This is a genomic window from Lysinibacillus sp. NPDC056959, assembly GCF_042674095.1.
Lineage (GTDB): Bacteria > Bacillota > Bacilli > Bacillales_A > Planococcaceae > Lysinibacillus > Lysinibacillus zambalensis.
In genome coordinates this window covers 37,964-95,634 of record NZ_JBHURE010000011.1, presented here as the reverse complement: position 1 = coordinate 95,634, position 57,671 = coordinate 37,964, and the positions used below count along the sequence as shown (strand labels likewise).

The 57,671-nt window shown below is 38.6% G+C and carries 55 protein-coding genes and 1 pseudogene (1 of these 56 cut by a window edge); 10 read left to right on the top strand and 46 right to left on the bottom strand.

Annotated elements, in window-relative coordinates:
- From ACFTQ7_RS14300 to csaB, 5 genes and pseudogenes are all read left to right on the top strand, one after another.
- Positions 1-815: the end of an S-layer homology domain-containing protein gene (locus ACFTQ7_RS14300; RefSeq protein WP_386829529.1), read on the top strand. The gene continues 1,057 nt to the left of window position 1, outside the view; 815 of the gene's 1,872 nt are visible here — the last part of the coding sequence; the start codon falls outside the window, past its left edge; it ends in the stop codon at positions 813-815.
- Between the two features lie 801 nt (positions 816-1,616).
- A complete protein-coding gene (locus ACFTQ7_RS14295; protein ID WP_386829527.1) occupies positions 1,617-2,357 on the top strand; it encodes a WecB/TagA/CpsF family glycosyltransferase in 741 nt (246 codons plus the stop codon).
- Positions 2,354-3,901 (top strand): annotated as a pseudogene (locus tag ACFTQ7_RS14290) (putative polysaccharide biosynthesis protein); the annotation flags it as partial. The gene ACFTQ7_RS14295 and the pseudogene ACFTQ7_RS14290, both read left to right, overlap by 4 nt.
- Before the next feature lie 30 nt (positions 3,902-3,931).
- Positions 3,932-5,845: a DUF5693 family protein gene (locus ACFTQ7_RS14285; protein WP_386829560.1), complete on the top strand. Its 1,914-nt coding sequence runs from the start codon at positions 3,932-3,934 to the stop codon at positions 5,843-5,845.
- Entirely contained in the window at positions 5,845-6,924 is a 1,080-nt protein-coding gene (csaB, locus tag ACFTQ7_RS14280) for a polysaccharide pyruvyl transferase CsaB (protein WP_386829526.1), read from the top strand. Before ACFTQ7_RS14285 ends, csaB begins: the two co-directional genes overlap by 1 nt.
- A 43-nt stretch (positions 6,925-6,967) precedes the next feature.
- On the opposite strand, the gene ACFTQ7_RS14275 is transcribed toward csaB, so the two are convergent.
- Positions 6,968-7,801 carry a flagellin N-terminal helical domain-containing protein gene (locus tag ACFTQ7_RS14275; RefSeq protein WP_386829558.1) on the bottom strand — a complete coding sequence of 278 codons (834 nt, stop codon included), beginning with the start codon at positions 7,799-7,801 and terminating at the stop codon, positions 6,968-6,970.
- A 446-nt stretch (positions 7,802-8,247) separates the two neighbouring features.
- On the bottom strand, positions 8,248-8,721 hold the full coding sequence (locus ACFTQ7_RS14270) for a transcriptional regulator (RefSeq protein WP_197139708.1): 474 nt from the start codon (positions 8,719-8,721) through the stop codon (positions 8,248-8,250).
- 198 nt (positions 8,722-8,919) lie between these two features.
- On the opposite strand from ACFTQ7_RS14270, the gene ACFTQ7_RS14265 reads away from it, so the two are divergent.
- Both ACFTQ7_RS14265 and ACFTQ7_RS14260 read left to right on the top strand, forming a co-directional pair.
- Positions 8,920-10,494, top strand: a complete 1,575-nt coding sequence (locus tag ACFTQ7_RS14265) for a hypothetical protein (RefSeq protein WP_386829523.1) — start codon at positions 8,920-8,922, stop codon at positions 10,492-10,494.
- Positions 10,491-13,253, top strand: a complete 2,763-nt coding sequence (locus tag ACFTQ7_RS14260) for a DEAD/DEAH box helicase (RefSeq protein ID WP_386829521.1) — start codon at positions 10,491-10,493, stop codon at positions 13,251-13,253. The genes ACFTQ7_RS14265 and ACFTQ7_RS14260 overlap by 4 nt, the downstream gene beginning before the upstream one ends.
- Before the next feature lie 249 nt (positions 13,254-13,502).
- Here ACFTQ7_RS14260 and ACFTQ7_RS14255 read toward each other — a convergent pair whose 3' ends face one another.
- Positions 13,503-13,934 (bottom strand): single-stranded DNA-binding protein, encoded by a 432-nt coding sequence (locus tag ACFTQ7_RS14255; protein WP_386829520.1) that lies wholly within the window; start codon positions 13,932-13,934, stop codon positions 13,503-13,505.
- Positions 13,935-14,242: 308 nt separating this feature from the next.
- On the opposite strand from ACFTQ7_RS14255, the gene ACFTQ7_RS14250 reads away from it, so the two are divergent.
- The 3 genes from ACFTQ7_RS14250 (at position 14,243) to ACFTQ7_RS14240 (ending at position 16,554) form a co-directional block, all read left to right on the top strand.
- Positions 14,243-14,668 (top strand): YwpF family protein, encoded by a 426-nt coding sequence (locus tag ACFTQ7_RS14250; protein ID WP_386829519.1) that lies wholly within the window; start codon positions 14,243-14,245, stop codon positions 14,666-14,668.
- Between the two features lie 103 nt (positions 14,669-14,771).
- A complete protein-coding gene (locus ACFTQ7_RS14245) occupies positions 14,772-15,752 on the top strand; it encodes a nuclease-related domain-containing protein (RefSeq protein WP_386829517.1) in 981 nt (326 codons plus the stop codon).
- 10 nt (positions 15,753-15,762) lie between these two features.
- Complete coding sequence (locus tag ACFTQ7_RS14240; protein ID WP_386829516.1) at positions 15,763-16,554, top strand: hypothetical protein; 792 nt, start codon at positions 15,763-15,765, stop codon at positions 16,552-16,554.
- Between the two features lie 292 nt (positions 16,555-16,846).
- Here the strand turns inward: ACFTQ7_RS14240 and ACFTQ7_RS14235 are convergent, their stop codons facing one another.
- The 43 genes from ACFTQ7_RS14235 to ACFTQ7_RS14025 form a co-directional block, all read right to left on the bottom strand.
- Complete coding sequence (locus ACFTQ7_RS14235; protein ID WP_349660619.1) at positions 16,847-17,230, bottom strand: hypothetical protein; 384 nt, start codon at positions 17,228-17,230, stop codon at positions 16,847-16,849.
- Positions 17,231-17,419: 189 nt separating this feature from the next.
- The gene (gene fabZ / locus ACFTQ7_RS14230; protein WP_079559425.1) at positions 17,420-17,863 is read right to left on the bottom strand and encodes a 3-hydroxyacyl-ACP dehydratase FabZ; all 444 of its coding nucleotides are present in this window, start codon (positions 17,861-17,863) and stop codon (positions 17,420-17,422) included.
- A 285-nt stretch (positions 17,864-18,148) separates the two neighbouring features.
- Positions 18,149-18,433, bottom strand: a complete 285-nt coding sequence (locus ACFTQ7_RS14225) for a DNA-directed RNA polymerase subunit beta (RefSeq protein WP_197139693.1) — start codon at positions 18,431-18,433, stop codon at positions 18,149-18,151.
- Positions 18,434-18,480: 47 nt separating this feature from the next.
- Complete coding sequence (locus ACFTQ7_RS14220) at positions 18,481-19,320, bottom strand: flagellar hook-basal body protein (RefSeq protein ID WP_349660620.1); 840 nt, start codon at positions 19,318-19,320, stop codon at positions 18,481-18,483.
- Positions 19,321-19,344: 24 nt separating this feature from the next.
- Positions 19,345-20,178, bottom strand: a complete 834-nt coding sequence (locus ACFTQ7_RS14215; RefSeq protein ID WP_349660621.1) for a flagellar hook-basal body protein — start codon at positions 20,176-20,178, stop codon at positions 19,345-19,347.
- A 21-nt stretch (positions 20,179-20,199) separates the two neighbouring features.
- A complete protein-coding gene (gene mreB / locus ACFTQ7_RS14210) occupies positions 20,200-21,195 on the bottom strand; it encodes a rod shape-determining protein (protein WP_079559421.1) in 996 nt (331 codons plus the stop codon).
- A gap of 498 nt (positions 21,196-21,693) precedes the next feature.
- Positions 21,694-21,954, bottom strand: a complete 261-nt coding sequence (locus tag ACFTQ7_RS14205) for a sporulation transcriptional regulator SpoIIID (RefSeq protein ID WP_079559420.1) — start codon at positions 21,952-21,954, stop codon at positions 21,694-21,696.
- 290 nt (positions 21,955-22,244) lie between these two features.
- Positions 22,245-22,910 (bottom strand): peptidoglycan DD-metalloendopeptidase family protein, encoded by a 666-nt coding sequence (locus ACFTQ7_RS14200; protein ID WP_386829513.1) that lies wholly within the window; start codon positions 22,908-22,910, stop codon positions 22,245-22,247.
- A gap of 37 nt (positions 22,911-22,947) precedes the next feature.
- Positions 22,948-23,829: a stage II sporulation protein D gene (gene spoIID / locus ACFTQ7_RS14195; protein WP_386829511.1), complete on the bottom strand. Its 882-nt coding sequence runs from the start codon at positions 23,827-23,829 to the stop codon at positions 22,948-22,950.
- Positions 23,830-24,303: 474 nt separating this feature from the next.
- Positions 24,304-25,617, bottom strand: coding sequence for a UDP-N-acetylglucosamine 1-carboxyvinyltransferase (gene murA, locus ACFTQ7_RS14190; protein ID WP_386829510.1), 1,314 nt, complete (start codon positions 25,615-25,617; stop codon positions 24,304-24,306).
- 378 nt (positions 25,618-25,995) lie between these two features.
- Positions 25,996-26,235 carry a DUF1146 family protein gene (locus ACFTQ7_RS14185; protein ID WP_349660625.1) on the bottom strand — a complete coding sequence of 80 codons (240 nt, stop codon included), beginning with the start codon at positions 26,233-26,235 and terminating at the stop codon, positions 25,996-25,998.
- A gap of 86 nt (positions 26,236-26,321) precedes the next feature.
- The gene (locus ACFTQ7_RS14180) at positions 26,322-26,729 is read right to left on the bottom strand and encodes a F0F1 ATP synthase subunit epsilon (RefSeq protein WP_079559415.1); all 408 of its coding nucleotides are present in this window, start codon (positions 26,727-26,729) and stop codon (positions 26,322-26,324) included.
- Between the two features lie 24 nt (positions 26,730-26,753).
- Positions 26,754-28,169, bottom strand: coding sequence for a F0F1 ATP synthase subunit beta (gene atpD / locus ACFTQ7_RS14175; RefSeq protein WP_323654278.1), 1,416 nt, complete (start codon positions 28,167-28,169; stop codon positions 26,754-26,756).
- A 49-nt stretch (positions 28,170-28,218) separates the two neighbouring features.
- On the bottom strand, positions 28,219-29,076 hold the full coding sequence (atpG, locus tag ACFTQ7_RS14170; protein WP_323654277.1) for an ATP synthase F1 subunit gamma: 858 nt from the start codon (positions 29,074-29,076) through the stop codon (positions 28,219-28,221).
- A 46-nt stretch (positions 29,077-29,122) separates the two neighbouring features.
- Positions 29,123-30,631: a F0F1 ATP synthase subunit alpha gene (gene atpA, locus ACFTQ7_RS14165; protein ID WP_323654276.1), complete on the bottom strand. Its 1,509-nt coding sequence runs from the start codon at positions 30,629-30,631 to the stop codon at positions 29,123-29,125.
- 28 nt (positions 30,632-30,659) lie between these two features.
- Positions 30,660-31,196: a F0F1 ATP synthase subunit delta gene (locus ACFTQ7_RS14160; protein WP_386829508.1), complete on the bottom strand. Its 537-nt coding sequence runs from the start codon at positions 31,194-31,196 to the stop codon at positions 30,660-30,662.
- Positions 31,193-31,729, bottom strand: coding sequence for a F0F1 ATP synthase subunit B (atpF, locus tag ACFTQ7_RS14155; RefSeq protein WP_386829507.1), 537 nt, complete (start codon positions 31,727-31,729; stop codon positions 31,193-31,195). The genes ACFTQ7_RS14160 and atpF overlap by 4 nt, the downstream gene beginning before the upstream one ends.
- 177 nt (positions 31,730-31,906) lie before the next feature.
- Positions 31,907-32,119, bottom strand: coding sequence for a F0F1 ATP synthase subunit C (gene atpE / locus ACFTQ7_RS14150; RefSeq protein ID WP_049668022.1), 213 nt, complete (start codon positions 32,117-32,119; stop codon positions 31,907-31,909).
- 63 nt (positions 32,120-32,182) lie between these two features.
- On the bottom strand, positions 32,183-32,905 hold the full coding sequence (gene atpB, locus ACFTQ7_RS14145) for a F0F1 ATP synthase subunit A (RefSeq protein WP_386829505.1): 723 nt from the start codon (positions 32,903-32,905) through the stop codon (positions 32,183-32,185).
- 37 nt (positions 32,906-32,942) lie between these two features.
- Entirely contained in the window at positions 32,943-33,314 is a 372-nt protein-coding gene (locus ACFTQ7_RS14140) for an ATP synthase subunit I (protein WP_386829503.1), read from the bottom strand.
- 516 nt (positions 33,315-33,830) lie between these two features.
- Complete coding sequence (gene wecB, locus ACFTQ7_RS14135) at positions 33,831-34,952, bottom strand: non-hydrolyzing UDP-N-acetylglucosamine 2-epimerase (protein ID WP_386829501.1); 1,122 nt, start codon at positions 34,950-34,952, stop codon at positions 33,831-33,833.
- A gap of 206 nt (positions 34,953-35,158) precedes the next feature.
- Entirely contained in the window at positions 35,159-35,788 is a 630-nt protein-coding gene (gene upp / locus ACFTQ7_RS14130) for a uracil phosphoribosyltransferase (protein ID WP_386829499.1), read from the bottom strand.
- 125 nt (positions 35,789-35,913) lie between these two features.
- Complete coding sequence (locus tag ACFTQ7_RS14125) at positions 35,914-38,064, bottom strand: EAL domain-containing protein (protein WP_386829497.1); 2,151 nt, start codon at positions 38,062-38,064, stop codon at positions 35,914-35,916.
- Between the two features lie 310 nt (positions 38,065-38,374).
- Positions 38,375-39,616, bottom strand: coding sequence for a serine hydroxymethyltransferase (glyA, locus tag ACFTQ7_RS14120; protein ID WP_386829495.1), 1,242 nt, complete (start codon positions 39,614-39,616; stop codon positions 38,375-38,377).
- Between the two features lie 60 nt (positions 39,617-39,676).
- On the bottom strand, positions 39,677-40,219 hold the full coding sequence (locus ACFTQ7_RS14115; RefSeq protein WP_386829494.1) for a TIGR01440 family protein: 543 nt from the start codon (positions 40,217-40,219) through the stop codon (positions 39,677-39,679).
- A gap of 102 nt (positions 40,220-40,321) precedes the next feature.
- Positions 40,322-40,759, bottom strand: a complete 438-nt coding sequence (gene rpiB, locus ACFTQ7_RS14110) for a ribose 5-phosphate isomerase B (protein ID WP_079559803.1) — start codon at positions 40,757-40,759, stop codon at positions 40,322-40,324.
- A 979-nt stretch (positions 40,760-41,738) separates the two neighbouring features.
- Positions 41,739-43,022 (bottom strand): methyl-accepting chemotaxis protein, encoded by a 1,284-nt coding sequence (locus tag ACFTQ7_RS14105; protein WP_386829493.1) that lies wholly within the window; start codon positions 43,020-43,022, stop codon positions 41,739-41,741.
- Positions 43,023-43,030: 8 nt separating this feature from the next.
- Positions 43,031-43,471: a low molecular weight protein arginine phosphatase gene (locus ACFTQ7_RS14100; protein ID WP_386829492.1), complete on the bottom strand. Its 441-nt coding sequence runs from the start codon at positions 43,469-43,471 to the stop codon at positions 43,031-43,033.
- A 22-nt stretch (positions 43,472-43,493) separates the two neighbouring features.
- The gene (locus tag ACFTQ7_RS14095; protein WP_349660638.1) at positions 43,494-43,991 is read right to left on the bottom strand and encodes a manganese efflux pump MntP; all 498 of its coding nucleotides are present in this window, start codon (positions 43,989-43,991) and stop codon (positions 43,494-43,496) included.
- Positions 43,992-44,249: 258 nt separating this feature from the next.
- Positions 44,250-45,284: an L-threonylcarbamoyladenylate synthase gene (locus ACFTQ7_RS14090; protein WP_386829491.1), complete on the bottom strand. Its 1,035-nt coding sequence runs from the start codon at positions 45,282-45,284 to the stop codon at positions 44,250-44,252.
- Between the two features lie 101 nt (positions 45,285-45,385).
- Positions 45,386-45,985, bottom strand: coding sequence for a stage II sporulation protein R (locus ACFTQ7_RS14085; RefSeq protein WP_386829489.1), 600 nt, complete (start codon positions 45,983-45,985; stop codon positions 45,386-45,388).
- Positions 45,986-46,029: 44 nt separating this feature from the next.
- Positions 46,030-46,890: a peptide chain release factor N(5)-glutamine methyltransferase gene (prmC, locus tag ACFTQ7_RS14080; RefSeq protein WP_386829487.1), complete on the bottom strand. Its 861-nt coding sequence runs from the start codon at positions 46,888-46,890 to the stop codon at positions 46,030-46,032.
- Positions 46,877-47,953 carry a peptide chain release factor 1 gene (gene prfA / locus ACFTQ7_RS14075; RefSeq protein ID WP_349660642.1) on the bottom strand — a complete coding sequence of 359 codons (1,077 nt, stop codon included), beginning with the start codon at positions 47,951-47,953 and terminating at the stop codon, positions 46,877-46,879. Before prfA ends, prmC begins: the two co-directional genes overlap by 14 nt.
- A gap of 192 nt (positions 47,954-48,145) precedes the next feature.
- A complete protein-coding gene (locus ACFTQ7_RS14070) occupies positions 48,146-48,718 on the bottom strand; it encodes a thymidine kinase (protein ID WP_349660643.1) in 573 nt (190 codons plus the stop codon).
- Between the two features lie 236 nt (positions 48,719-48,954).
- Positions 48,955-49,158, bottom strand: coding sequence for a 50S ribosomal protein L31 (gene rpmE, locus ACFTQ7_RS14065; RefSeq protein ID WP_010857976.1), 204 nt, complete (start codon positions 49,156-49,158; stop codon positions 48,955-48,957).
- A gap of 163 nt (positions 49,159-49,321) precedes the next feature.
- Entirely contained in the window at positions 49,322-50,128 is an 807-nt protein-coding gene (locus ACFTQ7_RS14060) for a hypothetical protein (protein WP_386829484.1), read from the bottom strand.
- Positions 50,129-50,216: 88 nt separating this feature from the next.
- The gene (locus ACFTQ7_RS14055) at positions 50,217-50,303 is read right to left on the bottom strand and encodes a zinc-ribbon domain-containing protein (RefSeq protein ID WP_386829556.1); all 87 of its coding nucleotides are present in this window, start codon (positions 50,301-50,303) and stop codon (positions 50,217-50,219) included.
- Between the two features lie 213 nt (positions 50,304-50,516).
- Entirely contained in the window at positions 50,517-51,566 is a 1,050-nt protein-coding gene (locus tag ACFTQ7_RS14050; protein WP_349660645.1) for an NAD(P)/FAD-dependent oxidoreductase, read from the bottom strand.
- Positions 51,567-51,590: 24 nt separating this feature from the next.
- Positions 51,591-52,535, bottom strand: a complete 945-nt coding sequence (locus tag ACFTQ7_RS14045) for an ABC transporter substrate-binding protein (protein WP_386829482.1) — start codon at positions 52,533-52,535, stop codon at positions 51,591-51,593.
- 30 nt (positions 52,536-52,565) lie between these two features.
- A complete protein-coding gene (locus ACFTQ7_RS14040; RefSeq protein WP_386829480.1) occupies positions 52,566-53,600 on the bottom strand; it encodes a FecCD family ABC transporter permease in 1,035 nt (344 codons plus the stop codon).
- Positions 53,597-54,649 carry a FecCD family ABC transporter permease gene (locus ACFTQ7_RS14035; RefSeq protein ID WP_386829478.1) on the bottom strand — a complete coding sequence of 351 codons (1,053 nt, stop codon included), beginning with the start codon at positions 54,647-54,649 and terminating at the stop codon, positions 53,597-53,599. Before ACFTQ7_RS14035 ends, ACFTQ7_RS14040 begins: the two co-directional genes overlap by 4 nt.
- A 43-nt stretch (positions 54,650-54,692) precedes the next feature.
- The gene (locus ACFTQ7_RS14030; RefSeq protein WP_386829476.1) at positions 54,693-55,487 is read right to left on the bottom strand and encodes an ABC transporter ATP-binding protein; all 795 of its coding nucleotides are present in this window, start codon (positions 55,485-55,487) and stop codon (positions 54,693-54,695) included.
- Positions 55,488-55,562: 75 nt separating this feature from the next.
- On the bottom strand, positions 55,563-57,287 hold the full coding sequence (locus ACFTQ7_RS14025) for an ABC transporter ATP-binding protein (RefSeq protein WP_349660650.1): 1,725 nt from the start codon (positions 57,285-57,287) through the stop codon (positions 55,563-55,565).
- Positions 57,288-57,671: the final 384 nt, after the last annotated feature.

Sequence of the window (57,671 nt, the reverse complement as noted above, 5' to 3'; positions counted from 1 at the left end):
CTATTAAGACAACGTACAATGTATATGGCATTGGCGCTATTGATGCAAACGCCAATAAATTTGGGGCTGAACGAGCTTATACAGATGGATGGTTCACGATCAAGGATGCGATTATTGGCGGGGCACAATTTGTGAAAGATCAATATATTAGTAAAGGGCAGGACACATTGTATAAAATGCGCTGGAATCCTGAAAGCCCAACGGTCCATCAGTATGCAACACATGTTATGTGGGCCGTGCTCCAAGCGCAAAAGATTTATGACATGTATGAATTAACGGGTGCCAATACTACAACTAACTTAGTATTTGACGTTCCTGTTTATCAAAACCAGTCTTCCCCTACTTCGTTACCTACTCCTGCCAAGCAATATGCGGTAGATACAGCTTTAGCTGAGGCTACTGGACAGGCTACGGTTGACGACTTAAATATGAGAACTTATCCGAATACAACGGATGCTTCTTCGATCATCACGAAATTACCAAAGGATACATCGTTCACTGTGCTCGGTGAAAATGGCGGTTGGTACAAAGTTAAAGTGAATGGACAAGAAGGTTGGCTATTTAAAGATTATGTAAGTCTGAAAAATGGATTGCAGATTGTCGATATGAACATCACGCTAAATGTAAGAAGCGAACCATCTACTACGTCTACCATTTTAGGTACTATAAAACCAAAGAGCTTTATCATCGGTGTTGTAGATGCTAATGGCGATTTTGTAAAAAACGGTAACTGGTATAAGGTGATTTATAATGGTAAAACAGGATGGGTTTTTGGTGATTATATTGTGAATAATAAGTCACTTGATTCAAAATAAGTTTATAAAACAGGAGAGTGCGAATCAAAATGATTCGCACTCTTTCTTTATGTACTTTTAATTATTAAAACCTTTAAAATTTTTTGAATTCCCCCATGATGATACGCTTATTACTTTATAATATTTATATGCTATATATAATAGAAGAAACTCATATTTTAAGGATTATATTACCATATCATCTTATTACTTTCACCGTCTTTTGAAAGGTATTTTAATAGATACATCACTGTAAAATTGAACATACAATTGGAAATATACGCGCTGTGCAAAAAGTTGATTGGAGTGGAGACTGGTCGACTCCTTGGGGATCAGCTTTAGAGGAACGAAGGCTAAAACCATCACATCCTGTGATAACGCCTTCGTGACCAACATCGGTGCTGTTGCTATCGCTGCGCTTTCGCACAAACAAAACCAAAACCCTCTGCTGCCGCTTCGCTTTCGCGCAAAAAACATCTGTTGGCCCGAGACTCTGGACTGAACGGAGTGAAGGAAGCGGCTCATCGGACGTGCCCAGGAAGCTCTGCTCTGCGCGAAAGCGAAGCGGCAGCGGCAAATGTTTTAACTGTGCGAAAGCGAAGCGGCAGCAACAAAGCGATCAGTCGGAACGGAAATCAACCCTCATTTTTAGTGATAAGCCTAATATGCCATAGCAACTTTCCCTTCCCTTTCTCTTCACAACTCCCTCAATATTATTCTCCTGACGCAATGCCCATCAATCACCGAAAATTTCCTGTCAATATTGCTTTTGTGGTATGATAGATTGCAGTAAAAAAGGTAAAAGAAAGGTTTGAACACTATATGAAGCATGTAACGATTATGGGCGTACCCTTTTTACATAGTAAACAACAAGAGTTTGTTGATTTACTCGTTAATCGTATTGAACATGAAGAAAAGACATTCGTTATTACAGCAAATCCCGAAGTCGTGATGCAGGCAAATGAAAATCCTACTGTCATGAATTATCTGAAGCAAGCTACTTACATTTGTGCAGATGGTATTGGCGTTGTGAAAGCTGCACAAATACTTGGTGATCCGCTTCCTGAGCGTGTTACGGGTTACGACACGATGGTACGACTTTTAGAAGTCGGCAATACAAAGCGCTTTAAGATTTATCTGTTAGGCGCGCAAAATGAAACGCTCGAAAAGACTGTAAAAAATATTAATCAAACGTATCCAAATGTTGACGTAGTAGGCTATCATGATGGATTTTTTGATTGGAACAAAAATGATATTGCAAATGAAATTGCTGCGTTACAGCCTGACCTTGTATTTGTTGCATTAGGTGTGCCAAGACAAGAAAAATGGATCACTGAAAATTCAGGTCAATTTAGCAAAGGTGTATTTATGGGTGTTGGTGGTTCCTTTGATGTCATTGCAGGAACAGTCAAACGTGCTCCTATGATTTGGCAAAAATTAAATCTCGAATGGCTCTACCGACTGCTTCGTCAGCCAAGTCGTTTTGGAAGAATGCTTGTCCTTCCTCGATTTGCTTTAAAAGTTTTCGCATTGAAATTTAAAGGTCAGGGAGCACCAAAATGAGTCAGTCCACATTTGTCAAAAGTACTCTTGTCCTAACAGTTGCTATGCTACTTTCTAAAGTCATCGGTAGTATTTTCAGAATTCCGCTACAAAATATAGCGGGCGATGAGGTTCTTGGTATATTCAGTTTAGTGTATCCCGTTTATATGGTGGCACTCTATTTATCGGTTGCTGGAATCCCTATTGCCATTTCGAAGCTTATTGCGGAGGCCAATGCAAAAAAAGAAACAGATCAAGTGAAGAAAATTTATGTTACAGCAAGCATCCTAGCACTATGCTTTGGCGTCTTAAGTTTTGCTATCATTTATGGCTTTTCAACTGAAATCGCAAATGCTTTAGGGGGCCCGTCAACGAAAATTGCGTTAATTGTTGTTGCTCTTACATTGCTCGTTGCTCCTTATATGGCCGTCTATCGAGGATTTTTCCAAGGTTATGGGGATATGCGTCCGACTGCGATTTCTCAGGTAATTGAACAGTTAGTGCGTGTTGCTCTAATTTTAATTGTTGCCTATTTCCTAGTTGCAATGGATTATTCCAACGACATTGTCGCCGGGGGTATTATGGCAGGCTCTGTCATTGGGGCTGCTGCATCACTCTTCTATTTACGCTTTAAATATTTCCGTTCATCTGTAAAAGTAACGAGCAAGGAGAAATATAAATTTAACGATTTCTCACTCTGGGGTAAGACAATTTTAAAAATATCGATTCCGATTGCCATCGGTTCTGTCACAATGGCACTCTTTAACTTTGTTGACTCCTTTACAGTAACGTACGGCTTAAGAAGTGCTGGTGCTGACTCAAGTGAAATTAGTTTCCTTTACGGGATTTATGGTCGAGGCTTAACGCTTGTTCAAATTACAACTGTTTTTGCTTCCTCTATCATATTACCGCTTGTTCCACTAATTACGACAAAGCTAGCCGAACGTAAATTAGATGAAACACGAGGGATCATTGAGCGAACACACCGTATTACACATCTTATTTCCTGGCCAGCTGCTTTAGGGTTGTTAGCATTAACCTTACCTTTAAACCTCGCTCTTTTCACAGACTTAGAGGGAAGCTTAATGTTAGCGATTATTAACCTTAGCTCTGTATTTACATCTCTGACACTACTTGGTACAGGTATTTTACAAGGGATGAATGCTGCCAAAACAGGAGCCATCATCATTATTAGTGGCGTTGTACTAAAGGTATTTTCAAACATCTTCTTTATCCAAGCGTTCGGATTAGATGGGGCTGCCTATGCAACACTATTTGTTTACTTTGTTTTATTTATTGTAAATTCTATTTTTATTTATCGTGCAATTCGCTTCACTGTATTGGGGAAAGATACGATCAAAATCATCCTATCTTCTATCCTAATGGGAGCTGCAGTCGGTTTACCTACACTTTGGTTGGATATTGAAAACTGGTCAAGACTGTGGGCAATGGGTTATCTAGCTGTTGCAATTGCAATTGGATGTGTTATTTATTTCCTATTATTATGGCTAATGAATGCCATTCATGAAGAAGATTTAAAGAAAATTCCGATTATCGGGAAAAAGGTTGTCATAAATAAGAGAGGTAGAAAATCTATGTCGAAACAGAAATGGCTTTGGGGAATTGTCATCCTATTGCTCGTCGTGTCTTCACCTGGAATCATGAAGAGGTGGAATGCTGAGCAAGCAAATGATGCCTATGAAATAGTGATTCCTTATGATGAAATTCAAGTAGTAAACAAGGAAAGCGATTTAACAATGGATAAAATCCTTTCCTCTTTAAAAAATGCAGGGCTTACAACAGTTAGCCTTGAGCCTTTAACATTAAAAGAAATGGAACATCAAAGCCTGATTTCCATTTACGATGAAAATGATCTAGCGGCACAACTACGTTTCACACCATATAAAGATGCTATAGATGTCAATAAGAGCGGATACTATATTAGCGTTCCTGAAAACGCAAGCTATCAACAGCTTATTAAAGACAGCATCAAGCCAGAAGAAGTACAAATTGGAGATGAGTCTTTCTATTATCTTCCGAGCTCAAACCATCGTTATGGTTTAAAAACACCAATCGGTTACGATAAGCTTGCAGTTGAGATGATCAACAAGCATGATCTGTCACTCATCTTTAAAGTAGAAAATGCAGACAATAAAGCAGCCAACGATAAGACCGTTAAGCAATTGCTTGAATTAAAAGATGCATCAGCAGGCCGTTTACTTGGTTCAGGGGATGAGGCAATCGGATTTGGTCAAAAATCAGGTGATGCATACATTGAACAGCTAAGTAATGCAGGCTATTATTTCTACACAATTGAAAGCAATCCCCTTAAGGGTGAAGACAAAATTGCCAAAATGACTGATTATAATATGATCCGCTTGCACAGCATCAATGTAAACAGAGAAACAAAGTTAAAGCTTAATGCAAGCATTGATCGTACAACACGCGCTGTGAAAGAGCGAAATATTCGATCTATCTTCTATCATATTAAAACAAAAGGTAATGCTGAGAAAAATTTAGATGAAACAATTAAATATTTAACAGGCGTTCAAGAACAAATGCCAAATCATTTCAAGTCTGGCACGCCAAAACTATTTGATGTTGTTACAGTCCCAACATGGGTAACAGCACTTGTCTTATTAGCAGGTATCGTATTTACTTTCCTTATCTCAGAACTAGTGAAATGGATGCCACTTCGTATAGCAGCAGTTTTATTTATGAGTGCTTTAGCCATCGCGTACTTCCTTCTGAAAAGTACACTTTTCTTACAAGCATTCGCATTAATTATTGCAGTTATGGCCCCAACGTATGCAGTCATTAAAGCAGCTAAGGGCTCTAAAAATATTGCTTCGATCTTACTACAATATTTAAAAGCAGTAGCTATTAGCATCATCGGTATCGTTATTGTCATTGGATTATTAAATGGCAATGCATTTATGACAGGCTTTGAAGCATTTAAAGGTGTTAAGCTTGTTTATGTTGTTCCAATCGCAGGTGTATTAGTATTTGTGCTACTAGAACTTAACCGTCTAGTTGATCAAGATCTAAAGAAAACACTTTCGAATACCGTTACTTTATTAAATAAAGATTTAAAATATTGGCATGTTTTACTGGTAATGGTCGTTGCAGCTATAGGTTTATTCTATATTAGTCGAACTGGTAACTCTGGTTCCGTTAGTAATGCAGAATTGGCATTTAGACAATGGCTTGAGAACATCTTATATGTTCGACCAAGAACGAAGGAATTTTTAATTGGTTTCCCATTCTTTGTTTTATCGCTATATGTGATGGGCATTAATCGAAAATGGGGCAGCATCCTTCTAGTACCAGGCGTTATTGGATTCTTGTCTATCGTTAATACTTTTACACATTTACACATCCCTGTTGAAGTGTCGGCATTACGTACACTTTATAGCGTTATACTTGGTTTTGTCGTAGGATTAGTATTTATCTTTATCTTCAAGATCGGTTACCGTTTTATTTCTAAAGCAGTCGCGAGGTGGTCATAATGCATGTTGTATTATCTGGCTACTACGGATTCGATAATGTCGGCGATGATGCGATCCTACTTTCCATTATCCAAGCTCTAAGAAAATGTCAACCTGATATAGACATTACGGTATTATCGAATAATCCAGCGGCCACTGAAAAAACATATGGTGTGAAGGCCGTGAATCGTTGGAAAATGAACGAAATCAAACAAGTGCTAAAAACAGCAGATGGGCTCATCAGTGGTGGCGGTAGCCTCATGCAAGATCAAACAGGAATGAAGACGATTCCTTACTATGCGGGCGTTATTCAAATAGCAAAATGGTTAAAAAAACCTGTATTTGTTTACGCTCAAGGTATGGGTCCAATCAATCATCCTGTAAGTAAATTTATTGTCCGCAAAGCCTTTAATAAGGTAAAAATAACAGTACGAGATAAAGCCTCACAATCTCTTTTAACAGAGATTGGTGTCAAAAACGAGTCTTTAATAGTGCCGGATCCAGTTATCGGCCTTAACGGTAGCACCTTCCATACTGATTGGTTAGCAGATGCGTCCTTATCAGCGAACACTTATATTGCTATAAGTGTTCGTGACTGGCCATCAACAGTAGATTACAAACAAAAGATAGCGAACAGCCTCGATCAATTAGTACGTCATGGTGAACAAATTGTCTTCTTGCCAATGCACGGTGAGCACGATGCAAAGTCTTCACAAGAAGTAGCAGCACTTATGCAAGAAAAGAGCATCATTGCCCCTGCTGATTTATCGATCGAAGAAAAAATTGCAGTAATTGGTCAATCTAAATTGTTAATTGGGATGAGATTGCATTCACTAATTTTCTCATCCATCTACGCTACCCCATTTATTGCGATTTCTTACGATCCGAAAATCGATGCATTTGCTGAAATCATGGATCAACCCATTGTTGGACATGTTGAAGTAGATAACTGGGACGGGACGTTATTGTTCGAACAAACTGTAAAAGTAATTGAACAATTACCGACCATCCAAGAAAACATGCGTCAAAAAGTCCAAGCGTTCCAAGCTGCCGCAGAGACAACAGCAAAACTAGCATTAGAGGCTTTCACAAAAGCATAGAAGTTAAATAAAAATGATGAATTTCAATAAAAATTGAAATTCATCATTTTTTTTGGAATTCTAACAATTTTAAAATGGATTGAGCCTGCTGCATATGCATCGCTAGTACGTATTGACTTGCCTGCATTAGAATTTGTGCCTTCACCATATTCATCATTTCTTTAGCGATATCTGCATCACGAATGCGAGACTCCGCATCTTGTAAGTTTTCTGCCGTGTTTACATTCGCATTATAAGCATGCTCTAGACGATTTTGATAGGCACCTAGTCTTGAGCGCTCGCTTGATACACGCTTTAAAGCCTCGTCCATTGAGGAAATAGCTTTATCGGCATCCTCACGAGTTGCAATAGATGACTTATCGTCCAAGCCCAATGCTCCAGCACCCATATCGTTAATAAACAGCTCGATACTTTGACCTGAGTTAGCACCTGCCTGAATTTTAATACCATTTGTAGCATAATCCCCATTTAGCAATGTCTTCGTATTAAACTCCGTATCCTTCGAGATGCGCTGAATTTCTTTTTTTAACTCCTGATATTCTAAATCAAGATTCTTCCGATCACTATCCGTTAATGTGTCGTTGGCCGCCTCGACTGCCAGCTCACGCATACGCTGAACCATATCATGTACTTCATTTAGTGCTCCCTCAGCTGTTTGAACAAGTGAAATACCGTCCTGAATATTCTTCGCAGACATGTTCAAACCACGAATTTGCGCTCGCATTTTTTCAGAAATCGCAAGTCCCGCTGGATCATCAGCAGCACTATTAATACGATACCCAGAAGAAATTCGAAGCATTGCCTTACTCATTGCCCCGTAATGTCTATTCATATTATTTAAAATGGACATCCCCGTTGCTGACCACTTCCCAATCATCATTTCACCACCCCCTATTGATAAGTATATCGGTCTTTGTGACATTCTCTTTAACTCATTTTGGTAATCGTTTCTAATTTAGTAAGCCCTATATAGTAATAGCTTCTCATCCGCTTTTATGATTTCGACTTTAGACCCATATCGATTTTACCTTGGCGTAATTGTGCCCGGCTTTAGGGCAACAGTGGTTTTTGTGCGAAAGCGTAGCGCTAACGTAGCGACAGCAACAGTGGTTTTTGTGCGAAATCTTACTATCAGCAACTAGATAGCTTTTGGCGAAAGCGTAGCGACAGCATGTGTTGGTTTCTAAGGTGTTTTGAAGTTCCTAGCCCGTGTTTCCCTATTTCAGCAGGAACCTCATCACCTTCAGAGGTGGAAGTCTTTCTGAAGATAAAAGCACCCACTTCTCTTAAATAGAAAGGGTGCTTACATAAAATACCGTGTATTCAATTTTCGAAACCTCCGAGTTGATGGTTCTTTTGTTGTAGTAGTTCAAAAAAGAGATCTTTATTATGATCTAGTAATGCCTGGTCGATTAAATAATCAATGTTTTTCTGCTCCAATTCTGTAATGAGCTGATCTACTTCGCCAACAGTCACTGAAGATACAAGTGGTAACTGAGGCTTCGGCGTAGCGCTTTCAAGAATCGGTGCTAGATGATCATGAACATTTGTAATTAATAATAATTGATATAATGGCAATCGGATAAAACGATTCCCTTTCTGGAAAACAAACACCTCAGATATATTTTCAATTTGCTGTGTATTCAAGTTGATAATCATCTCTTTACCTTCAATGGGAATGAAATGGAAAATCTCATTCTCTTTTAATATAGAGAAATATTGATAAGCAAATACTAGACGCAGTTTATCTCCAGTGATCTTCGTGTAAAATGGCTTCATATATTGAACTTGCATCATCCTTCATCCCTCCTTATTTATCTGATTATTCAGATTTTAACACAAATAAATTATCTTGTTAACTATCTTCTCCTTGATTTTTGTCTTTCAAATCATTCGGCTTATCATGGACGCATTTTAATCGTATAATGGAAGGACAGTCTTTTTTTCTTTATACTTACATGCCCACTAGCTATACATTTTGAAAGGAGTGAGGTTATGGCATTGTCTATTGCCCAATTAGCTAAGGAACACCAAGAATTTATCCTTGCCAAATTACAGGAAGCTGAACAGGCGTTACATCCTTCCTCTACTGAAGACGAAGAGCTAGTGCGTCGTGCTGTTTTTTCAGTGCGGAACAAATCAGTTGTCTTTGAACGTTTTAATGGAGCGAGTTCTATATTATATGCAAGCGTACAGGATGTCAGACCTGCTTCTGTAGAAATTGATTTTGCCAAAGAGGAGTTGAGCTGTAACTGTCCTCAGCTAAAATGGTGCAGACATCAAGTTGGTGCATTGCTTGCCCTCTATCAGTATTTCGATTCTGTGCAAAATTGGTCAAGCGCTTGGCGTGCGCAAAAATCAGTGCAATTAAAATCATTAGCAGAAGAACGAAGTCCAGAAAGTTGGAAATTGATGGTTGATGAAGTCATGAAACGTTCATTACCACCTGGGCGTATTTTAGAAGGGTATGGTCTTTCTGCTATACGGACGGATGCAATGGAGCGACTTCAACGGCATATGCCGTTTGAGCGTGAGTGGCAGCCACTTTATAAGCTTTTTATGGAGCTATCGATCTTTAATACAATATGGCGTCATTTAAATGAGACAAAAGGACATTCGTTGGATTCTCCTTATATGAAATATTTTATTGATCAAAGTGTCCAATCATTCGAAAGTATTTTGACCGAGCTAACCGGCCGATCACGACTTTTTGCCACTGACCCATTCTATGATGCAATTCAGGAATTAGTTAGGAAGTTTTTATTGGAACGACAAGGATTGTTTGCGGAGCGACTACAAATTTATATGCTGCTTTGGGCAGTGCTTTTTTATGAAAAGCCACGACGCGAACAGGAATTAGCACTTATCAATAACCTTGAAAATCCTTCATCTGAGATTTCTTTGCAGTCCTTACAACTGCTATTTTATGTACTGCTACAAAAAGAAAGTTTAATACAAGAAAGAATTGCTCATATTGATGTACAACAAATGCAAGACCTTTTTGAACTAGCTACCTTTGCAAAACGTGCTGGTGAATCACTTGCACAAACCATTATTTTACGTGCGATGCTACCATTTACCGAAGTCTTTTTACAGCAAACTGTGCCAGTTGTAAAGCGAGCTCAATACGTACGTCAATTCCAGCTTTTATACGAAGACATACAGCTTACAGAAGAAGAGGAAGCTATATTATATAGTGCATTTGGTGTTTACGGGCTTCAGCCGTTTTCGTTCTTCCTTATTAAAAAAGGACGTTATCGTGATTGGGCAGCCCTTCATCAGCTAAACCTCTCCTCCCTTTCCTATTTAGAAATGTGTGGATTAAAGGATGTGCTTCAAGTTGCTCCTGCAACAGTATTGCCCTTATATCATCTATATGCCATGGCTGAAATTACACAAAAATCTCGTCTGAACTATAAGCAGGCTGTACGAATTTGGAAAAGTATGCGCAGTGCAGCAAAGCGTGCTGGTAAAACTGCTTATTTCGAAACATATATGCAAACCATTCGTGCAGAGTATAAACGACTCCGTGCATTACAAGAAGAAATTGAGAAAGGAAACTTAGTATGATGACTATAAATGCTCCTTCCCCGTTTTCAAAAAAATTACAGCTTCGTATTCATGCTGCACAGGAAGGATATTTTACGTTACAGGGATTTACTGCTGATGGTGCAGCAATGGACGCAGACTCACTCATTTCTTCATTATTTTTTAACTATGAAGCGAATGTCTATGGGATATTAACCAATCGTTCAGAGCTTACTATTGAGGTTTCAACTTCTGAGCTCCTTGATATTTTTTCACAGCGTTATCTACACCCTTTTATTGAATGGCAAGGTGTAAACACAGAAAGTCAGTTGTTGCTAGAAAAAGCATCTTCTTTACAAACGTATTGGCAGGAGCCATCGCTCTGGTCACATGCAGTTATTGCAGATGATTTTTCTTCGCTAACATTCCCTCTGGACGGTGTTGAAACAGCTTTATTAGAAACAGCCGTGCAGCAAAAACTGGCTCAAGCAGGTCTTATACTGTCTGATTTACCAAAGCTAGTACCATTTTTCTTGCGTGGTGGCTGGCCATTAGACCAGGAACGACAAGCAGGTACAGTTAAAGTCTCCCTACGCTTAAGTGAGCCTGAGGAAGATTCAGATGTGTGGCTTTTAGAAACAGTACTGAGCACGGCTACAGCTAAGAACTACTGGACGCCTGCTATGCGTAAGCAATCACTACCAATCGCTGATGCTCTACCAGCAAAATGGGAAATGTATGCTGAAGCTATTGAACAACAACAAGGTCAAATTGTAGATCTTCTTTCTATTGAAGATGTAAGTAACGATATTTTCATCCGTATTATGCTTGAAGATTTACAAGTTCGAACATTTTTACGTGAAGATTTAGCAAGATTACAGGCACTCGGCTTTGACGTTGTATTACCGGCTTGGCTTAAAGATTTAAAACAGTCAAAAATGCGTGTTCGTGTAAGTACTGGCAATGTATCGACAAAGAAGGTTGCTGGACTAGATGATATCTTAACATTCAAATGGCAGTTTTCTATGAACGGACAGTCCATTTCACCTGAGCAATTTAAAAAGCTTGTGGAAGAGAAACGCGAATTCATTCGTATAGGTACTGAATGGTTTAGAGTCGATGCAAACTGGATGCAAGAGATGCGTACATTGATGCAGCAAGCAGAAGATGAAAGCTGGACTGTTCGCGAATTACTATTTCGTGAGCTACCAGAGGATTTATCCTTACCTCTTGAAGAAGAGGATGCCGATGATGAAATGCGGGATGACCCGATTTTTGCATTTGAATTGCAACAATCGCTTAAATCCTATATGGAACAGCTTCAAGAGAAAAAAGGACTTCCTACAGTACCCGTTCCTACACCTTTACAGGCTGAATTACGACCTTATCAGCATGAAGGCTTCGAATGGCTTGTCTTCATGCGCGAACAAGGCTTTGGTGCGTGTCTAGCGGATGATATGGGTCTTGGTAAAACGGTTCAGCTTATTTCATATTTGCTTTATCTTTATGAATCAACTGAGGATACAAAGCCAGCCATCATTATTTGTCCTACTTCAGTGTTAGGCAACTGGCAAAAAGAACTTGCCCGTTTTGCTCCTTCCTTGACTGTGCATACGCATTATCAGGCGAATCGAGCAAAGGAGGATGCTTTTAAACAGCTAGTAGAAAGAGAAAAACCACATGTGATTTTATCTACTTACGGCACTGTATCTCAGGATGCTGAGTTTTTACAGGAAGTAAACTGGGCAACGGTTGTACTGGATGAAGCTCAAAATATTAAGAATATGCAAACGCTCCAATCAAGAGCTATTCGTAAATTAAATGGTAAGCATCATATTGCTTTAACAGGTACACCGGTGGAAAACCGATTATCTGAGCTATGGGCAATTTTTGACTTTATCCATAAAGGCTATTTAGGTAGCTTCGGTCGCTTTAACGAAGAGTTTATTTTACCGGTAGAACGAGATGAGTCTGAGTCACATAAACAGAAGTTACGTACAAAAATTCAACCGTTTTTACTTCGTCGTACAAAACGTGATCCACACTTACAGCTTAACTTACCAGATAAACAAGAGTCTCATGATTATTGCCCATTAACAACTGAGCAAGCCTCTCTATATGAAGGATATATACTAGAGACGCTCGATCAGCTCGAGCAATTAACAGGCTTTCAAAAAAAGGGACGCGTCTTAAAGATGCTCAGTAAGCTAAAGCAATTATGTAATCATCCTGCCTTGTATTTAAAAGAACCTTTCGAGGATGCAGAATCAATGCTGACTCGTTCTACGAAATTAGAACGTATCGTGCAAATGGCTACAGAAATTGTGGACAATGGCGAGCAATGCCTCATTTTCACTCAATATATTGGAATGGGACAATTACTACAGCATTGTTTTAGTGAACTATATAATATTGATGCACCGTTCTTAACAGGTGCCATGCCTAAGCAGCAGCGTGACCGCTTAGTTGAGGCTTTTCAGGCAGGAGATTTCCCAATATTTATCCTTTCCTTAAAAGCAGGTGGAACAGGGCTAAATTTAACAGCTGCAAATCATGTATTACATGCAGATCGCTGGTGGAATCCAGCTGTTGAAAATCAAGCGACAGACCGTGCATATCGAATTGGTCAAACACAATTTGTGCAAGTGCATAAGTTTGTGACTATTGGTACGATCGAAGAAAAAATCGATAAAATGCTAGCTCAGAAATCTGCATTATCAGAAGAACTAATTCAATCAAGCAAATGGTTAACTGAATTAGAAGATGATGAACTTCGTGATTTAATGACGCTCGATTTCTAAAGATTTATATATGTGCGCCAAGAGCAAAACGTTCTTGGCGCTCTTTTTTTCAGCGGACATTGCTGTTACTTCTTCCCTACTTACTTCATATTAATATTTAGTTGTATTTAAGGCTCATTGCTGAGCGGTCTTCAGCAATGAACTACGTTATTTGAAAGGTATACATCATTCCTCTCTAAATTGATTACGGTGCAAGTATAGAAGGAAAATGGCGGATCAGACAGCTTGCACTTGCCCCGTATGTACCATTTAGGACTGCGATACTACTGGTAATTGTACTTCTACATCAGGTAGTACAAAATCGGTTAAGCCGTCCTGCTCATCAGTTGGCTTTGGCAATACAATAGCCCCATCACGATCCCTTGGCTTAAGCTGATAAAATCGGACATCTTCTACGACTACTTCTGTTATAAAAACCTTTGTGCTATTTTCATTTAAAAATGATCTTGATTGAATACGACCATTCGCCCCAATTAATGAGCCTTTTCCGCAATATTTGACGATATGCTCTGCCAGCCTTCCCCAAACTGAACAAAGAATAAAGTCAGCATCCACTTCCCCACGACTGTTTTTGTAATTGCGATTAATGGCTAGTGAAAAATGTGTTTGCACTCGATTTTCAGATAGGTGTCGTAACTCTGGATCCTTTGTTAACCTTCCGACCAGTCCGACTTGGTTCATTGATTCACCTCCTTTGCTGTTGATTGCTCTCATCATACAAAAATTAATTCAGCATTGGCAAAAGTCGATTTTTATCATTTCCTTCAGTTTTTAATCATAAATTGGGTAAATTGAGGCTTTTACTTTTCAAGTATTGAATGATTTTTTGAGCTGAATGCTTTTCCCTGTAGTTGCAAATGCTAATTGATGAAATATGCAATTTCGCAGTTTTTATTGAATGCGCAAAAAACTGCATGGACCCTTCCATAACAGGGCTAATTGAATATGTTATACTAAAAAGGATGACCGACTTAGGAGGATATTACATAATGAAAACATTTAAGATGCTTTCCTTTGACCTTGTCACAAAAGAAGGCAAGCAACCTTTCCCTTTAGTCGATGGTATTATTATTAACCAGGAAAATAGCCATCAATCTTGGATTCTTGAGCTGTTTATTGACCGACAATATCGTTCAACTTTTGATGAACTTTTAGCGAATGCTACTGTCTTTAATGTACGTGCAGTTATTTCATTTCCAGATAATGAGCCTGCTCCTTTCCAGGTTGCCGTACATACAGTTCAAGAAATTGGTGAGCACATCTCTGTCCTGCTAAAAGGGAAGCTCAAGATAAAACGCTCGAAATATGCCGAACAATTGCTTGCCGAATTGCTAGCTGAGGGTGTCACTTTAGATAAGTTATTGGACCGCTTCTCAAACGATATGAAAGAACGGCCAAAACTAAAAAATGATTGAACTTCATTTAACGATGCAGATGTGTTTGCATCGTTATTTTTTATTGGACAGGTATAAATTTTAAGGTACAATACGATGTAAAAATTAGAGGAGGTAACTATACTTGACTATTGCTATTAGAAAAAAGCCCGTAAAATTACTGTGGCTTGAAGCTTTAAAACGGCGGTTGTTCGATGAGGACCCTGATTTTGATTATTATAATGAGCAATTTCGACGATTCGATGCCGGCTTTGCTGGTGAAAGGAGAGTTGACCGTGAATGGCTTGAATTAATATGTCCCTATACTTTTTTAGTATTACATAATTTAATTCTGAAGAATTCGGCACAACATTCGCATCAACTCGATACACTCTTCATTTGCCGGAATTTCATGCTAGTAGTTGAAATTAAAAATATTAACGGACGCCTTGATTTTGACGAAACTACTCATCAGTGTATCCGAACAAAGCCAGATGGTACTGTTGAAGGATTTCCAAATGCACTTACTCAGACCCAACGACATATGCATTTTCTTAAAGTTATTTGCCAAAACTATTCTCTCCCCATCGAGGGCGCAGTTGTTATTTCCAACCCCTCCGCTATCATAGCAAGTCATCCAAACACAATCCCTATTTTCCATGTTTCAGGACTTCAAAAACATCTTCAATCCCTGTTTAAAAAATATACACAAACTATTTTAAGCGAAGAACAGCTAACACAAATTGCTCAACAACTTCTCAGTCGACATCAGCCATCAAAAATTCCGGCTTCTCTTGATTCTTCACGATTCCGACAAGGCGTGCTTTGTCCAAAATGCCAATACAAAACCCAAATGCATTTTGCTCGTGGGATTTGGAAATGTTCATACTGCCACTATGCAAGCGTAGAAATTTTCGCTGAAGCCTTACAAGATTATCGATACTTAGTTGGACCGACCATTACCAACAAACAGTTACGAGAATTTTTCAATATTCATTCCAGTGATGCTGCCAATCGTTTACTTAGAAAATTTCAATTTCCCTATACAGGTTCTTATAAAAATCGCGTTTACCAATTACCTGAGAATTTGGTGGACTATATGAAGCCGTTTTTCAGCTCTTCTTGAGGAGGTGCGTGTGGGAGAGTGGTTTTGCTTCCGATTTGTAGGGATTTTCTTATCTTTCGCGGGGGGTTGTTTCTCTTCCGCGGGTATTCGCTCCGATTCCGCGGGTATTTGCTTCCCTTCCGCGGGTATTCACGTCTTTTCCGCGGGGATTTGCTTCTCTTCCGCGGGTATTTACGTCCCTTCCGCGGGATTTACTCCTTCCGCGGGTATTCGCTTCCCTTCCGCGGGTATTCACGTCCCTCCCGCGGGTATTCGCTTCCCTTCCGCGGGTATTCGCTCCGATTCCGCGGGTATTTGCTTTCCTTCCGCGGGTATTCACTCCTTCCGCGGGTATTTACTTCTCTTCCGCGGGTATTCGCTTCCCTTCCGCGGGTATTCACGTCCCTTCCACGGGTATTCGCTTCTCTTCCGCGGGTATTCGCTCCGCTTCCGCGAGTATTTGCTTTCCTTCCGCGGGTATTCACTCCTTCCGCGGGTATTTACTTCTCTTCCGCGGGTATTCAAATTAAGTCCATATAATTGTGTAAAAAGAAAAAGATCACTCACTCACCCTTCATCAAAGCGATTTGAAATAAAAAAAGAGTGTTCCATTGGTTGGAAACACTCCTTTTCAAATTATCGCGTAACTTTCTCTTCAACGATCTTTTCTTTAACTTCACCAGTAGTATGTGTTCCTGGTGTCGTTGTTGTACCTGGTGTTGTAGTACCTGGTGTTGTAGTACCTGGTGTTGTCGTTGTACCTGGTGTTGTAGATTCTGGAAGAATATTGTTACGGTTAGCATCATTAACGTCACGATCGTAATCGCCGTTTCGTGATGGATCTAATGCGTCTTCTACTCTGTCAGCTCCTCGGCGAACGTCGTTCTTAACGTCATTGTTAACGTTGTTATCCGCTGGTCTATCTTCTACAGCTCTATTTCCCCAGTTACAACCTCCAAGGAATAATGCAGCAAGAATAATTGCCAAAAATGACATTCTCCACATATGAAAAAACCTCCTTCCTCCGGTGCTATGTCATCAAATACAAATGTATGTATTTGTGATCCTACATAGATTGCCCGGGAAAGGAGGGAACTATCCGATTTTTTTACAAACTATTTTTGTTTTTCTTTTAACAATTGTTCAATGTATGCTGCTTCTGCTTTACAGTTGTAGCTATAACTTGTACCTAGCTCTTTTTGCAAGGCCTCAATTGTTTCAATTTGTTTAGCTGTTGGTTCTTCATTTAAAATTTTTGCAATTACTTCGTCGATTTTCTGCGCCATCTCTTCATGGAATTCAGTATTCATCAAAACATCTGCTGGGATTTTTTCGATCCATGCGGCATTTTCTTGAAAATAAGTTTGCCAGCTAGCAATGAAGTCTTCCATAGAAAAACGCTCCTCTTTCCAATCAATACTTGCTAAGTATGATTCAAAAGATGTTGAAATCGAACGCGTAATGCTAATTTTAACTCCTGAAGACAATTCCTTATACATCTATATAATCCTCCTACGTTTCAAAAACAAAACTACATGTATTATTCACAATCACATATAGCGCCATTGCATTTTTATAAAATACCGTAATATCTTTAACTGCACTCCCTCTAATAAACTATTAGAAGATTAACAGTTAAGACAATTTTCGATATAATTATTTTAAATCTTTTAGCCTATAATTGCAAATTACACCTGTTTTGGTTGTGCAGGTCCAATAGCGAATAAAATATCCGCTTCACATACTAGTTCCCCATCAACTGTCGCCACACCGTGACCTTTGCCCATAACTCCACGTAGTTTCACGAACTCTACTTCTAATCGAAGTTGATCTCCCGGTACTACTTGTCGCTTGAAACGACAGTTATCAATACCCGTCAAGAAAGCTAGACGACCTTTGAATTCCTCTGCGTTTAATAATGCTACGCCACCAACTTGTGCTAGTGCCTCTACAATTAAAACCCCAGGCATTACTGGATAGCCAGGGAAATGCCCATTAAAAAAGTCCTCGTTCATAGAGACATTTTTTAAACCGACTGCACGCTTACCTTCTTCTAATTCAACGATACGATCAACGAATAAAAAAGGATAACGATGTGGTAAAATTGCTTGAATTTGTTCTGCTGTTAACATTTCTTTTCCCCCTTGAATGCTTAATATCAATTTCGCCTTGGCGTAATTGCCGCTGTCGCTTTGCTTTCGCGCAGAAAACATTTGCCGCTGTCGCTTTGCTTTCGCGCAGAAAACATTTGTAGCTGTCGCTTTGCTTTCGCTACAGATAAACAAAGTGTCCGGATTTTGAATGGTGCCTACAAAAAAAATATGTAACATCCGCCGGAGACTATAATCTTCATTCAGTAAATGTTATAAACCATTACATAAATAATTATGTAAAACAAAGTATGGTAAAGAATATTATTATTCTTTACCATTCATAATATCAAATATATGCTGCCATGTTTCTGGTTTGAAAACGTCCATGGCTTTACCTTGTCCAATTACACTATAGCCAATTATTGTACCTAAAATTGCGGCAACAACAACTAAGATGATAATAAGTACAACGCGTAGCCAAATCGGAATCAGCCGTATTTGCACCCATCGAACCTCTCGTTGCTCTCCATTTGAGCCGTGTTCCTTCTCTTCTGGTGGCGTATCGGTTTCTTTTGTTTGCATAGAACCTCGACTTGAATCGTTTGTCATAAATTGTACTCCTCTTCATTCCTTACTAAACAGTAATTATGGATTTACTATCGAATACCATTAATGAGCCCAAGCATTTGATCTGCTAAAGTGACAGTTCTTGCATTGAATTGATAAGAACGCTGTGTTTGAATTAAATCCGTCATTTCCTTTGAAAGATTTACATTCGACATTTCTAGCACACCGTTCTGCATACCAATTTGCTGACGATTTGCACCTTGTAAATTAGTGACAACTTCAGCTTGCGTATATCCTAACTGAGCTAGGTTATTCGGCAATCCAACATAGGATCCAGAAATGTCCTCCATAAGCTGTGGCTTTTGGAACTCTGTCACCCCTACATTAGTACGAATAAAATCTCCATTTGGATATGATGCCTCTAATACGCCCCCATCACGAATCGCGAAACTTTTTACATTATCCGGTAATGTAATAGCTTGCCCGTTTTCGTTTGCCAATGGATATCCATCTGCAGTTACAACCATTACTGTTCCATTATTTAATGGTGATAAATAAAAGTCACCTTGACGAGTATACACTGTTTTTGTGCCATTTTCACCATCTGGCATTAAAATATTGAAATATTGTTTTGCTTTTGTAAAAGCTAAATCAAGATCTCGACTTGTTGTTTGTAGAGAACCTTGTTTTTGATTAGATTGGATTTGTCCAAGCATTGCACCTGAACCGTAACGGATACCAACAGGTGATTGTCGATCAGCACGATCTTGCTTGTCATTGTTAAATTGCTGATAAAGCAATTCATTAAATGTAGCTTCTTTTGATTTATAGCCCTGTGTATTACTATTGGCAATGTTATTACTAATTGTATCTAGTCTATTTTGTAATTGCCCCATTGTGTTTGTTGCAGTCATCATTGTACGTAGCATGATCAAACGCCTCCTGTTCGCCTATTAAACTTTCCCAATTTCATTAGCAGCTTTTTCCATACTGCGATCATAAGCTTGTAGTACTTTTTGGTTAGCCTCGAAAGCGCGATATGCTGTCATTAAATCGGTCATTGTGCGACTTGAATCAACGTTTGAGCCCTCTAGATAATTTTGACGCAGTGTAAAGGATACGCCATTGGCACCGTAAGCTGTCGGTAAGTTCTCACCGTTTTCTGTTCGAATTAAACCATTATCCTGTTTACGTAGCATGTTCGGATTCGTTGCATATGATACGCCAACACGAGCTACTTGCTGATCATTAACATAAATTGCTCCGTTCTCATCTAAGCGGAAATCATCATTCGGTAGCTGAATGCGTTGGCCTCTGTCTGATAACACATACAATCCTTGTGGATTTACTAAATAGCCTTGACCATCTAATGTAAAATTCCCGTTTCGTGTATATGCTTCTCCGCCTTCTGGATGTGCTAAACGGAAGAAAATAGATCCGGTAGTACCATCTGCATTTTGCGGTAAGTTTCCATCGATCAAAGCCATGTCTGTCGTGAAATCAGTGCTATAGATTTGGCCTTGTATGTAATTTGGCAATGTTTCTTGCATATAAATCCCTGTATTTAATGCGCCAACTTGGCTCATATATTGAGAACCTGCTTGCTGATTAGCAGGTGCATTCGTTTTTCCTACACTTGACATGAGCATGTCAGGAAATGACCGAATTGTTGATTGGTCTGCTTTAAATCCTGGTGTATTCGCATTTGATAAATTATTACTTAGTAATTCTGTTCGTCTTTGTTGTGCAATCATACCAGTTGCAACTGTATAAAACCCTTTAAACAAAGGACTCACCTCATTATCTTTTTATAAGGATGCGGGAACTCGATCAATATTTTCAAGCATAATTCCTGTACCAATTGCTACACAATCCATAGGTTGTTCAGCAATGAACACAGGTACCTTTAATTCTTCGATTAATAGTTGGTCCATACCGTGTAGTAAAGCACCACCGCCAGTAATAATGACCCCACGATCAATAATATCAGCTGATAACTCTGGTGGCGTTTTTTCTAAAACATTTTTTGCAGATTGAACAATCATAGCAACCGATTCATGTAAGGCACGTTCAATCTCTTCAGAATGAATTGTTATTGTACGCGGTAAACCTGTCACCATGTCTCGACCACGAATATCCATTGAATCGTTTCGGCTACCTTTAAAAACTGTACCGATTGTAATTTTAATGGCTTCTGCAGTACGTTCACCAATTAGTAATTTGTATTCTTTTTTAATATATTGCAAAATATCATTATCAAAAATGTCTCCGGCTACCTTAATGGACTCACTCGTTACAATATCACCCATTGATAAGACTGCAACATCTGTTGTTCCGCCGCCAATATCGACTACCATATTGCCGCTAGGTTGGAATATATCCATGCCTGCACCGATTGCAGCCACTTTTGGTTCTTCTTCTAAGTATACTTTTTTTCCACCTGATTTTTCTGCGGCTTCACGGATAGCCTTTTGCTCAACACTAGTAATGTTCGTTGGACAGCAAATTAAAATACGTGGCTTAGCTAAAAATCCTTTTACATTTAACTTATTGATGAAATGTCTTAGCATGGCTTCTGTAACGTCAAAATCCGCAATGACCCCATCTCGTAGTGGGCGAATTGCAGTAATGTTACCAGGCGTACGACCTACCATTTGGCGAGCCTCTTCCCCCACAGCTAATACTTTATTTGTTTTTTTATCAATCGCCACAACAGATGGTTCATTTAAGACGATTCCTTTACCTTTAACGTGTATTAATACGTTCGCAGTTCCTAAGTCAATGCCAATATCTTTCGAAAACATTTTATAATTTCTCCTTCCCGCCATTTCCAACTACAAAAACGTTCATTTTTATCTGTTTATCTAGAATATTCTATCACAACCTATTGGTAATTTCACCTAATTTTAGTGAATAGAACTTCATTCCTTTTAATTATATGAACACTTCATGAAAAGAAGAAATTGTTAAACAATTTTTTCATGGTCCATCATCAAATAGTTTAAAATGTGATTTTTTAACAAACGTTATGTGAATAGGTTGATTGAAGTGGAGACTGGGCGACTCCTTGGGGATTAGCGATAGAGGAACGAAGGCTAAAACCATCACGTCCTGTGATAACGCCTTCGTGACCAGCATCGTGCTGTCCCGAGACCCTGCAGCGAAGCGAAGCGGCTCATCGGACGCCCCCAGGAAAGCGCCCAGTCGGAACGGAAATCAACCCCTCGTTATTGTGAGCAGCTATTTATGAGGAAATGGAAATATGTATCTAGCTTGTCCTTTGCATTTTAAAAAAGAACGAATCATTCATGACTCGCTCTTTCTTTCCACTTGTTTTTCGTTGCCTCTCCTCCGCGAATATGACGTACGGCCTTATGGTAGGCGAGTATTTCCTTTACTTGCTCAGCTAATCCTTCATGAATTGTTGGCAGTCGCTCTGTTAAATCTTTATGCACCGTACTTTTTGAATAACCTGTCATTTTCGCGAGGACACGCACAGTCTCACGCGTCTCAATCAATAATTCACCGAGGCGTATACAGCGCTTCCGAATGTGCTCGTGCACGTTCTTCGTCCTTTCCACACAAATTCACAAATGGCGTTGGCATCAGATGCACGTCTGCGCATTTCTTCACATTATGTGAGGACAAAGCTGTTCAGAACACATTTTACATTTTCACGATAAAATACTGATTTTTTATGCATTTTTTAGTATTCGTTTCTCACATAGAAAATGATCATTTTCATTGTTTAGGAGAAAACAAAAGGGCCTATTATCAATTATACCTCGGCATAATTGATAATAGGCACGTTGTTGGGCATAAATCCCTCTATTTCAGCAGCCGCTGAAATAGGTTAAAAGCCTAGTAATTTTTTCGGATTAATATATTTTCCGTTTTCAAGTACTTCGAAATGCAAGTGAATGCCAGCTGCTTGGTTCCACTCATTGTCAGTCGCTTTTCCTAGTGCTTGACCTTGTGTTACCTCATCGCCTTCTTTGACAGCAATGTCTTTTACAGAACTATACTGTGTTTCCTTACCATTTGCGTGCTCGATCACAATTTTATTACCTGTAAATGCGTCAAGCTTTACTTGTTTTACTTTACCACTTAAAGCAGCAAGTACTTCGAATTCTTCACCATTCATAGAAAGAGAAATACCAGAAGATGTCGTAAATGTTTGATTAAATACCATTAGTGCTTTTTCACGTGACTCAGCATTTGCCTCTACATCATAAAACTCTTGTGAAACTTGAATTTTATTAAGATTTGCTTCCTTGAACGGGTACTTCATATTTTCTGTTCTTGCATTGGTTTCAACTACAGGACCTGAATCTACTTCTGCTACTTCTGGTAATGGAGCCTCTTCTACTTTTGATACAAGACTATTGTAACCAAGTAGTAAACCTGCTAGCATTAGAGCTCCACCAGCGTAAACAGCTGGCCAAAACCATGGTTTCTTCTGTAATTGAACTTTTTCATCTTGATTTTGAGAAGTTTTACTATTTTTATCCTCTCTCATTTTCATCACCTCTAGTTGCAGTGTGAACAACTAGAAGTTATTTTAAACATGCATCTATCTTTTTTATCTCAATATCTTGATAATAGTAGTGTAAAATTTCGGCAGCAGTTTTCCCATCACTTGCCATAGCATCTGCTCCATATTGACTCATCCCTACCCCATGCCCGTATCCTTTCGTGCTCACCAACACTTTTTCAGCAGTGGAATTATATGAGATTTTAAAGTCTGTTGATGCTATTCCCAAAAGTGTTCGAACCTCTCGCCCTGACCATATATTCTTCCCTAACTGCATGCGCTCAACACGTCCTGAATCATTTAAAAAGAACTGTACACGGTTGAAATCATTTGCCTGCCATTTAACAGGCCACAATGCATCCCACTCAGCCAATGTCCATTCTTTCATCGCTGCAAACTTTGGTGATGATTGATCCGTATTACTCGCGACGCTTTTTAAATAGGGTACATCATTGCCACTAAAACCGTAGGCACTTTCTGTTTTCCCATTACTAGTAGAGTGAAACATTGCCGTAATTAATTCATTATTATATAGAAGAACTTGTCCTTTCGTTTCGTTAATCGCCTCGACAATTTTCTTTTCATTCCCCGGGAAATTGCTAGTCCAATTCTCTTTTCTTTGTTCCTTATTGTAAAAAACTTGTCTAGCAACAGTAGGAGCGATAGCTATTTTACCGTAATTTGTCGATTTCAACGCGTAAGTTCTTGCAGCAATAGCCTGTGCCTTTAAAGCTTCTTTTTTAAATGAAACAGGCATTTCTGCAGCTACCACACCAGTCACATACGTTTCTAAAGGGATTTTCTCCGGTTGTCCCTCCACTTCTATGAAGATTTCACAAGCTTGTTCTGCTGTTGCAGGCGCATCCTCAATCGTACGTCTCTCACCAAATGCCACAGGAAGCATATATAATGCTCCAGTCAAACAAATTATGCCTATACTCATTATCCATTTTTTCATAAGGAATAATATGCTGCAACTTTTCAAAATATGTGACTGTTGGTGAAGGCAACTTCAATCTAGCATGGAAATAAATTGAGGGCTACATATGTAAAGCATGCAGAAAAGAAGCGTGTTTCCGTCATATAAAAAGGATGTTAGTTTCTATATATTAACGTTTTAAATACGTATGCCCTGCTATAGATGATCTTCGTTCCGGCTGGGCGACTCCTTGGGGATTAGCAATAGAGGAACGAAGGCTAAAACCATCACATCCTTTGATAACGCCTGTGCGAAAGCGTAGCGACAGCAACAAAGCACCCAGCCGGAACGGAAATCAACTTCACGTTATGATGATAAGCACTTATTAGATTATCGCCACCGTGGATTAAACTATAAAGAAAAACCCTTTGCTCTTAAGCAAAGGGTTGGGAAATCTATTTAGTTTGTTGGTAATTCTACAGTTGTTTTTTCTTCAACGATAACGTCCTCTACTGGTACACGTTCAATTTGTGCGCCAAGTGAAGCCAATTTGCCGTGGAAATCAACATAACCACGATCTAAGTGATGAAGTTTTGTAACTCTAGTCACCCCTTCAGATACAAGGCCTGCTAAAATTAGTGCAGCCGCAGCTCGTAAATCAGTCGCCATTACTTCAGCACCCTGAAGATCTATTGGCCCTTCGATAAACACAGAACGTCCTTCTATTTTAGCGCCGGCATTCATGCGACGGAACTCCTCAACATGCATAAAACGATTTTCAAAAACCGTTTCCGTAATAATACTCGTACCTTCAGCAGTTAACATCAAGGCCATCATTTGAGATTGCATATCTGTTGGGAAGCCTGGATGTGGCATAGTTTTAATATCAACAGCTTTTAATGGTTTAGGAGCGCGTACGCGGATTCCTTCATCTAGCTCAGTGATTTCTACACCCATTTCACGCATCTTTGCAATTAATGCTGTCATATGCTCAGGAACCGCATTTTCAATCGTTACATCACCTTTTGTAATTGCTGCTGCAACCATAAATGTGCCAGCTTCAATACGGTCAGGAATAATATGATGCTCTGTTCCATATAATGTATCGACTCCTTCGATACGAATTGTATTCGTACCTGCTCCGATAACACGACCACCCATATTATTAATGAAGTTTGCAAGATCTACAATTTCAGGCTCTTTCGCTGCATTTTCAATTACAGTCGTTCCTTGCGCTAACGCTGCAGCAGTCATGATATTTTCAGTTGCCCCAACGCTAGGGAAGTCCAAATACACATTTGCGCCTTTTAAACGTCCATCTGCCTTTGCCTCTACAAAACCATGACCAAACGAGATTTTTGCTCCCATAGCCTCAAAGCCCTTTAAATGTAACTCAATTGGACGAGAACCGATTGCACAGCCCCCAGGTAAAGCAACACGAGCATAACCATTTCGAGCAAGTAAAGAACCCATCACTAAAATCGATGCACGCATTTTACTTACATATTCAAATTGAGCTTCACTAGAAAGTTCTTTTGTTGTGTCGATATATACTGTATTATCCTCAGGTATATATGTAACAGCCGCATTTAGACTTTTTAGTACTTCATTTATAGTAAAGACGTCTGCTAAGTTAGGGACTTCCTTAATTACATTTTCTCCTTTAGAAGCAAGTAAAGCTGCTGCTAGGATTGGTAACACCGCATTTTTTGCGCCCTCTACGCGTACTTTCCCCTGTAGCTGTTGGCCGCCAGTCACTATTATTTTTTCCACCCTATGTCCCTCCGAATTCAATCTATTAACCTATCAAAATTTTATTTTAAAAAGAAGTATAATGTCATAATCAGTAAACAAACAACTCTATAGTACAACTTTTCTTACGCTCGTTCAAGCGTCCAAATCACTATTTTACGTCATTTTTTAATATTTTGCTATTTATTTATTGTACGCATGATTTTTTTTTTTGTGAATGACCAATAACATGGAAGATAAGCGTAAATTTTTAATATATACCCAAAGATTTGTGAACAAAAACCGAAATCTCACAAATTTCTTTTATTACATATTTCAAAGGACCACATAAATTATGTTATAAAGCCCTGTGAAATATGTAGATTCAACAGCTAACATATAAAAAGTAGTAAGGGCCTCCTAAAATAAATACGGAAGCTTCCCAGACCAATTTGAAAATTGGAGAAAGAAATTTGAAACGGCTGATCCTATTGCAACGCTTAATAAAATATAAATTAATTGGACTTGAAATACTTTATTCTTCTTAAAAAGCTTTTCTAACATAAACGCTTGTAGCGCATAAAAGGTAATAGCGATAAAAAATATGTGCGATAAAATACCTATTAAAGCTTCCTGTCCTACTGCCCTATATAATTCCATGTTGTTCCTCCATATTCCTTCCTCTAGTCACTGTGGAATAATGTTAAAAAACGGACAGATGTTGAATCTGCCCGTTAAAATTTGAATTAGATATTACCCTCATGAACGTTGATACGATTCAACGCACGTTTTAATGCTAGGTCAGCACGTTTGAAATCAATGTTATCTTGTTTATCTTGAAGACGTCCTTCAGCACGTTTAACGGCTTCTTTAGCACGTTTAACATCGATGCTTTCAGCAATTTCAGCAGATGGCGCTAAAATTGAGATTTTTTCAGGGCGAACTTCAATGAAACCACCGCTTAAAGCTACAAGTTCAGTTGAACCGTCTTCTTTTTTAAGCTTCACTGCACCAATTGCAAGTGGAGCGACCATAGGAATATGGCCTGCAAGAACACCGATTTCTCCTGAAGTTGTTTTTGCGATTACCATTGAAACTTCAGAATCGTATACTGGGCCGTCGGGAGTGACAATATTGACTTGAACTGTCTTCATATTTTTTCCTCCTCGTCCCTAGTATTAAACCTCTACGCCCATGCTTTTCGCTTTTTCAACTACTTCATCAATAGAACCAACTAGACGGAAAGCATCTTCTGGTAGGTGATCCCATTTGCCATCAAGGATTTCCTTGAATGAGCGAACAGTTTCTTTAACAGGTACATAAGAACCTTTTTGACCAGTAAATTGCTCCGCAACGTGGAAGTTCTGAGATAAGAAGAATTGAATACGACGAGCACGTTCTACTGTTTGTTTATCTTCATCAGATAATTCATCCATACCTAAGATAGCAATGATATCTTGTAATTCACGGTAACGTTGGATTGTACGTTGTACACCAGTAGCGATAGCGTAGTGCTCAGCGCCTACGATTTCAGGTGATAAAGCACGAGAAGTCGAAGCTAATGGGTCAACCGCAGGGTAGATACCCATTTCTGATAATTTACGCTCAAGGTTAGTAGTTGCATCTAAGTGAGCGAAAGTTGTAGCTGGAGCCGGGTCAGTATAGTCATCGGCTGGTACATAAATCGCTTGGATAGAAGTTACAGAACCTTTGTTAGTAGATGTGATACGCTCTTGTAATTTACCCATTTCAGTTGCAAGTGTTGGTTGGTAACCTACCGCAGAAGGCATACGACCTAATAGGGCAGAAACCTCAGAACCTGCTTGAGTGAAACGGAAGATATTGTCGATGAATAAAAGTACGTCAGCACCTTGCTCATCACGGAAGTATTCTGCCATTGTAAGACCAGTTAAAGCTACACGCATACGTGCGCCTGGTGGCTCGTTCATTTGACCGAATACCATCGCTGTTTGCTTGATAACGCCTGAATCGCTCATCTCGAAGAATAAGTCGTTCCCTTCACGAGTACGCTCACCTACACCAGCGAATACAGAGATACCTGAGTGCTCTTGTGCGATGTTGTTGATTAATTCTTGGATTAATACTGTTTTACCTACACCGGCACCACCGAATAGACCGATTTTACCACCTTTGATGTATGGTGCTAATAAGTCTACTACTTTGATACCTGTTTCAAGAATTTCAACTGTAGTTGAAAGTTCATCGAAAGATGGTGCTTCGCGGTGAATTGAATCACGACGAACGTCAGCTGGAATCTCTTCACCTAAGTCGATTACTTCTCCTAGTACGTTGAATACACGTCCTAAAGTAACTTCACCAACTGGTACTGAGATAGCTTTTCCTGAGTCTGTTACTTCTGCTCCACGTTGTAAGCCATCAGTAGATGACATTGCAATTGTACGAACAGAATCATCACCTAAATGAAGAGCAACTTCTAATGCAAGAATTGTTGGTTCTTCATTTGGACGTTCAATCTTAACTGTTAGTGAGTTATAGATTGCTGGTAATTGGCCATTGTCAAATTTTACGTCAACAACTGGACCCATTACTTGAATAACATGTCCTTTATTCATTACTGTGTATCCTCCTATCGTATTCTTATACGACATTGGGAAGCTGGGCCTATTCTAAGGCTGCAGCTCCACCAACGATTTCTGTAATTTCTTGTGTAATCGCCGCTTGACGCGCACGGTTATATTGCAATGAAAGATCTGAAATAAGATCAGATGCGTTATCAGTTGCATTTTTCATAGCCGTCATACGAGAAGCATGTTCACTTGCTTTTCCATCTAATAATGCGCCGTAAACTAAGCTTTCCGCGTATTGTGGAAGTAATACTTCTAGAATTGCTTCACCAGATGGCTCAAATTCGTAAGAAGCATTACTGCTAGCAGGTGCAAGATCCGTTAATGGAAGAAGTTTTTTCTCTGTCACTTCGCTAGCAATAGCGCTGACAAAGTGATTGTAGTACATATAAAGTTCATCATACGTACCGTCAATGAACATACCAACAGCTTTACGAGCGATTTCTTTAATATCAGCAAATGATGGTTGGTCCGGAAGACCGATAACATCGCTGATGACATTATGATCACGTTTCACAAAGTAGTCACGAACAACACGACCTACCGCCAGAATCACGTATTCGTCTTTCGATTTATGACGCTCATCAATTGTACGTTGTACTTGACGTAGGATACTCGAATTGTAAGCACCTGCAAGACCACGGTCAGAACCAATGACTAAGTAAGCTGTTTTCTTAACAGGACGAGCAGTTAACATTGGATGTCCACTGTCTTTTGTTCCTGAAGCGATCGCGCCTACTACGTCCTGGATTTTTTCCATGTAAGGAACGTACGCCTTAGCGTTTTGCTCTGCACGACGTAACTTTGAAGAAGAAACCATCTGCATCGCTTTCGTAATTTGTTTCGTACTCTTTGTAGAATTAATACGACCTTTTATTTCGCGTAAGTTTACCACTGGTATTTCACCACCTTTTGTTTTTTAATCAAGTGACTGCTCGAACTTATTCTGATTTAGCGAAAGTTTTTTTGAATGCATTGATTGCTTCAACGTAATCCGCATCAGGAGCAAGCTCTTTTGTAGTACGAACGTGATCTAAAACGTTTGTGTGGTTTGATTCTAACCAGCTTAAGAATTCATTTTCAAAGCGAACGATATCTTGTACTGGAATATCATCTAAGTGACCTTTAGTTAATGCATAAAGGATAGCAACTTGTTTTTCAACTTTAAGTGGTTTGTTTAGGTCTTGTTTAAGAACTTCAACCGTACGTTTACCACGCTCAAGTTTAGCAAGTGTGATTTTATCTAAATCAGAACCAAATTGAGCAAATGATTCAAGCTCACGGAATGCAGCTAAGTCAAGACGTAGTGTACCCGCAACTTTTTTCATCGCTTTAATTTGAGCAGATCCACCTACACGTGATACAGAAAGACCGGCGTTAATCGCTGGACGTACACCTGAGTTGAATAAGTCAGATTGTAAGAAAATTTGTCCATCAGTAATTGAGATTACGTTAGTTGGGATGTATGCAGAGATATCCCCAGCTTGTGTCTCAACGAATGGAAGAGCTGTAATAGAACCATTTTGATATGTTTCATTTAACTTCGCAGCACGTTCAAGTAAGCGGCTGTGTAAGTAGAAAACATCACCAGGGTATGCTTCACGACCTGGAGGACGGCGTAGAAGAAGTGAAAGTTCACGGTAAGCTGATGCTTGTTTAGAAAGATCATCATACACGATTAATACGTGCTTACCTTGTAACATGAATTCTTCTGCCATAGAAACACCAGCAAATGGTGCTAAGTAAAGTAATGGAGCTGGTTGAGACGCAGCAGCAGTTACAACGATTGTATAATCTAATGCACCGTGCTTACGTAACGTTTCAACTACACCACGTACAGTTGATTCTTTTTGACCGATAGCAACGTAGATACAAATCATGTTTTCACCATTTTGGTTTAAGATTGTATCGATTGCTACTGATGTTTTACCAGTTTGACGGTCACCGATGATTAACTCACGTTGACCACGACCGATTGGTACTAAAGCGTCAATCGCTTTGATACCAGTTTGTAGTGGTTCGTGTACTGATTTACGAGCCATTACACCGAAAGCTGGACTTTCGATTGGACGAGATTTTGTTGTGTTGATTGGACCTTGTCCATCCACTGGTTGACCAAGTGGGTTTACAACACGGCCAATTAGTTCTTCACCAACTGGTACTTCCATGATACGACCTGTACGACGAACTTCATCGCCTTCTTTGATGTCTGCGTATGGACCTAAGATTACGATACCAACGTTACCTTCTTCTAGGTTTTGAGCCATACCCATAACACCGTTAGAGAACTCTAAAAGCTCTCCAGCCATGGCGTTGTCGAGGCCATGAGCAAGTGCGATACCGTCACCAATACGGATAACTGTACCAACTTCGCTTACTTTAAGTTCAGATTCATAATTCTCAATCTGTTGTTTAATCAGACTGCTGATTTCTTCAGCCTTGATGCCCATGTATGTCACCTCTCACATTTCTAAATTATTAACCGATTAATTCACGTTTTAGGCGCTCAAGCTTGTTCGCTACTGAGCTATCATAAATATGATTACCGATTTGAACACGAATACCACCAAGAAGTGATGGATCAATTTCGTTTGTAATGTTTAATGTTTGTTTCCCTACAAGTTTCGCAAATGTTGTAGAAATATTAGCGCTTTCTTCAGCAGAAAGTGCACGAGTAGAGAATACTGTTGCATCTGCAGAACCTTGTGCCTGTGCAGCAAGTTCAGCATATGCGTTCGCAATAAGCTTCACTTCGTTTACACGTTTTTTCTCAACAAGTAGTTGAACTGTGTGTAAAACCTCTGGCGTTGCACCAGCAAAGATTTCAGCTACCATTTGCTTCTTACGTTCGATAGAGAACTTAGGAGCATTTAAAAGTGTTAAAAAATCAGGAGATTCTTTGACTACTTTTGTTAGCTCGTTTAAGTCTGCTCCAACTTCAGCAAGAATGTTTTTTTGTTGCGCTAATTCAAATAGCGCTTGTGCGTAACGTTTTGCTACAGTTGAATTACTCATCGAGCTTCCCCTGCCTTCGCAATCGTCTCTTCAATTAGAGCACGGTTGTCTGCCTCAGAAATCTCTTTGCTAAGGACTTTAGATGCTGCAAGTACAGATAATGAAACGACTTCATCACGTACAGCTGCAATAGCTTTTTCTTTTTCAGACTCAATTTCACGTAAAGCCGATTCTTTTAAGCGGTTTGCTTCATTGCGAGCTGCAGTAAGAATTTCTTCTTTTTGCATTTCGCCTTGCTTCTTAGCGCCCTCAACAATCGATTGTGCTTCCGTACGAGCTTCTTTAAGAAGGCTCTTTTGTTCTTCTAAATATTGGTGCGAATCTTTACGAGCTTTTTCAGCTGCTTCGATTTCACTAGCTACTAATTCTTCACGTTGTTGCATGATGCCCATAAGTGGACCCCAAGCGAACTTTTTAAGTAAAAACATTAACACTAAGAAAATGATTAATGTTGCGGCGATGTCACCACCATTGAATAACGCTTCTTCACTAGTGCCAGTGCTAGTACCTAGTACAAGATAATCTAAAAACACGATTGTTTCACTCCCTTCAAGAGCTTTGACTTCAACATAATAAATTAATTACTTACTTGAAAAACTACCTATTTTAAAAAGCTATATTTGCACATAGCTTTTATCAGTTCCAAAATGAAGGGCGAAGTTTCATCTTAAGATTTCTGCTTCGCCACTAGAATTCAGTGTACAACTGAATTATTTGTTCATTACGATGAATGCGATTACTACTGCGATGATTGGTAGGGCTTCAACTAATGCTACCCCGATGAACATTGTAGTTTGAAGTACGCCACGAGCTTCTGGTTGGCGAGCGATACCTTCTACTGTTTTTGAAACGATAAGACCGTTACCGATACCTGCACCAAGTGCACCTAGACCGATTGCGATTGCTGCTGCTAATAAACCCATTTGAAAATTTCCTCCTTGGAATTGTTTGTTTTTTTTGGTTTAAGCATAAGATTATGCTTTATATTAATGGTCATCGCTCACTTTATGAGCCATGTAAACCATTGTTAACATTGTGAAGATAAAGGCTTGGATAAAGCCGATGAAAATAGAGAAACCTTGCCATGCCATCATTGGAACAATTGCTCCGATGAATCCAACAGCACCTGTTGATGCTAGACCTGCGATTAAGCCAAGTAAAATCTCACCTGCATAAATGTTACCGTAAAGACGAAGACCTAATGTTAAAGTGTTCGCAAACTCTTCAACGATTTTTAGCGGGAACATGAATGACATTGGTTTGAAGAATGTACCAACATAATGGCCTGTCCCCTTCATTTTAATACCATAGAAATGTGTTAAGGCTAAAACCATTGCTGCAAGCGTCATTGTAACAGTTGGGTCAGCTGTAGGTGATTTCCACCAAAGTTCGTGTTTATAGACGATAGAGAATGGAAGACCTAATAAGTTAGATACCGCGATAAACATAATTAGCGTAATACCTAAAATATGGAATCGTCCGCCAGTTTTCCAGTCCATATTGCTTTTGATGATGTTCTTTACGAAATCCATAATCCATTCCATAAAGTTTTGCATACCTGTAGGTTTTAACTTTAGGCTTCTAGTTGAGATAAACGCGATTAAGAAAACGATTACAGCTGCAACTAGTAACATCATTATAGTTGAAAGGTTGAATGTTAGTGTAAAAAGACCAAAATCAACTACTTTCAATGGAGCTTCATGATTCATTGTTATTTTTCACCTCTCTTTCTAATTTTAAAGCACATTAGCGGTTCCTTACATGTGACACAATTCTCTCGACAAAGAGAAAAACGTACGGAATCATTAGCCCTATGACCGTGCTAATTAAGTGAAAATAGTTTGGCAACGAAATGGCTAGAGCGACTGCCGCTACACCTGACCCAAAGCGGAGCATTGTACCAAGTGAGCCTATTTTCTTCCCTTCACTAATGGATCGATCAAACTTCTCCATACGGCGAACTAAAATCCAAAAATTATACGTACCAAATAATGCACCGATTGCGATGCCCGCAAAAAACGTCTGATAGGGCGTAAATCCCCAGCCTAAAGCACAGAGTGCGAGCAAAAAAAATAACGCTCTCTTCTGCATAGCAAAAATGTGATGCAAATCTAGCATTGGTTTATAATCTCCTGAATCATTTTTTCGAGTAAAGAAACATTTGCTGACCACTATGTGAAATCAGAAAAGAGCAGTGAAAAACACTACTCACAGCGGAATAGTAACGGGAGAGCGTCATTTTGAAATTACAGGTGTAAATCCCCAAAAATCTTACACCCCGAAACGCACAAAACGTTGCAAATCGACAGCTTTTGGTTTGAACTGTCAATTTAGTAGAAACTTGATGTAACAAGTGTTTCAACCTCTATTTACGAATAGAAACCCTTATCATTCTTACCCTTTGTAAGCATACAATAGGAGATATTTGAAGTCAATTAGTAAAGTAGAAAAACTTCACAGCCACTATAGTCTTGACAAATTGTTGACAAATTTGTGTATGGAAATTCATAGTTTCAAAAACACAGTTAACGTTTATGCAAAGAAAAGCTAATTTGCGACACATATATGCTCGCAAATTAGCCCGCCTACCACAATTAGTACATTAGACTCATTTTTCATTTCTGAAAAGGGATATTACTTGCTTTTTTGTAAAAATCCCAAAAGAGCCTTCACAATATACTCTGAAGCATGTCCATCTCCATAAGGATTTGACGCTTTTGACATTGCTTCATAAGCATTTGTATCTTCTATTAATTGTTTAGCTAGAGAATAGATAGTATCTTCTTCCGTTCCTGCTAGCTTTAGAGTCCCTGCTGCAATACCTTCTGGGCGCTCCGTTGTATCTCTTAGTACTAGAACTGGTTTGCCTAATGAAGGTGCTTCCTCTTGGACACCACCAGAATCCGTTAAAATCATATAAGAATTAGCCGCAAAGTTATGGAAATCAAAGACTTCAAGAGGTTCAATCAAATGAACACGCTTATGATCTCCTAATATTTCATTCGCTATTTCTCGTACAGCTGGATTCATATGAACTGGGTAAACAACTTGTACATCCTCATGCTCTGCTAAAATTCTAGTAATCGCTCTGAACATATGACGCATAGGTTCACCTAAATTTTCACGACGATGTGCTGTTAATAAAATCATACGGTCTGTGCCTATTTTGTCTAAGACAGGATGTGTGTAATGTTCACTTACTGTTGTAGCTAATGCGTCGATTGCTGTGTTACCAGTGACATAGATAGTATCAGGGTTTTTATTTTCATCTAAAAGGTTTTTCTTTGATACTTCTGTCGGTGCGAAATGAAGATCAGCCATAACGCCTGTTAACTGGCGATTCATTTCCTCTGGGTATGGTGAATACTTATTCCAAGTTCGAAGACCCGCTTCCACATGTCCGATAGCAATTTGGTTATAAAATGCAGCTAGACTTGCAATGAAAGTCGTTGCTGTATCACCATGTACTAAAACAATATCCGGTTTTGCTTCTTTCATGACTTTGTCTAAGCCTTGTAAAGCATTCGTCGTCACGTCAATTAATGTTTGACGATCCTTCATAATATTCAAATCGTAATCAGGTGTAATTTTAAATGTTTCTAAAACTTGATCGAGCATTTGGCGATGTTGGGCTGTTACCGTCACAATCGACTCTATTTGCTCAGGATGCTTTTGTAATTCCAATACTAGTGGGGCCATTTTAATAGCCTCTGGTCTCGTACCGAAAATCGTCATTACTTTCCATTTTTTCGTCAAAACGATTTGCACCGTCCTTTGTTATATTTGTATGAAAAGTGCTTTACTTCCATTGATCTGCGTCATATGAGGCAAGATTGAACTTTAATAGAAGTAATTCGCCTAACATACTATGAAACGTCCTTCAATAATGAAGGACGCTCTCTATAGTTATATGTTCCCTAAAAATTACATACTAAACTAAATCAACAAAAAAGTGTTCAGTATTATTTTGTACCGAATAGGCGGTCGCCTGCATCACCTAAACCAGGGACAATGTAGCCATGGTCATCTAATTTTTCATCAAGTGCAGCAATATAAATATCTACATCTGGATGCTGTTCTTGAATTTCTTTTACACCCTCTGGCGCAGCGATTAAGCACATGAATTTAATGCTTTTCGCACCACGTTTTTTCAGTGAGTTGATCGCTTCCACTGCTGATCCACCAGTTGCAAGCATTGGGTCTACAATGATGAAATCACGTTCTTCTACATCTGCAGGAAGTTTTGCATAGTATTCTACAGGTTTTAACGTTTCTGGATCACGATAAAGACCGATATGACCAACTTTAGCAGCTGGAATTAGGTTTAATACGCCATCTACCATGCCAATACCTGCACGTAAAATCGGTACAATCGCAAGTTTCTTACCAGAAAGTACTTTTGTTTTAGCAACAGTAACCGGTGTCTCAATTTCAATTTCTTCTACTGGCATATCACGTGTAATTTCGAATGCCATTAATGTTGCCACTTCGTCTACTAGCTCACGAAATTCTTTAGTTCCTGTATTCTTATCACGAATATAAGTTAACTTGTGTTGGATTAGTGGATGATCAAATACGTATACTTTGCTCAAAGGGATTCTCTCCTAACCGTTCGGATTCATTTTTATCTCACCTAGTATAACAGAAAAAAGGAGTCGTCTCAAAAATAAATTTGGGACAACTCCTTTTCAAGAATGTTTCCTACATATGCTAGCGGTTATTTATCAAGTATTGTATTTACTTGTTCTATTGTCATTGGTTTGTAATAGAAATATCCTTGTCCTACTGTACAGCCTAATGCGCGTAAAATCTCAACTTGCTCTTTGTTTTCAATACCTTCTGCAACCGAAGTCATTCCTAGGTTTAATGCTAATTGAATAATGGATCGGACAATAGCGAGTGTCGCACCATCATTAATAGCATTAATAAAGCTACGATCTATTTTTAATTCAGTAAATGGCAGTCTTTGTAAATAACTTAAAGATGAAAAGCCTGTGCCAAAGTCGTCCACCGAAGTTTTAAAGCCGTAGCCCTTTAATTCCTGGATAATAGAAAAAGCTGTCTGAAAATCAACTAGGCCAATATTTTCCGTCACCTCTAAAATGATATATTTCGGATCAATATCATATTTCCGAACGAGCCCCAATGTATGCTGTACAAAATTAGCATAATAAAAATGATCCGGCGAAATATTGACTGCCACCTTCACTAATTTTTTCCCTAATGTCTTTCGCTCTGCTAACCATGAAAGAACCAACTCTAATATTTGAACATCGATTTCGCGTACCTTTCCTGCACTTTCTGCCACTGGAATAAAGATTGCCGGTGACACGAAACCTAGTTTTGGAGAAATCCAGCGAGCAAGCGCTTCAATACTATGAATTTCACCTGTTCGTAAATCAACCTTTGGCTGCAAATTCACCGAGATTTCTTTATTTTTTAATGCCTGTGCCAAATGGTTTAACACGGTCATTTGCTGCTCAAGCACATCATTTCTTTCTTGCGTAAATATTTCCGTATGAGTACCCGGTTTATTGGCAGCAAAGGATACAGCATTATCTGCAAAGCGAATCGCATCAGCCATTTTGATCTCATCGTTATATAAAGCAATACCCGTTTTTAGCGTAATATAAATGTTCTTACCACCTATAATAAAAGGCTGACGAATAATCTCTTTAATGCGCCTTTCATAATAGAAGAAATCTTCATCAGCTGTTGCATTGGACATGATTAAACTAGAGCTTGTAAATCTAGCAATATATTCGTTACGCTCATATTTCTCTTCATTTAAACGTTTGGCAATTTGTCTTAACAGCTCATCTCCCGCTTCACGTCCATATAACTCGACAATATGATGGAATTCGCTTGGCTTTAAGATTTTGATGTTACCATTTTGACTGCACTCTTTTTCTACCTTATTTAAAAAACCGTGTCGATTCGGTAGCCCCGTTGTGATATCGACATAGGCTAAATCCCATATCTTTTTTTGTGTTTTTGCATACGAATATGCCAACGCAACAAGAGCACCGATTTTTCGAAACATAAATTCAAAAAACTTCTTTTCATCACCATGTTGCTCTAACAATATTGCAAACAATCCAATTGCTTGCTGTTGTTGATTGTATATTGGCATAAACCACCCAAATGACTTTTTAGATGAATTGGCAAACCTTTTGTATTCTATTGGAATATCAATATCATCCAAATTTTTCACTAGAATGGACGTCTCCCCTTGCATAACACTCTTAAAAAAATCATTGTTTTCACAACAATCGGGTAAACCTTTTGTTTTATCGTTCCCTCTATAAATCTGTAATTGATTTGCCTCCGTTTTGACAAGTACCATACTTGATATATTCGGCATAAAAAATTCATCTAAACTACTGCAAACAATGCTCATCTTTTTATCAAAGGAATTGTCCTTTTCAATCGCTTCGTACATAGCATTCTCAAGGCGCATTAAAAACTCCACGTTGTGATCGTACGTAACATCCTTCACAAGTACTAAAACAAATAATGTTTCATCTTTATTATTTTGAAATGGGAGTGCTTGTACCTCTGCCCAAAAAAGAGGTTTATCGAAGCAACTATGGTGCAATTTTGCTTGTACCAAAACTCCACTATGTATTTTTTGTTTAATCTTTTCAAGAGTTGTCTGTTCTTCGTTTGACAACAATGCAAAATAATCGCTATTTATTATTTGCGAACGTGTAGTATTTGTCAGCGTACAAAAAGAATCATTACATTCCAATACGCAATGATTATTTGTCGCATCAAAAATAACGTAGCTTTCTTTAGAATGATCCCCTAACCTACGAATTGCATTTAATAATATTTCATTTTCTATGGACATCGTTTTAGTAACCATACAGCCCCTCCTCCCTCTTACATTGTACATAAAAATTCAATAAATTGTCACTTTTATAAAAAAACCTTTTTCCACAAGGACATTATCTGTCTCACTCTTCTATACTATATCCTTTTATACTAAGTTTATGTAAATAAATTCAAAATTAAAGTATTTTATTTCCATTCTAGAAAAATAACTTATCATCGAAACATTTTGTCGAGTTCCATTCCGCAGGCGTCCGCGAGAGTAGCTCACAGCAGTGCCAATAAAAAAAGCTGTGAATTAAAGTGCAAAGTACACTTTAACCACAGCCTTATCTTCTATTAAATTATGCGTATAATGGATGTTTGTCCGTTAAAGCTATTACGCGAGCTTTCGCTTCAGTTTTAACTGCTTCATCCTCTGGATTTTTAAGAACTGTAGCAATAATTGCCCCAACTTCTTTCATGTCTTCCTCATTGAAGCCACGAGATGTTACTGCTGGTGTACCAATACGGATACCAGAAGTTACGAATGGAGATTCTGTATCGTAAGGAATTGTATTTTTATTTGTTGTAATCCCTACTTCATCAAGTGCGTGCTCTGCTACTTTACCTGTTAAGCCAAGAGATTTCACATTAAGAAGTAATAAGTGGTTGTCCGTACCGCCTGATACAATTTCAACGCCTTCTGCCATTAATACTTCTGCTAAAGCTTTAGCATTCGCTTTAAGTTGTTTTGCATACTCTTTGAATTCTGGTTGTAACGCTTCACCGAATGCAACAGCTTTTGCAGCGATTACGTGCATTAATGGTCCACCTTGGATACCTGGGAATACAGATTTGTTAAGCTTTTGCTCCCATTCTTTCGAAGCAAGGATTAAACCACCACGTGGGCCACGTAATGTTTTATGTGTTGTAGATGTCACAAAATCAGCGTATGGCACTGGTGATTGGTGCTCACCAGTAGCTACAAGACCTGCGATATGTGCCATATCCACCATGAAATATGCTCCTACTTCATCAGCAATTTCACGGAATTTAGCAAAATCGATTTCACGTGGGTAAGCGGAAGCACCCGCCACAATTAGTTTTGGCTTATGCTCTAATGCTTTTTGGCGTACATCTTCATAATCGATTACTTGAGTATCTTTTGTTACGCCATATTCAACGAAATTATATAGAATACCTGAGAAGTTTACAGGAGATCCGTGTGTTAAGTGGCCGCCATGAGATAGGTTCATCCCAAGTACTGTATCTCCTGGTTCTAAAATTGTGTGGTATACAGCCATGTTTGCTTGTGCACCAGAGTGTGGTTGTACGTTTGCATATTCTGCACCAAAAATTTCTTTCACACGATCACGTGCGATATCTTCCACAACATCTACGTGTTCACAACCGCCATAGTAGCGTTTACCTGGATAACCTTCAGCATATTTATTTGTTAGAACAGAACCTTGTGCTTCCATTACTGCTTCTGATACAAAGTTTTCTGATGCGATTAACTCAATATTTGCTTGTTGACGTTTTTTTTCCGCAAGAATTCCGTCTAATACTACTTTGTCTTGTACTGCTAATTTTTCGTATGCCATGTTTAAAAAAGCCCCCTAAGTATAATCGTTATTTGTATACCACTGTTTTCAAAGGTAATTTTATTTATACACTGCACGCTCTCCGCCAATCAGCTTCGGACGCGTTGTTGCTATTGTCACAACTGCTTCTCCTACCATTCGTACAGAAGTACGAACCGGAACAGCTACTGCCTTTAAATGCATACCAATAAGCGTTTGACCAATATCAATACCTGCATTTGCTTGCACAGCTTCCACAACAACTGGATTTGTAAATTGCGTAAACGCATAAGCAGACATCGAGCCACCCGCAGTACGAACTGGTACAACTGTTACCGGTTCATAACCAAAACGTTCTGCCGTTGTTTCTTCCATAGTAATAGCACGATTAATATGCTCACAACCTTGGAACGCTAGATGTAGTTGATGTTTATTGGCAAATGCCTGCAACGGCTCAAAAATCGCCTCTCCAATTTCAAGCGCGCCTGCTGTGCCAATTTTCTGACCAATCACTTCAGATGTCGAGCAACCTACGACAAAAATAGTATTCGGTCTTAGGGTTACCTGCTCTTCAAATTCACTGAGTAACTGAGTCAAATGTGTTCGTATTTGTTGTACAACCACTATGCTCAGCCCCTTATTTCTAAATTATTTATGTCCCGCAGCTAAAAAGCTCTTTGAAGAACTTTCTAGCGTAGGACAAATGTTAACAAACTTAACTGCTTTTTATTGCTCAAGTTCAGCGATTTTTTCAACGCGTCGCGTATGACGACCACCTTCAAAATCTGTTTCAAGCCATACTTTAGCGATTTCACGTGCAAGGCCTGGCCCAATAACACGCTCACCCATTGCTAAAACATTTGAATCGTTGTGGCAACGAGTTGCTTTTGCACTAAATAAATCATGTACTAAAGCACAACGAATCCCCTTAATTTTATTTGCAGCAATAGACATACCAATGCCTGTACCACAAATTAAAATACCTTTATCAAATTCCCCGCTAGCAACACCTTCAGTAACTGGTTTTGCATAATCAGGATAGTCTACTGAATCCGCAGATTGTGGACCAAAATCTTCGTAGCTGATGTTTAGCTCATCTAACAGCTGCATAATCTCACGACGTAAGTTATTGCCTCCGTGATCAGAAGAAATTGCTATTCTCACTGGGTTCCCTCTTTTCGAAATTATAGTCAACACTAGTGTACCACTTCTTTCCCAAGAATAACATGATTTTTCTTGCATTTTTATGCTGATTTCTCCTGAAAGACGAACATTTATTGTAACTGTTCATAAAATCATTCACTTTCAAGGCTGTTTTCCTGTGGATATTGTGAATATCATGTTGATAAATTCGGATAACGGCATTTTGTTGTAATATTCTATCTTCTAAAGTTTGTTTCCTTTTTCAATTACAGTGGACATACTATATCAGTATTTTTTCTATGTATTACCAGTATTTGATGGTGTAGAACGGTTCGGTGAGTAGATGTGGGTGTGACGGGGTGCAGCGGGGTGTGAATTCTTTTTAGGTTGAAGCTCTATCTGGCGTTTTGACGGTTTTATCCGCGCTTTCGGCTTTCTATCCATCATTTTGGCGGTTCTATCCACGATTTTCGACTTTCTATCCACGATTTTGACGGTTCTATCCACGATTTTCGACTTTCTATCCACGATTTTGCGGTTTATCCATCGGTTTGGCTGTTCTATCCGTCGGTACTGCCAATCTTTCCGTCGCTTGGCTGACTATCCTTCGATCACGCTTTGCTTTCCGTCGCTCTTCTCTCTTTATCCGTCGCTTCCGCCGTTCTATCCGTCGGTACTGCCAATCTTTCCGTCGCTTGGTCGACTATCCTTCGATCACGCTTTGCTTTCCGTCGCTTCCGCTGTTCTATCCGTCGGCACTGCCATTCTTTCCGTCGCTTGGCCGACTATCCTTCGATCACGCTCTTCTTTCCGTCGCTTGGCTGACTATCCTTCGATCACGCTCTTCTTTCCGTCGCTTGATCGACTATCCGTCAACACCGCTCTTCATTCCATCACTCTCCTCTCCAAAAGCACCGCACACAATCCCCTTAATCCAACAAAAAAACTGTAGCAAACTCAAACCTCATCTGAGTTTATCTACAGTTTATTATCTTCGCATTTAGGCTTGTCTATCGAATTGTTGAATCATTTTGTGCAGTTCTTCTGATTGTTTCTTTAGGCCTTCTGCTAGTTTTTCTACTTGTTCAATGGCGTATGCTTGTTCTTCTGCTGCGCTGCGGACTTCTTGTGCGCTGGCTGACGTTTCTTCTGCGATGGCTGCCACTTCTTGGGATTGATGGGCAGTTGTTTCGATGTTGTGCATTTGTTGTTCGATTAATGAAGAAATTTCTACAATGGCTGTTGCCATTTCGTGTACGCTTGAAGACATGCCTTCTACGGCTGTTGTCGTCTCTGATACGCGGGCAGCTTCTTTTGTCGCAAATGCCACTTGCTGATTCATTTGTTTGACTACAACCTCAACGTTTTGTTGCATTGATTGAATAAGGGTTGTAATGCCTTGTACTGCTTTCGCACTTTCATCCGCTAAGCCACGAACTTCTTCTGCTACAACAGCAAAACCTTTTCCATGATCTCCAGCACGCGCTGCCTCAATAGAAGCATTTAACGCTAGTAAATTTGTTTGTGCTGCAATATCGCCAACTAGGCTAATGATGCGTTCTACCTGACCAGCGTTTTCCTCTAGAAGATGAATGCTTTCTAATGCCTCATTATTGCCAGCTGCAATTTGTTGAATACTATTTACTAACGTTTCGATTGCATTTGTTGTTGTCGTTAAATTATGTAGAATCTCTTTGGATTGCGTTGCTGATGCTTCTGCTCTACTATTGACTTCTGTAGCTAGGGCTCGTACATCTTCAATTGCTTCGGCTGTATCTTGGACTGCCGTTGCTGATGTCTCTGCACCAGAAGAAATATGCTTTACTGTAGAAGCAATATTCTCTGCTTTTTTTGTTGCAATAGCAGCTTCATCAGATAGTTGGATAATTGATTGATTAGTTTGCTGGAAGTTACTATCTATGCTTTCCACCATTCCTCTTAAGTTTAACACCATTTGTTGGAATGCCTCTGCGACAGAACGAATTTCATCACTTGTTTTCGGCATTTCTACATCCTGTCCAATTTTTCCTTCTGCTACTCGGGAAGCTGAATTTTCGAGCTGTTGTAAAGGTTTAATTAAGATTACACTGAAAATTGCAGCCAAAATGCCTGACCATACTATCCCTGACACATAAGTAAAAATTTCAAACAGTTTACGATTGATTTCTGGGAAAAAAGTAGGTTGTAAATATTCGATAAATATAAAACTAATACTGTAAGTGATTAGTGCAAGAAAACTAACAAATAATACTAGTTTAAATCGTAAACCAAACTGCTTTTTCATAGCGACCCTCAATTCTCTTCAATTTTTTTTACTAATTGTTCTACTAATGTTGTTAATTCTGCAAATGTTTCTTTATAAATTCTTATACTACCACCGTAAGGATCTACAACATTTCCGCCACTAACTTCGCTTGTATATTCTTTTAAAGTAAAAACTTTTTGTTCAGCATTTGTGAAATTGGCAATAATTGTATCTTTATGAGCTGTTGTCATTGTTAAAATTAGATCAGCCCACTCCATTTCAGTTATTGATAATTGTGTTGCTAAATGCTGATGCGTCATATTTGCTTCATATAATACTTGTTGTGCATGTGCAGACATTTCTGCATTTGGCATCGCATAAATGCCCGCCGAACGAACCTCTACATTGTTCAATTGTTTATGTTTTAAAATAACCTCTGCCATAGGACTGCGACAAGTATTCCCGGTGCAAACAAATAGTATTTTCATACTTATCACTCTCCACTTTTTTCTATTGCCGGATAGCTAGGAAACCCATAATAATGAAAAAAATTCCTGTTATGATTTGAAATTTATTACCAAGTAACGTCTGACTTTTACGCGCAATGACTAATGACCCATAAGAGCAAATAAGTGCACTGACACCCGCACTTATAATAAATACCATTTTCTCTAAGTTTAGCATACCAAATGAAACACTTACTGAAAAGGTATCTAGGCTTGCAGTCACGGCTAAAAGTATTGGTGAAATTGTAACTTTTTCATCTTTCCGCGAAAATAATAGCAAATGTATGCCCATACAAAACAATAAAATACTTGATATCCATTGTCCCCATTCTAAGAGGAAACGCATTAAATAGCTTCCTAATTCGAAGCCTAATAGCGGGAAAAGCATATGCAACGCAGCTGTCCATACTGATAAAAAAAATCGATACTTAACATTTGGCAGTAATACATATAAGCCAATCACATCTACAGACGTTATTATACCCGCAAGAATTCCCTGCAAGAAAGCACTCCTTTGCTCTCTAATATTTTATCATTTTATGCTCGAAAATACAGTAATATCATAATACAATTTCCTTACAATATGGTGCTAAAAGTCACTCTATCAAAAAAAACAATCAGCTTCCACTATAGTAAAAACTCGCTATACTTGCACAACTACAGCTCAAGTACAAAAGTCTAAGTAGATACCCCCACTGATTAATACAAAAAAATAGTATGCCAGAGTTACCTCTAACATACTATTTTCTAGGTAGTTTATTTACGAAGTATACCATTTCCCGCCAGCTGCTTTCTCAAGTCGATTCATAATTGCAGCCCCTACTCCTTCAGTCGATGTAGTAGTCGCTAGGATTATTGTAGCCGCTGTTTTATCGCAAGCTCTTAGGGCATGATACAATGCCGCACCCATTTCTTCTTTACTACCAGCTTCTCCTACTGAGAAATTATAATCAGCCTTGCTGTCAACAAAACTAGTTGGTGCAAGTAACGCTACTTTATGTCCTTGTTTTTGTAATTGATGTACAGCCTCATGAACTTTTTTCAAATCACAATCAATTAATAGCACAGGGGCGTTAGGTGCATAGTGTGTATATTTCATACCAGGGGCTTTCGGAGTAGTCTCTAATTTCTGCTCTGTTTTTGAAGGTTGAAGTACTGGACCGATTTTAGCCTCTAACATTTCTTTTGTAATTCCGCCTGGACGCAAAATTACTGGAGGTTCGTGTGTAACGTCTAACACTGTGGATTCGAGCCCGATCCCAGTAGTACCTCCATCTAAAATATAAGGTATGTACCCTTCCAAATCATCTTGAACATGTACAGCTTCTGTAGGACTCGGCTTCCCACTACGATTAGCACTTGGCGCAGCAAGTGGCTTTTTTAATTGTTGCAGTAAGTCGAGTGCAACTGGATGATCTGGCATACGGATGCCGACAGTAGTAAGACCAGCTGTCACACTGCCTGCCAACACATTTGGCTTTACAGGCATGACAAGTGTCAGTGGACCTGGCCAAAATAAATCCATGCATTTTTTTGCTACTTCTGAAATATGCTCGATATAGAGTTCAACTTCCTCTTTCGTGCCAATGTGGACAATTAGCGGATTGTCTGAAGGACGACCTTTTGCTTCAAATATCTTTTTGACTGCTGTATCAATTGTTGCAATAGCTCCAAGCCCATAAACCGTTTCTGTTGGAAATGCTACGACCTCGCCTGCATTTAAGATATCCACAGCCTGTGCATAATTTATCTGACTATTCACATTTCTATCCACAATTTTGCAAACGGTTTCCATAATTAAAACCTTCCTTCAATTATTCGTTTTTACTGAATTATCCACATAATGTTTATAACTTATTAAAAATTGTGCATAAGTTATCTGAATTTGTAAACAATTCATTCAAAAAAACCTTTAATCCATTCCCATATAAAAAATGTAACTGGTTCCTTTTCTTCTTTTATTTCTTCTTTCTGTTCATCTTTATCGGGCTCACAAATCGAGGGGAATATGCTACACCACCAGTTATCACCACGTGCATCACCGATTTTCACGACAATCGATTGATATAAATTTTGTGGATAAAGCACTGCGTTATGTCTCTTCGGTGGAAATAAGTTATCCCCAATTACAACCTGTGTATGAAGCTGTGGATAATTCTTTTTGATTTCCGCTTCAATTTCCTGTTTCAACGAAAGCATTTGCTCGTTATCCACAGTTTTAGCTCCAGCACTTGCAACTACTTGCTTAAAATACGGCTTTAAATTTTGGACAAACTGTTCCTTTTCAAGCTGATCCTGTGTCGTATTGCTATTAGCAATCACGCGTATACGAAAATCATTTTCTTGCTCTTGATTGCTAGCTTCTTTCGCAAAACCTACTAATGATGGAATATATAAAATACATAATTGTAAAGAAATCGCAATTACTACTAATCTTGCAAAAGCTAAAAAGATATTTTGTTTTGGTAATCTAATAATCTTGTATTCGTTTAACATAAAAATCCCTCCTTGCTCCACATTGTGGGCAAGAAGTAGATACTTTATACATGAATTTCACAAAAAATCATTCGGGGCTTACCGTTTATATCTTTTTCTATCGAAACTGTAGCCTGCGGAAAACTATTTTTAAAGAATTGAGCGACCTGCTCCCCTTGTGTATATCCGATTTCAAGACCAATGACGGCTGGTTTATTCATAAGGGGTGGAAGCTGTTCAGCCAATTTTCTATATAAAATGAGTCCGTCTTCTTCTGCAAAAAGAGCACTATGGGGTTCATGCTCTAGCACAGTATTAGACATCTCTTTTGCTTCATCAAAAGCAATATACGGTGGATTCGATAAAACGATATCAAATTTCTCACCTGACAGAGGTTTCGTTAAATCCCCTAGTCGAAAATCAATATCCGCCGCTAATCTTTGTGCATTTTTTTGCGCCGTAGATAAAGCAGCCTCAGATAAATCAGTGGCTACGACTGTCAGCTCAGGACATTCTAACTTCATAGAAAGAGCAATTGCACCACTACCGGTACCGATATCTGCAAGCTTCAAGCTTTGATTTTCAAATATTTTGTTCATACGATTAATCGTTCCAAGTACTAATTCCTCCGTCTCCGGTCTAGGAATAAGTACTGACTCATTGACAATAAATGAACGGCCATAAAATTCTTCACTACCGATGCAATACTGTACAGGTCGTCCACTCGCATGCTCTTCGATAAGTTCTTTAAATTTCTCTTGTTGTTCAGCTGTTAATGCGTCTTGAAGGTGTAACATTACTTCTGAATAGCTAGTGCCAAGTATATGCTGCATGACAATGCGTGCCGCTGTTTCCTCACGACCATTATCCACTAAAAAAGAAGAAGCCCATTGAAGGGCCTCCATTACATTATTATAGGTCATCATTTAATCGCTCTAACTTCGATGCTTGCTCTTCTAAAATGAGCGTATCAATGATTTCGTCTAGTCTACCTTCGACGATTTGATCTAGTTTTTGAATCGTTAAACCAATACGGTGGTCTGTAACTCGGTTTTGTGGATAATTGTATGTGCGAATACGCTCAGAGCGATCGCCTGAACCTACAGCTGATTTACGTGTAGCATCGATTTCCTTTTGTGCTTCTTGCAAATACATATCAGCAACACGAGCACGCAGAATTTTCATTGCCTTTTCACGGTTTTTAATTTGTGATCGTTCGTCCTGCATCGATACAACAACACCTGTTGGTAAGTGGGTCATACGCACAGCTGACATCGTTGTATTTACCGATTGACCACCGGCACCAGAAGATGCAAATGTATCTACTCGGATATCTTTCTCATGGATATCCACATCTACTTCTTCAACTTCAGGTAAGCAAGCTACTGTCGCTGTCGATGTATGGATACGCCCTTGAGATTCTGTTGCTGGTACACGTTGTACACGGTGTGCGCCATTTTCAAATTTGAATTTTGAATATGCACCTTGACCGTTAATCATAAATATAACTTCTTTATAGCCGCCCATTGGGTTTGGCGTCGCTTCCATTATGTCAATTTTCCAGCCTTGTGTCTCTGCATAACGAGAATACATACGGAATAAATCGCCCGCGAAAATATTCGCTTCATCTCCACCAGCTGCCCCACGAATCTCCATAATAACGTTTTTATTATCATTAGGATCTTTTGGAATTAATAGAATACGTAAACGGTCTTCTAACTCTTCTTGCTGTTCTTTTAGAAGGTTGAATTCTTCTTTCACCATTTCATGCATATCAGGATCTTTTTCATTATCTAGCATCTCACGTGTATCAGCTAATTGCTCTTTTACACTTTTATATTCACGATACGCATCTACAGTTTCCTGGATATCTGATTGTTCTTTAGAATATTCACGTAATTTTTTACTATCATTTACAATATCGGGATCACTTAAAAGCTCTGTTAACCTTTCGTAACGATCCTCTACTGCTTGTAATCGATCGAACATGGATTTCACCTCTATTTAGTTTTTTATAAAGTTTGCTCTGTTAACTGTCGCCAAAAAGAGAAACTCTACATTAGAATTACGCTAAACGCGTAAGAATTTTTTATAAACATTTATTATTTCCACTACCTAGTATAAGGAAATCTTCGCATGTATGCTACTTTTTCTTCGTTCTATCAACTGGAGCATTTTGCCTTATAGCGGCGGATTCGCGTGACATTTACGACACACCGGATAGTATGAATCATTCCCGCCAATTTGAATTTGATCACCTGTATAAACAGGCTTTCGACTTTCATCAACACGTAAATTCATTGTCGCTTTTTTATGACAGAACCAGCAAATCGTTTTCATTTCCTCAATTTTATCTGCATATGTAAGCATATACTGACTGCCTTCAAAGAGCTCATTTTGGAAATCGTTTTTTAGACCGAAGCCCATAACTGGAATATCTAACTCATCTACGATATATGCTAACTGCAAAACATGTTCTTTTTTTAGAAATTGTACTTCATCAACAAGTACACAGTATGGTTTTACAGCATTGTTTTTTACTAGCTCAAAAATATTTGTATCATCATTAACAGGAATGGCTTGTTGACGTAAGCCTACTCGACTTGAAATAAAGCCTACTTCATCTCGCGTATCTATGCCTGGTGTAAACATCATTACAGGTTTTTGTTGTTCTTCATAGTTATGCGCAACTTTTAAAATTTCTATGGATTTACCACTGTTCATTGCACCGTGTTTAAAATATAGCTGTGCCATTTTGTCTTCTCCCTTTCTTCATGTCGAGCTGGATACTGAAAAGACTCGCATCAACGTATTTCTTTAACTTCTTTCAGTAGTTGTTTCCCACCTCTGTCGGGGCGAGGTGAATGCGGATTAAAGGCGTTCTTTGTGCAAGCACAAAGCCGATTCCTGACGCAATTATGCCGAGGCATAATTGATTATACTGAAAAAAATACCTGCCAAGCACATGCTTGGCAGGTATTAAACTAACATTAGTTTTTAAGACCGTATTTTTTGTTGAAACGATCCACGCGACCATCAGCAGACGCGAATTTTTGACGGCCAGTATAGAATGGGTGACAGTCGTTGCAGAACTCGACAACGATGTTTTCTTTTACTGAACCAGTTTTGAAAGTATTACCACAAGAGCAAGTTACTGTTGCTTCTTTGTAATCTGGATGAATTCCTTGTTTCATATTCGTTTTCTCCTCTCGCCCTGAACCATCTGGAACAGAGTATTATCGAACTGTACCTTACATAGCCCGAATATGTCGGCTACATATGTACACGTTACATACTTTTCAATATTACCATATGAAATATACATTTGACAATAGTTTTGAATGTATCAACGATTAGTTATTTAAAAAATTTAAACACTTCTCCGACTACAGAGTCTATCATAAATGAGAATACAATCGAAGATAAAATAACTGTTACTACTAAATAGAAAACAAAACCATAAAAACTATCAATGTTTTTAGATTTATTACTTAACAACTTAATCATGACAAACATAGGGATAATACCAATAGCTAACGCAAATCCAATGTATATCATCGTTGTTGAATACGAGAATGATTTCAACAATCCTAATAAAATACTTAAAACCATAATAGCTATAGGTAGTGTATAATAATTTCCTATTTTACTAATAACATTTGTAAAACTTAGACTTTCAGAAAATAGTTTTGCCGTTAAAAATATAGCAAAGATACTTATTGCTATTAGTAAAGAAATGAATAACGACATGTAAAAAAATACTTGAATGAAGGATGGAGCAATGCTTTCAAAGAAACCAAATCCTCCGGAAAAGAATTGTTTTATTAATGTGAATACTGATAATGCTGTTAATACAACATAGATAATCATACTAATAATACTATTTTTCCAAGTAGCTTCTACATTAAAATTTGCGGATGGCATTTTTAATTGTTCTACAAAATAATTAACGTATAATTTAGATTGCTTTTTAATTAATTCAATTTGCTCATTACTTTGCGTAGTACTCTGAGCAGTCTGCGTATATTGTGAGTGTGGTTGTTCATCACTCATGCTATGCGTTGTTGCCGCTCGTTCTTGTGCAGCATTTTCAATCGGAGCTCCACATTTCCCACAAAATCTTCCGTCATCCTGCGCATGACCACATGCTAAACAGTTTTTCATATGTACACCTCATTAACATTTTGTCTTTTTCGTATGTAAGACGAAAAGACATATTTCTTTTTTATGTTCATAACTAGTGGAACCTTCTTTAAAGCTCGATTGCAACTTTACTACAGTATGCACAAACCAATACTTCCTCACTATTTTGCTCCCCGCAATTTGTGCAAAATTCCACTAATAATACCCATTACCTATATATTATAACAAAATTATTCAACAAAAAATTTCAAAATAATAGATTTGTTTACTATATTTATTCAACCTTAGATGAATACTTTGAAGATTTATCGGAATAACTTCAGTTTTTAGACTAGAAAAGCGCATCGCCCTCACGTTATCGTAAAAAAATCACCATCAATTATTGCTAGTCGATGGTGATTTTTTATAGTTAACCTCGTACTTCACGATAGTCATTATCCACTAATCCTATTTTTTTATTTCGTTCTTTGAATCGAATATTGTGGGAAGACACGTACGCCACTTTTGGTGCATCTGGCTCTAAATAAAGCTTTGCACTATTCAACGCTAAAATACCATCCGTAAATGCACCTGCTATTAATCTTACCTTAGAAGGATGATCTACAAAATCTCCTGCACCATAAACCCCTTCTATATTTGTTTCACGCTTTTCGTTGACAATAGCTACTCCGTCTTGAATATTTAAGCCCCACTCTTCAAGTGCGCCATAATCACATTTTAAGCCATGATTAACGATGACTGCATCCACTTCTAATTGTTCGACTTCGTCTGTTTCTTTATTGGCAATTGACACGGACTGTATTAAATCACCATCACCATGCAATTGCACCACTTCGTAAGGTGTTTTTATAGATATAGAGGATTCGCGCATTTTTATAACATTTTTTTCATGACCACCAAATTCATCACGTCGATGAACAATTGTTACACTAGCAGCAATTGGCTCTAGCTCATTTGCCCAATCCACAGCAGAATTACCACCACCAGAAATTAAAACATGCTTATTACGGAAAATTTCTAATTCCTGTACTGTGTAATATAAATTTGTCACCTCATAGCGATCTACTCCAGCTATATCGAGCTTTTGCATAGAAAGTACACCATATCCAACTGCTAAAATGACCGTTTTCGAATAGTGTTTCTCGCCTGTTGAGGACGTTAACATAAATGTACCATCACTCTGCTTTTCTAATTTTTCAACTTTTTGATTTAATACTATCGTTGGATCAAATGTTTTTGCCTGTTCAACTAGTTGTTCAATTAGCTGTCCACCTAATATTGGTGTTACAGCACCAACATCCCAAATCATCTTTTCAGGATAAATTAACATTCGACCACCAAGCTGAGAGCTATATTCTATAATTTTTGTCTTTAAGTCGCGCATCCCACTATAAAAAGATGTATAAAGGCCTGCGGGTCCCCCACCAACAATCGTTACATCATACATTTCTATCGTCATATTCGGCATTCCTCATTTCATCTTTTATTTTTCACTCTTTTTCTTTTCTAACAGCATATTTGTCACTTCTTCTACTTGGGCAAGTACAGCAATCGGGTCAAACGCCCAAAATCTTTCTGCATCTAAATAAAATACATTGTTATTTTTCACTGCATCCATTGACTTCCACAAAGAATCTTCTCTGTTTAACTCGGCACCATTCGATTCATCTAAGAAAATATAATCTCCCGCATATTCAGGTAATACTTCATAAGAGACTTGCTTGTACGTTTCCCCAGTTTCAATTAATTCCTTTTGAGTACTTTCGGGTGCTTTTAGTTGCAATTGCTTATAAATTGCTTGCCCACCACGATAAATACCATCACCGTATAAATAAAAGTCTTTGCTGTATGCCCCAAAGATTGAATACGTTTCATTTGGATCTAAAACTTCTGCTAACTTTTCACGATTTTCTGAGACTTTCTCTGCAAACATTTTCAGCCAAGCTTCTCCTTCAGCTTGTTTTCCTAAAATTTCAGCGAGCCCTTTTACTTCTTCTTCCACACTACGGTAGGTTTCATAGGGCAATACAACAGTCGGTGCTATTTTGGATAGCTTTTCATACGATTCTGCATCCGCTTCAGCTGTAATAATTAAATCTGGCTTCAAAGCTAAAATAGATTCAACTGCACTTTCCTCTGTATTTTCTATATCATCAATTTGGTCTTGAATGTGGACATTATCTAAATCCCGTTGTGTCGCACCTACTGGCTTTACCCCTAATAGTAATGAAGTTGGCAAATATGCATCCACTACAAGTCGCTCAATTTTTGTAGGAATTTCAATTTCTCCATTAATAGTGGATATCTTTTTCGTCGTTGCTTCTGTCTCTGCTTTAGGATCACCGTTCACCGATGTCTCATCATTGCTACTACATCCTACAAGCATAAGTGCTACTATAATTAAAAATATAGTTCGTTTTTTCATCATTCCACTCCTCCGAAATTGAAATACTCCCTTTTATTCCTTTAAACGCGCTAATAAATATAAGAAATAGGGTGCTCCTAAAACTGCTACTACAATCCCGGCTGGAATTTCTGATGGCTCTAAGATTAAGCGACCGATTGTATCGGCCATTAAAACTAATAATCCCCCTAAGAGTGCGGCAGCAGGCAGTAAAAACTGATGTTTAGCCCCAACGAGCTGACGTGCCAAATGTGGAGCAATTAATCCAACAAATCCAATCCCCCCACTTACTGACACACTTGCCCCAGCTAATCCTACAGATGCTGCAAGAAGCCAGCGACGCTCCCTTTCAATAGAAGCTCCCAAACCGACTGCTGTTATTTCTCCTAAATTTATCACGTTCAAAACGCGGGATTTAGAATACACAAATGGTAGTAAAATTAGTAACCATGGCAATAAAGATAATACGAATCTCCAATTTGATCCCCAAATACTACCCGCTAGCCACGTTGCAACGAATTGATAATTTTCAGGTGTTAAACGCAGCGTCAGCACAATCATCGCTGAGCTAATACCCGCAGCTACTGCAATCCCTGTTAATATTAAGCGCATTGGGGTAATTCCTTCATGACGTCGATAAGAAAGTATATAAATTAAAACAGCTGTCATCCCTGATCCTACAAATGCTAACACTGGTAGTAAAAATACAGGTGCTGCTTTAGTAGATGGAAAAAATGAAATATAGAGCATAACTGCAAGTCCAGCTCCTGCATTTATACCCAAAATGCCTGGGTCAGCTAGAGCATTTTTAGAAATACCTTGTAAAATAGCCCCTGAAACTGCTAAGCCCATCCCCACTAAAACTGCAATAACGATACGAGGCAGCCTAAATTCAAACAAAATAAGTTGCTGTTGGGCATCGCCCTGACCAAAAAGTGTTCGAAAAACCTCCATTGGTGTTAGCTTTATAACCCCTGTATTCATACTAATGACAAATGTGATGACTATTAGTAAAGCTAGTGTACCTAGAATTAAGAAGTTTTTCTTTTTAGCTTTTTGTTGAGTTACTGTTAAAAAACTATTACTCATAGTTCTTTTCCTCCTTTACGGGCTATATATAGGAAGAATGGAACTCCAATAAACGCAATTAGCGCTCCAATTGGTGTTTCGTAAGGTGGATTGATCATCCTTGCAACAAGATCAGCCAACACAACAAGTAATGCTCCATAAATTATTGAACATGAAATAATCCAACGATAATCGTGTCCAACTATGTATCTCATAAAATGCGGAACTATTAAGCCAACAAACCCGACTGCTCCAACGACTGATACTGCTGCTCCTGCCAACACTAAAACAATCACCATTCCCCATATTTTTACTACGGTAGTACGTTGTCCAAGTCCTACGGCAATTTCTTCACCTAAACTTAGTAATGTAATGGAACGTGATAAAATTAGAGCACCAATCATTGCCGCCAGTATCCATGGCGATAATATTTGAAGATGATACCACTTTGTACCTGAAACACCTCCTGCATACCAGAAGGCTAAGTCTTGTCCAATACGATAATAAAGAGCAACGCCTTCTCCTAGCGCACCTAATAGAGCACTTACAGCAGCACCTGCCAACACTAATCGCATCGGCGTTAGGCCACCTTTTGATAGCGAACCTACGCCATAAACAATCGCAACACCTAAGCCCGCTCCAACAAATGACCATAAAACTATATACATGTACGATAAATTAGGGAAAAAAGCAAAGCAGATTGCTAGCATAAACGCGGCCCCAGAATTTAACCCTAATAATCCAGAGTCAGCCAATGGATTGCGTGTCATGCCTTGCATAATCGCACCTGCGACCGCAAAGCATCCACCTACTAATCCTGCGCCTAACACTCGTGGTAATCGAATATCATGTATAATTTGATGTGTTGTTACATCCGGTGAAAAATGAGTAATAGCTGTCCATACAGTACTCAATGATATATCTGCGGCACCAAATGAAATAGACAAACCGATTGCAAATATTAACCCTATCACCCCAACAATTAAAGCTACTACACCACGGACTGGATGAGATCGCTGTTGTAGTTCATCTAAATCTCTGAGCCCTCCTACTCCTGTCGACGTAGTCATACACTTCCTCCTTAATCCTTACAATTCAATTTCCTACTTAACGCTATTCTTTCATGTCGTGCAGTTGGTAAGATAAGCAGATAGGATTTTTACTATATGGGCAGACAGCCATTTCTGCATCAATATTGAACACCTTTTGTAAATTTTCCTTTGTCATCACTTCATTTGGCTGACCATTCACAATTAAATGTCCATCTTTCATAGCAATCATAAAGTTTGAAAAACGAGAAGCATGGTTCAAATCGTGTAATACCATCACAATCGTTCGTCTTTCCTCTTTATTTAGCTTTTGTAACAGTAATAAAATATCGAGCTGATGTGCTAAATCTAAATACGTAGTAGGTTCATCAAGTACTAAAATATCTGTTCCTTGAGCTAATGCCATGGCAATCCATACTCGTTGACGTTGCCCACCGGATAGTGCCTCTATCGGACGGTCACTAAACTCTCTAAGACCTGTAACATCGATAGCCCAATGAATATATTCATAATCTTCCTTGTGCAATGTACCAAACCCTGCTTGATGAGGAAAACGGCCATAGGATACTAGTTCAAAAACTGTTAATCCCCCTGGAGCTGTTGCTGTTTGAGGCAAAATTGCCATTCTTTTTGCCACTTCTTTTGTCTTTAATTGATGAATTGCTTTTCCATCTAAGTAAACTGCTCCATCTTGGGTCCGTAGTACACGTGCAACAGCCTTTAATAAGGTAGATTTGCCACAGCCGTTTGGACCAATAATCGTTGAGATTTGTCCTTTTGGAATTTCCACACTTAAATCATGAACAATGAGCGTCGAGGAATAACCAATAGCTACACGATCTATTTCAAGAACTGACATATAATCCTTCCTTCCTTTTATCAATTCGCCTTGGCGTCATTGCGCTGAGTGACGATAAAATGACAAATTACTAGCTTAGATTTGTAAGCCAAATTGCGCTGTATACAAACCATAATAAGCATTTTTTCTATCCATTAATTGCTCATGAGTGCCTTCTTCTATAATTCCTTTTTTCGATACAACGACAATTCGATCAGCATCCTTTATCGTTGCTAAACGGTGTGCAATCACTAATGTTGTACGGCCTATTGCGAGCTCGTTTAAGGCTTGTTGAATTGCCTGCTCGGTTTCTGTATCCAAAGCAGACGTTGCTTCATCCAAAATCAATACTTTAGGATTTTTCAAGAATATACGTGCAATCGATAATCTTTGCTTCTGTCCGCCTGATAATTTCACGCCACGTTCACCAATTAATGTATCCATGCCATCAGGTAGCGCTTTAATAACATCTGTAAGCTGCGCTCTCTGTGCAGCAAACCAAATATCTTCCTCACTCGCGTTTAAATTACCATAAGCAATATTTTCTCGAATTGTGCCATCAAACAAAAAGACATCCTGTTGAACAATTCCTATATGGGAACGTAAAGATTGCAGCTTAAAATCTCGTATATCGATGCCATCAATTTTTATTGAACCTTCATTTACTTCATAAAAACGTGGTAATAAACTGCAGATGGTAGATTTTCCCGCACCAGATGGACCTACTAGCGCGACCGTTTCACCAGGATGTACCTTTAAATTAATATGGTGTAAGGTATGATTATTTTCAGAGTAACCAAACGATACATTAGTAAATGTAATTTCTCCTCCAATTTCATCGATAGCTTTTGCCTCTGGACGATCAGCAATTTCAGGTGCTGTTTCTAGAAATTCAATGTACCTTCTAAACCCTGCCATTCCTTTCGGATAACTTTCAATAAACATATTAATTTTATTGATTGGGTTTAAGAGAATACCTGATAATAAAATAAATGCAATGAATTCACCATTTGTTAAATGGCCTTCTAAAACGAAATATGCACCTACAAATAGCGTGAATAATGACAAAATTTTTGTGAGAATACCTGAGATTGCTTCATTCCAAGCCATTACTTTATAGGAAAAAAGTTTTGTCATTCGAAATCTTTCATTGTTTGCTTTAAATCGTTTAATCTCATGCTCTTCATTCGTAAAGGCTTGTACAACACGAATACCACTTACATTGTTTTCAACACGTGCATTAAAATCTGCAATATCCCCAAACATTTGACGGAATGCTTTGGACATTAACTTCCCAAAAATAATCGTTAAAATTAATATGATTGGAACCAGTAGGAAAATTAGTATTGTAAAGGTTGGATCAATGTAAAACATCACTCCGAATGTACCTACAATCGTCATTGCAGCAATAAACATATCCTCTGGTCCATGATGTGCAAGTTCACCAATGTCCATTAAATCATTCGTCAATCTTGAAACTAGGTGCCCTGTTTTATTGTTATCGAAATAACGGAACGAGAGCTTTTGAACGTGACTAAACGCTTCCCTTCTCATATCCGTCTCAATATTGATTCCTAACATATGTCCCCAATATGAAACGATAAAATGTAAAATAGAATTAAAAATATATAAAACAAATAATAATAAACTAGCCATAATAATCCACTTTAGTTCACCGTCTGGTAAAATATCATCAATCACCTTATTTAAAACGATTGGAAATGCTAATTCGATAAGGGCTACTAGTATGGCACAGGAAAAATCCAAAATAAATAATCCTTTATAGGGCTTGTAATATGAAAAAAAACGCTGTAATAACATCGAGGAAGCCTCCTATTATCAATATCATTCATAGTATTCTAGTAAATAAGCTACCCCATCAAACACAGGTAGCTCACATTTCTTTGCCATCTTCAGGTGTGTTGATTAACCATTTTTTTCATTCAAATTAATTCGAAAACGCTGATTTCCGCTACAGGCTACTCGCTTTGTTGCTGCCGCTTCGCTTTCGCACAGTTAAAACATTTGTTGCTGCCGCTTCGCTTTCGCACAGTTAAAACATTTGTTGCTGCCGCTTCGCTTTCGCACAGATTAAACATTTGTTGCTGACGCTTCGCTTTCGCACAGTTAAAACATTTGTTGCTGACGCTTCGCTTTCGCACAGATTAAACATTTGTTGCTGACGCTTCGCTTTCGCACAGTTAA

Coding starts and splice junctions, on each gene's coding strand:
- ACFTQ7_RS14295 (WP_386829527.1), top strand. CDS start 1,617: ATGAAGCATGTAACGATTATGGGCGTACCCTTTTTACATAGTAAACAA.
- ACFTQ7_RS14285 (WP_386829560.1), top strand. CDS start 3,932: ATGTCGAAACAGAAATGGCTTTGGGGAATTGTCATCCTATTGCTCGTC.
- csaB (WP_386829526.1), top strand. CDS start 5,845: ATGCATGTTGTATTATCTGGCTACTACGGATTCGATAATGTCGGCGAT.
- ACFTQ7_RS14275 (WP_386829558.1), bottom strand. CDS start 7,801: ATGATTGGGAAGTGGTCAGCAACGGGGATGTCCATTTTAAATAATATG.
- ACFTQ7_RS14270 (WP_197139708.1), bottom strand. CDS start 8,721: ATGATGCAAGTTCAATATATGAAGCCATTTTACACGAAGATCACTGGA.
- ACFTQ7_RS14265 (WP_386829523.1), top strand. CDS start 8,920: ATGGCATTGTCTATTGCCCAATTAGCTAAGGAACACCAAGAATTTATC.
- ACFTQ7_RS14260 (WP_386829521.1), top strand. CDS start 10,491: ATGATGACTATAAATGCTCCTTCCCCGTTTTCAAAAAAATTACAGCTT.
- ACFTQ7_RS14255 (WP_386829520.1), bottom strand. CDS start 13,934: ATGAACCAAGTCGGACTGGTCGGAAGGTTAACAAAGGATCCAGAGTTA.
- ACFTQ7_RS14250 (WP_386829519.1), top strand. CDS start 14,243: ATGAAAACATTTAAGATGCTTTCCTTTGACCTTGTCACAAAAGAAGGC.
- ACFTQ7_RS14235 (WP_349660619.1), bottom strand. CDS start 17,230: ATGTATAAGGAATTGTCTTCAGGAGTTAAAATTAGCATTACGCGTTCG.
- fabZ (WP_079559425.1), bottom strand. CDS start 17,863: ATGTTAACAGCAGAACAAATTCAAGCAATTTTACCACATCGTTATCCT.
- ACFTQ7_RS14225 (WP_197139693.1), bottom strand. CDS start 18,433: ATGACAAACGATTCAAGTCGAGGTTCTATGCAAACAAAAGAAACCGAT.
- ACFTQ7_RS14220 (WP_349660620.1), bottom strand. CDS start 19,320: ATGCTACGTACAATGATGACTGCAACAAACACAATGGGGCAATTACAA.
- mreB (WP_079559421.1), bottom strand. CDS start 21,195: ATGTTTTCGAAAGATATTGGCATTGACTTAGGAACTGCGAACGTATTA.
- ACFTQ7_RS14200 (WP_386829513.1), bottom strand. CDS start 22,910: ATGAGAGAGGATAAAAATAGTAAAACTTCTCAAAATCAAGATGAAAAA.
- spoIID (WP_386829511.1), bottom strand. CDS start 23,829: ATGCTTCCTGTGGCATTTGGTGAGAGACGTACGATTGAGGATGCGCCT.
- ACFTQ7_RS14185 (WP_349660625.1), bottom strand. CDS start 26,235: ATGGAATTATATAGGGCAGTAGGACAGGAAGCTTTAATAGGTATTTTA.
- ACFTQ7_RS14180 (WP_079559415.1), bottom strand. CDS start 26,729: ATGAAGACAGTTCAAGTCAATATTGTCACTCCCGACGGCCCAGTATAC.
- atpD (WP_323654278.1), bottom strand. CDS start 28,169: ATGAATAAAGGACATGTTATTCAAGTAATGGGTCCAGTTGTTGACGTA.
- atpA (WP_323654276.1), bottom strand. CDS start 30,631: ATGGGCATCAAGGCTGAAGAAATCAGCAGTCTGATTAAACAACAGATT.
- ACFTQ7_RS14160 (WP_386829508.1), bottom strand. CDS start 31,196: ATGAGTAATTCAACTGTAGCAAAACGTTACGCACAAGCGCTATTTGAA.
- atpE (WP_049668022.1), bottom strand. CDS start 32,119: ATGGGTTTATTAGCAGCAGCAATCGCAATCGGTCTAGGTGCACTTGGT.
- atpB (WP_386829505.1), bottom strand. CDS start 32,905: ATGAATCATGAAGCTCCATTGAAAGTAGTTGATTTTGGTCTTTTTACA.
- ACFTQ7_RS14140 (WP_386829503.1), bottom strand. CDS start 33,314: ATGCTAGATTTGCATCACATTTTTGCTATGCAGAAGAGAGCGTTATTT.
- ACFTQ7_RS14125 (WP_386829497.1), bottom strand. CDS start 38,064: ATGGTTACTAAAACGATGTCCATAGAAAATGAAATATTATTAAATGCA.
- glyA (WP_386829495.1), bottom strand. CDS start 39,616: ATGGCATACGAAAAATTAGCAGTACAAGACAAAGTAGTATTAGACGGA.
- ACFTQ7_RS14105 (WP_386829493.1), bottom strand. CDS start 43,022: ATGAAAAAGCAGTTTGGTTTACGATTTAAACTAGTATTATTTGTTAGT.
- ACFTQ7_RS14100 (WP_386829492.1), bottom strand. CDS start 43,471: ATGAAAATACTATTTGTTTGCACCGGGAATACTTGTCGCAGTCCTATG.
- ACFTQ7_RS14090 (WP_386829491.1), bottom strand. CDS start 45,284: ATGGAAACCGTTTGCAAAATTGTGGATAGAAATGTGAATAGTCAGATA.
- ACFTQ7_RS14085 (WP_386829489.1), bottom strand. CDS start 45,985: ATGTTAAACGAATACAAGATTATTAGATTACCAAAACAAAATATCTTT.
- prmC (WP_386829487.1), bottom strand. CDS start 46,890: ATGATGACCTATAATAATGTAATGGAGGCCCTTCAATGGGCTTCTTCT.
- prfA (WP_349660642.1), bottom strand. CDS start 47,953: ATGTTCGATCGATTACAAGCAGTAGAGGATCGTTACGAAAGGTTAACA.
- ACFTQ7_RS14070 (WP_349660643.1), bottom strand. CDS start 48,718: ATGGCACAGCTATATTTTAAACACGGTGCAATGAACAGTGGTAAATCC.
- rpmE (WP_010857976.1), bottom strand. CDS start 49,158: ATGAAACAAGGAATTCATCCAGATTACAAAGAAGCAACAGTAACTTGC.
- ACFTQ7_RS14060 (WP_386829484.1), bottom strand. CDS start 50,128: ATGAAAAACTGTTTAGCATGTGGTCATGCGCAGGATGACGGAAGATTT.
- ACFTQ7_RS14050 (WP_349660645.1), bottom strand. CDS start 51,566: ATGACGATAGAAATGTATGATGTAACGATTGTTGGTGGGGGACCCGCA.
- ACFTQ7_RS14045 (WP_386829482.1), bottom strand. CDS start 52,535: ATGATGAAAAAACGAACTATATTTTTAATTATAGTAGCACTTATGCTT.
- ACFTQ7_RS14040 (WP_386829480.1), bottom strand. CDS start 53,600: ATGAGTAATAGTTTTTTAACAGTAACTCAACAAAAAGCTAAAAAGAAA.
- ACFTQ7_RS14035 (WP_386829478.1), bottom strand. CDS start 54,649: ATGACTACGTCGACAGGAGTAGGAGGGCTCAGAGATTTAGATGAACTA.
- ACFTQ7_RS14030 (WP_386829476.1), bottom strand. CDS start 55,487: ATGTCAGTTCTTGAAATAGATCGTGTAGCTATTGGTTATTCCTCGACG.
- ACFTQ7_RS14025 (WP_349660650.1), bottom strand. CDS start 57,287: ATGTTATTACAGCGTTTTTTTTCATATTACAAGCCCTATAAAGGATTA.